58 protein-coding genes (2 of these 58 only partly in view) are annotated in these 54939 nt (G+C 72.0%); 36 read left to right on the forward strand and 22 right to left on the reverse strand.

All coding sequences use genetic code 11. The features are described 5' to 3' along the window. Positions 1-975: the 5' portion of a four-carbon acid sugar kinase family protein gene (locus ACWCXB_RS26480; RefSeq protein ID WP_450726132.1), read on the reverse strand. 285 nt of this gene lie to the left of the window's left edge; the window shows 975 of its 1260 coding nt (coding positions 1-975); the start codon lies at positions 973-975; its stop codon lies off the left edge, out of view. A 208-nt stretch (positions 976-1183) separates the two neighbouring features. Here ACWCXB_RS26480 and ACWCXB_RS26485 point away from each other — a divergent pair, with 208 nt between their 5' ends. Continuing rightward, on the forward strand, positions 1184-2077 hold the full coding sequence (locus tag ACWCXB_RS26485) for a LysR family transcriptional regulator (RefSeq protein WP_450726133.1): 894 nt from the start codon (positions 1184-1186) through the stop codon (positions 2075-2077). 37 nt (positions 2078-2114) lie between these two features. Here the strand turns inward: ACWCXB_RS26485 and ACWCXB_RS26490 are convergent, their stop codons facing one another. Further along, positions 2115-2534, reverse strand: a complete 420-nt coding sequence (locus ACWCXB_RS26490; protein WP_450726135.1) for a TOBE domain-containing protein — start codon at positions 2532-2534, stop codon at positions 2115-2117. Between the two features lie 208 nt (positions 2535-2742). On the opposite strand from ACWCXB_RS26490, the gene ACWCXB_RS26495 reads away from it, so the two are divergent. The 3 genes from ACWCXB_RS26495 to ACWCXB_RS26505 all read left to right on the forward strand — a co-directional run bounded on the left by ACWCXB_RS26495 (position 2743) and on the right by ACWCXB_RS26505 (position 6395). Next, entirely contained in the window at positions 2743-3138 is a 396-nt protein-coding gene (locus ACWCXB_RS26495) for a TOBE domain-containing protein (protein ID WP_450726137.1), read from the forward strand. 194 nt (positions 3139-3332) lie between these two features. Next, complete coding sequence (modA, locus tag ACWCXB_RS26500; RefSeq protein ID WP_450726138.1) at positions 3333-4148, forward strand: molybdate ABC transporter substrate-binding protein; 816 nt, start codon at positions 3333-3335, stop codon at positions 4146-4148. Positions 4149-4274: 126 nt separating this feature from the next. Then, entirely contained in the window at positions 4275-6395 is a 2121-nt protein-coding gene (locus tag ACWCXB_RS26505) for an ABC transporter permease (protein WP_450726140.1), read from the forward strand. A gap of 59 nt (positions 6396-6454) precedes the next feature. Here the strand turns inward: ACWCXB_RS26505 and ACWCXB_RS26510 are convergent, their stop codons facing one another. The 3 genes from ACWCXB_RS26510 to ACWCXB_RS26520 all read right to left on the reverse strand — a co-directional run bounded on the left by ACWCXB_RS26510 (position 6455) and on the right by ACWCXB_RS26520 (position 9637). Further along, positions 6455-7048: a hypothetical protein gene (locus ACWCXB_RS26510; protein WP_450726142.1), complete on the reverse strand. Its 594-nt coding sequence runs from the start codon at positions 7046-7048 to the stop codon at positions 6455-6457. A gap of 113 nt (positions 7049-7161) precedes the next feature. Then, complete coding sequence (locus ACWCXB_RS26515) at positions 7162-8784, reverse strand: serine/threonine-protein kinase (protein WP_450726144.1); 1623 nt, start codon at positions 8782-8784, stop codon at positions 7162-7164. A 193-nt stretch (positions 8785-8977) separates the two neighbouring features. Then, positions 8978-9637, reverse strand: coding sequence for an NADPH-dependent FMN reductase (locus ACWCXB_RS26520; RefSeq protein WP_450726146.1), 660 nt, complete (start codon positions 9635-9637; stop codon positions 8978-8980). A 156-nt stretch (positions 9638-9793) separates the two neighbouring features. On the opposite strand from ACWCXB_RS26520, the gene ACWCXB_RS26525 reads away from it, so the two are divergent. The 21 genes from ACWCXB_RS26525 to ACWCXB_RS26625 all read left to right on the forward strand — a co-directional run bounded on the left by ACWCXB_RS26525 (position 9794) and on the right by ACWCXB_RS26625 (position 28628). Continuing rightward, entirely contained in the window at positions 9794-10243 is a 450-nt protein-coding gene (locus ACWCXB_RS26525; protein ID WP_450726148.1) for an SRPBCC family protein, read from the forward strand. An 89-nt stretch (positions 10244-10332) separates the two neighbouring features. After that, entirely contained in the window at positions 10333-11067 is a 735-nt protein-coding gene (locus ACWCXB_RS26530; RefSeq protein ID WP_450726150.1) for a flavodoxin family protein, read from the forward strand. Between the two features lie 321 nt (positions 11068-11388). Continuing rightward, positions 11389-11679, forward strand: coding sequence for a hypothetical protein (locus ACWCXB_RS26535; protein WP_450726151.1), 291 nt, complete (start codon positions 11389-11391; stop codon positions 11677-11679). Between the two features lie 164 nt (positions 11680-11843). After that, positions 11844-13553 carry an enoyl-CoA hydratase-related protein gene (locus tag ACWCXB_RS26540; protein ID WP_450726153.1) on the forward strand — a complete coding sequence of 570 codons (1710 nt, stop codon included), beginning with the start codon at positions 11844-11846 and terminating at the stop codon, positions 13551-13553. Between the two features lie 58 nt (positions 13554-13611). Continuing rightward, positions 13612-14700, forward strand: a complete 1089-nt coding sequence (locus ACWCXB_RS26545) for an NADH-quinone oxidoreductase subunit B family protein (protein WP_450726155.1) — start codon at positions 13612-13614, stop codon at positions 14698-14700. An 81-nt stretch (positions 14701-14781) separates the two neighbouring features. Beyond that, complete coding sequence (locus ACWCXB_RS26550; RefSeq protein WP_450726156.1) at positions 14782-16560, forward strand: nickel-dependent hydrogenase large subunit; 1779 nt, start codon at positions 14782-14784, stop codon at positions 16558-16560. After that, the gene (locus tag ACWCXB_RS26555; RefSeq protein ID WP_450726158.1) at positions 16557-17141 is read left to right on the forward strand and encodes a hypothetical protein; all 585 of its coding nucleotides are present in this window, start codon (positions 16557-16559) and stop codon (positions 17139-17141) included. The genes ACWCXB_RS26550 and ACWCXB_RS26555 overlap by 4 nt, the downstream gene beginning before the upstream one ends. Then, complete coding sequence (locus ACWCXB_RS26560; protein WP_450726159.1) at positions 17138-17791, forward strand: DUF5947 family protein; 654 nt, start codon at positions 17138-17140, stop codon at positions 17789-17791. Before ACWCXB_RS26555 ends, ACWCXB_RS26560 begins: the two co-directional genes overlap by 4 nt. Before the next feature lie 17 nt (positions 17792-17808). Then, entirely contained in the window at positions 17809-18450 is a 642-nt protein-coding gene (locus ACWCXB_RS26565) for a DUF6084 family protein (protein ID WP_450726230.1), read from the forward strand. Then, on the forward strand, positions 18447-19871 hold the full coding sequence (locus ACWCXB_RS26570; protein WP_450726161.1) for a hypothetical protein: 1425 nt from the start codon (positions 18447-18449) through the stop codon (positions 19869-19871). The genes ACWCXB_RS26565 and ACWCXB_RS26570 overlap by 4 nt, the downstream gene beginning before the upstream one ends. Further along, a complete protein-coding gene (locus tag ACWCXB_RS26575) occupies positions 19868-20401 on the forward strand; it encodes a hydrogenase maturation protease (protein WP_450726163.1) in 534 nt (177 codons plus the stop codon). The genes ACWCXB_RS26570 and ACWCXB_RS26575 overlap by 4 nt, the downstream gene beginning before the upstream one ends. Next, positions 20398-20505, forward strand: a complete 108-nt coding sequence (locus ACWCXB_RS26580; protein WP_450726165.1) for a DUF6893 family small protein — start codon at positions 20398-20400, stop codon at positions 20503-20505. The genes ACWCXB_RS26575 and ACWCXB_RS26580 overlap by 4 nt, the downstream gene beginning before the upstream one ends. Positions 20506-20655: 150 nt before the next feature. Next, complete coding sequence (locus ACWCXB_RS26585) at positions 20656-21060, forward strand: hydrogenase maturation nickel metallochaperone HypA/HybF (RefSeq protein WP_450726167.1); 405 nt, start codon at positions 20656-20658, stop codon at positions 21058-21060. A 3-nt stretch (positions 21061-21063) separates the two neighbouring features. Beyond that, positions 21064-21759 carry a hydrogenase nickel incorporation protein HypB gene (gene hypB / locus ACWCXB_RS26590; RefSeq protein ID WP_450726169.1) on the forward strand — a complete coding sequence of 232 codons (696 nt, stop codon included), beginning with the start codon at positions 21064-21066 and terminating at the stop codon, positions 21757-21759. A 29-nt stretch (positions 21760-21788) separates the two neighbouring features. Further along, a complete protein-coding gene (gene hypF / locus ACWCXB_RS26595; protein WP_450726231.1) occupies positions 21789-24221 on the forward strand; it encodes a carbamoyltransferase HypF in 2433 nt (810 codons plus the stop codon). A gap of 36 nt (positions 24222-24257) precedes the next feature. Next, the gene (locus tag ACWCXB_RS26600; protein ID WP_450726170.1) at positions 24258-24578 is read left to right on the forward strand and encodes a HypC/HybG/HupF family hydrogenase formation chaperone; all 321 of its coding nucleotides are present in this window, start codon (positions 24258-24260) and stop codon (positions 24576-24578) included. After that, positions 24575-25699: a hydrogenase formation protein HypD gene (hypD, locus tag ACWCXB_RS26605; protein WP_450726172.1), complete on the forward strand. Its 1125-nt coding sequence runs from the start codon at positions 24575-24577 to the stop codon at positions 25697-25699. Before ACWCXB_RS26600 ends, hypD begins: the two co-directional genes overlap by 4 nt. Before the next feature lie 85 nt (positions 25700-25784). Next, a complete protein-coding gene (gene hypE / locus ACWCXB_RS26610) occupies positions 25785-26798 on the forward strand; it encodes a hydrogenase expression/formation protein HypE (protein ID WP_450726233.1) in 1014 nt (337 codons plus the stop codon). Between the two features lie 308 nt (positions 26799-27106). After that, positions 27107-27676 (forward strand): TetR/AcrR family transcriptional regulator, encoded by a 570-nt coding sequence (locus tag ACWCXB_RS26615; RefSeq protein WP_450726174.1) that lies wholly within the window; start codon positions 27107-27109, stop codon positions 27674-27676. 122 nt (positions 27677-27798) lie between these two features. Beyond that, entirely contained in the window at positions 27799-28386 is a 588-nt protein-coding gene (locus tag ACWCXB_RS26620) for a hypothetical protein (RefSeq protein ID WP_450726176.1), read from the forward strand. Then, on the forward strand, positions 28383-28628 hold the full coding sequence (locus ACWCXB_RS26625) for a DUF6296 family protein (RefSeq protein ID WP_450726178.1): 246 nt from the start codon (positions 28383-28385) through the stop codon (positions 28626-28628). Before ACWCXB_RS26620 ends, ACWCXB_RS26625 begins: the two co-directional genes overlap by 4 nt. A 60-nt stretch (positions 28629-28688) precedes the next feature. On the opposite strand, the gene ACWCXB_RS26630 is transcribed toward ACWCXB_RS26625, so the two are convergent. Further along, positions 28689-31478, reverse strand: coding sequence for a SpoIIE family protein phosphatase (locus ACWCXB_RS26630; RefSeq protein ID WP_450726179.1), 2790 nt, complete (start codon positions 31476-31478; stop codon positions 28689-28691). Positions 31479-31769: 291 nt separating this feature from the next. On the opposite strand from ACWCXB_RS26630, the gene ACWCXB_RS26635 reads away from it, so the two are divergent. After that, positions 31770-31910: a hypothetical protein gene (locus tag ACWCXB_RS26635; RefSeq protein ID WP_450726181.1), complete on the forward strand. Its 141-nt coding sequence runs from the start codon at positions 31770-31772 to the stop codon at positions 31908-31910. On the opposite strand, the gene ACWCXB_RS26640 is transcribed toward ACWCXB_RS26635, so the two are convergent. After that, a complete protein-coding gene (locus ACWCXB_RS26640) occupies positions 31891-32136 on the reverse strand; it encodes a hypothetical protein (protein ID WP_450726183.1) in 246 nt (81 codons plus the stop codon). The genes ACWCXB_RS26635 and ACWCXB_RS26640 overlap by 20 nt on opposite strands. 91 nt (positions 32137-32227) lie before the next feature. On the opposite strand from ACWCXB_RS26640, the gene ACWCXB_RS26645 reads away from it, so the two are divergent. Further along, a complete protein-coding gene (locus tag ACWCXB_RS26645) occupies positions 32228-33103 on the forward strand; it encodes a YhjD/YihY/BrkB family envelope integrity protein (RefSeq protein WP_450726185.1) in 876 nt (291 codons plus the stop codon). A 111-nt stretch (positions 33104-33214) separates the two neighbouring features. Here ACWCXB_RS26645 and ACWCXB_RS26650 read toward each other — a convergent pair whose 3' ends face one another. After that, positions 33215-34123, reverse strand: a complete 909-nt coding sequence (locus ACWCXB_RS26650; RefSeq protein WP_450726187.1) for an NAD(P)-dependent oxidoreductase — start codon at positions 34121-34123, stop codon at positions 33215-33217. Between the two features lie 158 nt (positions 34124-34281). Between ACWCXB_RS26650 and ACWCXB_RS26655 the strand changes: the two genes are divergently transcribed. Both ACWCXB_RS26655 and ACWCXB_RS26660 read left to right on the forward strand, forming a co-directional pair. After that, positions 34282-35124: a PP2C family protein-serine/threonine phosphatase gene (locus tag ACWCXB_RS26655; protein WP_450726188.1), complete on the forward strand. Its 843-nt coding sequence runs from the start codon at positions 34282-34284 to the stop codon at positions 35122-35124. 55 nt (positions 35125-35179) lie between these two features. Next, positions 35180-36178, forward strand: coding sequence for an MASE1 domain-containing protein (locus tag ACWCXB_RS26660; RefSeq protein WP_450726190.1), 999 nt, complete (start codon positions 35180-35182; stop codon positions 36176-36178). A 123-nt stretch (positions 36179-36301) separates the two neighbouring features. Here ACWCXB_RS26660 and ACWCXB_RS26665 read toward each other — a convergent pair whose 3' ends face one another. Together ACWCXB_RS26665 and ACWCXB_RS26670 are read right to left on the reverse strand one after the other, a co-directional pair. Further along, a complete protein-coding gene (locus ACWCXB_RS26665; protein WP_450726192.1) occupies positions 36302-36664 on the reverse strand; it encodes a DUF952 domain-containing protein in 363 nt (120 codons plus the stop codon). Positions 36665-36873: 209 nt separating this feature from the next. Beyond that, a complete protein-coding gene (locus tag ACWCXB_RS26670; RefSeq protein WP_450726194.1) occupies positions 36874-37653 on the reverse strand; it encodes a DeoR/GlpR family DNA-binding transcription regulator in 780 nt (259 codons plus the stop codon). Positions 37654-37796: 143 nt separating this feature from the next. Here ACWCXB_RS26670 and ACWCXB_RS26675 point away from each other — a divergent pair, with 143 nt between their 5' ends. From ACWCXB_RS26675 to ACWCXB_RS26695, 5 genes are all read left to right on the forward strand, one after another. Continuing rightward, positions 37797-38681, forward strand: a complete 885-nt coding sequence (locus tag ACWCXB_RS26675) for an SIS domain-containing protein (protein WP_450726195.1) — start codon at positions 37797-37799, stop codon at positions 38679-38681. A 3-nt stretch (positions 38682-38684) separates the two neighbouring features. After that, entirely contained in the window at positions 38685-39557 is an 873-nt protein-coding gene (locus tag ACWCXB_RS26680) for a class II fructose-bisphosphate aldolase (RefSeq protein WP_450726196.1), read from the forward strand. An 81-nt stretch (positions 39558-39638) separates the two neighbouring features. Further along, positions 39639-41666, forward strand: coding sequence for a GTP-binding protein (locus ACWCXB_RS26685; RefSeq protein WP_450726234.1), 2028 nt, complete (start codon positions 39639-39641; stop codon positions 41664-41666). A 41-nt stretch (positions 41667-41707) separates the two neighbouring features. Further along, positions 41708-42946, forward strand: coding sequence for a cytochrome P450 family protein (locus tag ACWCXB_RS26690; protein ID WP_450726198.1), 1239 nt, complete (start codon positions 41708-41710; stop codon positions 42944-42946). 141 nt (positions 42947-43087) lie between these two features. After that, positions 43088-43534: an SRPBCC family protein gene (locus ACWCXB_RS26695; protein WP_450726200.1), complete on the forward strand. Its 447-nt coding sequence runs from the start codon at positions 43088-43090 to the stop codon at positions 43532-43534. 94 nt (positions 43535-43628) lie between these two features. On the opposite strand, the gene ACWCXB_RS26700 is transcribed toward ACWCXB_RS26695, so the two are convergent. The 8 genes from ACWCXB_RS26700 to ACWCXB_RS26735 all read right to left on the reverse strand — a co-directional run bounded on the left by ACWCXB_RS26700 (position 43629) and on the right by ACWCXB_RS26735 (position 48693). After that, entirely contained in the window at positions 43629-44156 is a 528-nt protein-coding gene (locus ACWCXB_RS26700; protein ID WP_450726201.1) for an SRPBCC family protein, read from the reverse strand. Continuing rightward, positions 44153-44491, reverse strand: a complete 339-nt coding sequence (locus tag ACWCXB_RS26705; protein ID WP_450726203.1) for an ArsR/SmtB family transcription factor — start codon at positions 44489-44491, stop codon at positions 44153-44155. Before ACWCXB_RS26705 ends, ACWCXB_RS26700 begins: the two co-directional genes overlap by 4 nt. A 94-nt stretch (positions 44492-44585) precedes the next feature. Continuing rightward, entirely contained in the window at positions 44586-44999 is a 414-nt protein-coding gene (locus ACWCXB_RS26710; protein ID WP_450726205.1) for a hypothetical protein, read from the reverse strand. Positions 45000-45198: 199 nt separating this feature from the next. Further along, positions 45199-46233, reverse strand: a complete 1035-nt coding sequence (locus tag ACWCXB_RS26715) for a PHP domain-containing protein (protein ID WP_450726207.1) — start codon at positions 46231-46233, stop codon at positions 45199-45201. A gap of 14 nt (positions 46234-46247) precedes the next feature. Beyond that, on the reverse strand, positions 46248-46616 hold the full coding sequence (locus tag ACWCXB_RS26720) for a VOC family protein (protein ID WP_450726209.1): 369 nt from the start codon (positions 46614-46616) through the stop codon (positions 46248-46250). 60 nt (positions 46617-46676) lie between these two features. Continuing rightward, the gene (locus tag ACWCXB_RS26725) at positions 46677-47360 is read right to left on the reverse strand and encodes a glycoside hydrolase family 75 protein (protein ID WP_450726210.1); all 684 of its coding nucleotides are present in this window, start codon (positions 47358-47360) and stop codon (positions 46677-46679) included. A gap of 33 nt (positions 47361-47393) precedes the next feature. Further along, positions 47394-47867 (reverse strand): NUDIX domain-containing protein, encoded by a 474-nt coding sequence (locus ACWCXB_RS26730; RefSeq protein ID WP_450726212.1) that lies wholly within the window; start codon positions 47865-47867, stop codon positions 47394-47396. A gap of 70 nt (positions 47868-47937) precedes the next feature. Then, positions 47938-48693: a hypothetical protein gene (locus tag ACWCXB_RS26735; protein ID WP_450726214.1), complete on the reverse strand. Its 756-nt coding sequence runs from the start codon at positions 48691-48693 to the stop codon at positions 47938-47940. 241 nt (positions 48694-48934) lie between these two features. Between ACWCXB_RS26735 and ACWCXB_RS26740 the strand changes: the two genes are divergently transcribed. Together ACWCXB_RS26740 and ACWCXB_RS26745 are read left to right on the forward strand one after the other, a co-directional pair. Next, entirely contained in the window at positions 48935-50350 is a 1416-nt protein-coding gene (locus ACWCXB_RS26740; protein WP_450726216.1) for an NADP-dependent succinic semialdehyde dehydrogenase, read from the forward strand. 119 nt (positions 50351-50469) lie between these two features. Continuing rightward, positions 50470-51366: an ABC transporter substrate-binding protein gene (locus tag ACWCXB_RS26745; RefSeq protein WP_450726217.1), complete on the forward strand. Its 897-nt coding sequence runs from the start codon at positions 50470-50472 to the stop codon at positions 51364-51366. Positions 51367-51492: 126 nt separating this feature from the next. Here ACWCXB_RS26745 and ACWCXB_RS26750 read toward each other — a convergent pair whose 3' ends face one another. The 4 genes from ACWCXB_RS26750 to ACWCXB_RS26765 all read right to left on the reverse strand — a co-directional run. Beyond that, entirely contained in the window at positions 51493-52644 is a 1152-nt protein-coding gene (locus tag ACWCXB_RS26750) for a TetR/AcrR family transcriptional regulator (RefSeq protein ID WP_450726219.1), read from the reverse strand. A gap of 169 nt (positions 52645-52813) precedes the next feature. Further along, the gene (locus tag ACWCXB_RS26755; RefSeq protein ID WP_450726221.1) at positions 52814-54265 is read right to left on the reverse strand and encodes an FAD-dependent oxidoreductase; all 1452 of its coding nucleotides are present in this window, start codon (positions 54263-54265) and stop codon (positions 52814-52816) included. A gap of 31 nt (positions 54266-54296) precedes the next feature. Then, the gene (locus tag ACWCXB_RS26760) at positions 54297-54653 is read right to left on the reverse strand and encodes a hypothetical protein (RefSeq protein WP_450726223.1); all 357 of its coding nucleotides are present in this window, start codon (positions 54651-54653) and stop codon (positions 54297-54299) included. Between the two features lie 237 nt (positions 54654-54890). Next, a protein-coding gene (locus ACWCXB_RS26765; protein ID WP_450726225.1) for a PadR family transcriptional regulator crosses the window boundary here: on the reverse strand, positions 54891-54939 show its 3' portion. The gene runs 494 nt beyond the window's last position; the window shows 49 of its 543 coding nt (coding positions 495-543); the start codon falls outside the window, past its right edge; the stop codon is at positions 54891-54893.

The raw sequence follows: 54939 nt of genomic DNA on the forward strand, positions 1-54939 counted from the left end.
GCCGTGCAGCAGCGCCCTGCCGCGACCGACCAGGGCCTGCTCCGCGCGCACCACGGCCGCGGGGTCCGCCACGGGTACGAGGGCGTCCTTGCCGCCCCGTGCCGCGAACCGGGCGGCCTGTTCCCGACCTGCCGGATGCAGACTGCCGACAACGACCAGGACGCGGGGTGCGGGTGAGAGTGCGTCAGCGTCACGTCCGGCGTCAGCGCCACGTCCGGGTACATGGCCGCCGGGGCCTTGGCCGTTGCCCGGTCCCGGCCCCAGACGCCGGGCCAGCGCCGCGGCGAGACCCGGCGAACCGACCCACAGCACCTGCCCCGGATCGGGCACCGCCGCGACCAGCGCGTCCAGGTCCCTGTCGGAAGCGGCATCGGCCAGCACGATCCGCTCTGCTCCGACGAGCGACCTGCGGACGGTGGCCGCCGGCCCGCCGACCCGTACGGCGCCCGGGAACAGCTCCGTCAGGTCGGCGCACCGCACCGGGTGCATGGGGTCGTGCGCGAACGCGGTGTCGTGCACAGGACGCCCCGCCAGAAGCTGCACGCCGCCGACCGTCGTGCGCTGCTCCGCCGGGAACGCGGGCGCGACGATTGCCGTACGACGGCCGCTTGCCGCCAGGGCGGCGGCCGTCTCCGCGGCGAGATGCCCCCGGAGCGTCGAGTCCACGGTCTTCAACAGGACGTCGGCATCGGCCAGCATCGCCGACGCGGCGGCGGTCCGCTCGGCCGCGTACGCCGCCGGTCGCACCCGGGTGTCGAGATCGACCGCTGTCACGCCGGCCTGCGACGCTCCGACCGCCGTCACGCCGACCGCCGTCACGGGCTCCGTCGCGTCAGTCGAAGCGGCGAGCCCGATCCGGGCCGGGAAACCGGCCGCCCTGAAGGGCGCGGCCCCGTCGCCCGCGCTCGTCAGGTCGTCGGCGAGAATCGCGATCCGGCGCGGCGGCGGGACGGCGTTCCGTGCGGGGCGCCGCATCACGCCTGCATGTCGTTCACGATCTCCGCCACCTTCGGGTTCCAGGTGTCGGAGTACGAAGCAAATGCGTGAGAGAGGCTGACCTTCTGCATCGTGCGAGCCCTTTCCGTCGGTCCGCCGTACGGCCTTACCGGGCCTTACTGTTGCTGGTCGTCGGGGAGGCTGTAAAGCGATGATTCCTCACGTCATCTGTGATGAAATCTCACACATGACGTGGAACACGTGGAGCGATCTGCCGCCGCTCGGAACCCTCGTGGCGTTCGAGGCGACCGTCCGGCACGCGAGCGTGAGCAAGGCCGCCGCGGAGCTGCATCTGACCCATGGCGCCGTGAGCCGGCAGATCCAGCAGCTGGAACACGCCCTGGGGGTGGGCCTGTTCGAGCGGCGCAACCGCTCGGTCGTACCGACCCCGGCCGCGCGCACGCTGGCCCGCGAGGTGACCGATGCCCTCGGCCTGCTCAGCTCGGCCGCCCGGCGCACCCGGGCGGCGGTCGCGCCCGGACCTCTCGTGCTGTCCTGCGAACCCACCCTGCTCATGCGCTGGCTGATCCCGCGGCTTCCGCTGCTCGCCGACGCCGCTCCCGGGCTCGACCTCCATCTCGTCGCGTCCGGCGGCCCGGTGCCGTTCGACAGGGAGGGGATCGACGTCGCGATCCGGCGCAATGACTTCGAGCTGCCCGAAGGCGTCCCGGCGCACCACCTCTTCGGCGAACTGATCGGACCTGTGTGCTCACCGGAGCTCGCCCGTGGCCTCCTCTCGCCCGCAGGCCTGGCGGACCTGCCGCGGCTCCACACCCGCACCCGGCCGACGGCCTGGTCCGACTGGGCGGGCTGCGCGGGAGCGGTGCTCCCCGACGCCGCCGAGCAGACCTTCGAGCACTTCTATCTGAGTCTGCAGGCCGCGGCCAGCGGCCTCGGCGTCGCCATCGGCCCCCTCGCGCTCGTCCACGACGACGTGCGCGCCGGCCGGCTCGTCGCACCGTTCGGCTTCGAGGCCGACGGCAGTGCGTACGTCCTGCTGACCACCCGGCCGTCCGAGGACGAGCGGGTGGCCGCGTTGCTGCGCTGGCTGGGCGAACAGGCCGGACACCTGCTCATCTAGAGAGCCGGGTACACCGACGCCTGTCAGCATGTGCCGCTCAGGTGGTCGCGAGCGAGATCTCGGTGGACTTGATCAGAGCGACAACGGATGAGCCGACGAAGAGGCCGAGCTCGGCGACGGCGTCGTTGGTGATCGCGGCCGTCAGTTCGCCGCCCTCGACCGTGAGCTTGACGCCGGCCATGGCGCCACCGGTGGAGATGGCCATGATCTTGCCGGGGATCTGGTTGCGGATGCTCACGCCCTCGACCGGGCCGGTGGCCAGGGCGACCTCGGTCGCTTTGACCAGAGTGCGGACCGGGGATCCCTCGGCGATGCCCAGCTCCTTCACGGAGTCGGCCGTGACGGCCGCGGTGACTTCCTGGCCGCCGTCCAGACGGACCTTGACCGTGGCCATCGCCTCGCCGGAGGTCACCGAGGTGACGGTGCCGGGGAGCTGGTTGCGGATGCTGAGACTCATGGGGCTGCGCCTTGATCGTCGAGTGGGATGCCGGTTCTCACAGACCCGGCGGTGACTCCTGCACTGTAAGCACACTCCCCGTAGCCGACCGGGCACGCATCGCAGGCACTGCCGCGCTTTATGGCTTCCTCCGAGCGAGTTCGCATCTGCCATGGAGAATCAGCCCGAGAGTTGTAAATACGAGCCTGATCGCCCTAGCGTGTCGCGCATGCAGTCCTACACCATTGGACAGGCGGCGCGTCTGCTGGGCGTCAGTCCCGACACCGCACGCCGCTGGGCGGATGCCGGCCGGGTCGCGACCCATCGCGACGAGGCGGGCCGCCGGCTCATCGACGGTCGTGATCTGGCCGCCTTCTCCATCGAGATCGCCCAGGGCGGCATCGGCGAGGAGGACGCCTCGTACACCTCGGCCCGCAACGCCTTCCCCGGCATCGTCACCGCGGTCAAGCTCGGCGATGTCGCCGCCCAGGTCGAGATCCAGGCAGGTCCGCACCGGCTGGTCTCACTCCTTACCCGGGAGGCCGTGGAGGAACTGGGTCTCGAGGTCGGCATGCAGGCCACCGCCCGCGTGAAGTCGACCAGCGTGCACATCGACCGCACCTGAGCCGAGCCGAGTCGAGCAGCGTCGAGTCGAGCCGAGTTCAGCTCGATGAGGCTCAGCCACGGCGTCAGGGCCCCATCAAGTGCGGCCCCCATCAAGCACGGCACCACCAAGCGGCGTCGCCCGTCACCGGCGCGGCTCTTCATCATCCGCTCGGGCGGCACCTGCCGGCCGGACTCGTAAGGAGCTCGACCCTCATGCCTTTCAGCACCACAAGGCGCCGCGCCGCTGCCGCCGCGCTCACTGCCGCCCTCCTCGTCCCACTGGCCGCCTGCGGCAACGCCGACAGCAAGGAGGACAGTGGTGCGAAGGCCTCGCGGTCCGCGACCGGCGGCACCGGAGCCCCGGCGGCCGATCTGACCGTGCTGGCCGCCGCGTCCCTGACCGATGTCTTCAAGACCGCGGGCGCCGTGTACGAGAAGTCCCACCCCGGCACCCGGATCACGTTCTCCTTCGCCGGATCCCAGGAACTGGCTGCCCAGGTCAGGCAGGGCGCCCCCGCCGACGCCCTGGTCACCGCCGACACCAAGACGATGGACGGGCTCAGGGCCGACACCGGCACCCCGGCCGTCATCGCCAAGAACCGGCTGGTCATCGCCACGGTCGAGGGCAACCCCAAGAAGGTCGACGAGCTCCAGGACCTGGCGGGCAGCGACCTGAAGGTCGTGCTTGCCGCGCCGGAGGTGCCGGTCGGGCGCTACAGCAAGAAGATCCTCGACGCCCAGAAGATCACCGTGAAGCCGGTCTCCCAGGAGCCCAACGTGCGCGCGGTGCTCAGCAAGGTCGAGCTCGGCGAGGCCGACGCCGGTCTCGTCTACAAGACGGACGCGGCCGCCGCCACCGACAAGGTCGACGCGATCGAGATCCCGGACGCGCAGAACGCCATCGCCGAGTACCCGGCCGCCACCCTGAAGCAGTCCAGGAACGCGGAAGCGGCCGCCGCCTTCGTCGCATGGCTGTCCACCCCGGAGGCGCAGAAGATCCTCGGGGACGCCGGCTTCCAGCAGCCGTAGAACGCGCCAACTGCCGCAGGGGCTGTCCGGATCGGGGGACCGGGCAGCCCCACGGACGCCCGGTTCCGCGACCACCGGGTCCAGGGCCTCCGACCGACTCCAGCACCTCCGATTCCAGGACCTCCGATGAGACGAAACCGCACCCGCGTCGGCCCCCGCACCCCCATGGCGCTGGCGGTCCCCGCGCTGCTCGCCGTCGCGTTCCTGCTGCTTCCGCTCATCGGGATCCTCGCCCGCACCGAGTGGAGCGACCTCGGCGCGCATCTCACCAGCCCCGGTGTCGTCGAGGCGCTCCAGCTGTCGCTCCTCGTCTCGTTCTGGGCGCTCGGGCTGTCCCTGCTCCTCGGCGTGCCGCTCGCCTGGCTGCTGGCCCGGGTCGACTTTCCCGGCAAGGCCCTCGTCCGCTCCCTCGTCCTGCTGCCGATGGTGCTGCCGCCGACCGTCGGCGGGGTCGCGCTGCTGCTCGCCTTCGGGCGGCGGGGCCTGCTCGGGCCGTGGCTGGAGGACTGGTTCGGCATCACGCTGCCGTTCCACACCTCGGGTGCCGTCGTCGCGGCCACCTTCGTCGCGATGCCGTTCCTGGTCATCAGCCTCGAAGGTGCGCTGGGCGGGCTACGGCCGCGCTACGAGGAGACCGCAGCGTCCCTGGGAGCTTCGCCGGTACGGGTGTTCCGCACCGTCACGCTGCCCATGGTGGCCCCCGGGCTGATCGCCGGAGCGGCGCTCACCTGGGCGCGGGCACTCGGCGAGTTCGGCGCGACCATCACCTTCGCCGGCAACCTCCCCGGCACCACGCAGACCCTGCCCCTCCAGGTGTATCTGCTCCTTCAGGAGCAGCCGGAGGCGGCGACGTCCGTGTCGTTGCTGCTGCTCGCCATCACCATGGGCGTACTGATCGCCCTGCGCGGCCGCTGGGCCGGAGCGCCCGGGGACCGGCCGCGTCCCCCCGCGCCGATCGCCGACGACGCGTCACCCGCGGAACTCGCGGAACCAGCCCCCGCGGGCCTTCCCGACGGGCGTGGGGGGGGCCGGCCCGCCCCCCCCCCCCCCCCCCCCGCGGCCCGGGGGCGGGCAGCCGGCGGCGACGGCGGGCAACCGCGCGCCCCGGGGCCCCCCCCCCCCACCCCCGCGCACCCCCCCCCCCCCCCCCGGGGGGCCCCCCCCGGGGGGGGGGGGGGGCCCGCCCCCCCCACGCCCGTACCGCCCCAGGAGCCCTGGCCGCTGCACGCCGAGGTCACCGGCTTCAACCGGCTCACCCTGGACGCCGATCCGGGCACCACCATCGCCGTCGTCGGCCCCAACGGCGCCGGAAAGACCACCCTGCTTCGGGCCCTCCTCGGCCTCACCCCGCGCGCCCACGCCGTCCTCACGCTCGGCGGCACGGACGTCACCGAACTCCCGCCGCACCGCAGGGGCGTGGCCTGGGTCCCCCAGGACGGCGCGCTCTTCCCCCATCTGACGGCCCTCGCCAACACCGCGTACGGGCTCCGCGCCCACGGCACCCCGCGCGCCGAGGCCCGCCGCGCCGCCCAGGAGTGGCTCGACCGGCTCGGCGTCGGCCACCTCGCGCACCGCAGGCCGGCCCAGCTGTCCGGCGGTCAGGCCGGCCGGGTCGCACTCGCCCGGGCACTGGCGGCGCGCCCGCGACTGCTCCTCCTCGACGAGCCCCTCGCCGCGCTCGACCAGTCCACCCGTGCCCATGTCCGGCACACCCTGCGCAGCCATCTCGACGGCTTCGGCGGCGTCTGTCTGATCGTCACGCACGACCCTGTCGAAGCGGTTTCGCTCGCCGACCGGGTCCTCGTACTGGACGACGGCCGCGCACTCCAGGACGCACCGCCCGCCGAGGTCACCCGGCACCCCCGCTCCCCGTGGGTGGCCCGCATGCTCGGCCGCAACGCCTGGCCCGGCACCACCACCCCCGAGGGCCTCCAACTCCCCGACGGCGCCACCCTCGTCGTGGCGGACCCCCTGCCGACAGGCACCGCCGCCCTCGCGATCATCGCCCCCGAGGCGGTCTCCGTCCACTGCGACAAGCCCGAAGGCAGCCCGCGCAACGTCTGGCCCGGCACGGTCCGCGAGATCACCACGAGCGGCAGCCGACTGCGGGTCCTGATCACCTCGGAGCTCGCTCCTGACCTGGTGGCGGAGATCACCCCGCAGGCGGCCGCCGAGCTCGGCCTCGTCGACGGGACGCCGGTGTGGACCAGCGTCAAGGCGACGGAAACGACGATCGTGGCGGTCTAGCGGGTGTCCTTCGGCCGTGTTCCCGATCGCCGGTCGGGCGCCACGGACCCGGGCCACCGTCAGGGGCACGTGTAGGTGAAGTCGGCCGCCGCGGTGTGGTGGGTCGGCGAGGTGATCCGCAGCTCGGCCCGAGCGGCGTACTCGCCCTCGCCGTGAAACGTCCACAGCAGTCGCAGACGTGCCTGTCGCTGCCCGCGCGCGAGCCGTTCGGTCAGTTCCTGCGAGGCGGTGCCGTCGCTGCGCACCCAGCGGTACGTCAGGGTCCCGGGCCGCCCGTCCGTGTCCACCAGGGCCGTGATGTCCGCGGTGCCGCCGCAGCCGGGCCCAGCGGGATCGGTGCGGACGGACACGTGCCGTACCGCGACGCCCGGCCCGTACCGCTCCCAGGCGAGGAAGCAGAGCACGGCGAGCAGCACGAGGGCGGCGAGGGTGTAGCGGCGCAGTCCCGCGAGCCGGGGGACGGGGCGCTCGGGCGGCAGGGGAGTGCGGCCGGGGAGCGTGCCGTGCCAGACGGTGGTCGTACTGTCCCGCTCGTAGCGGGTGAGGGCGGCGGCCGTCACGCCCGGGCCGAACCGGAGGACCATTCCCTCCACCCGGTCGGGGACCGCCTCCTGCCGTGGGGCGGGCCGCTCGACCCAGTGGCTGGCCAGCACGGTCGCGCTGTAGTCGTCACCCGGAGCCGGAGCCGGAGCCGGAGCCGGAGCCGGAGCCGGAGCCGCTCCAGTTACCTGCCCCGGACCGGGCGCCGAGGGGATCCGCGGGTCGTTCATGTGATGGTGCACCGCCTGATCAGGATCTGCTGCTCGGAACCGCCGTTCGCCGCGGCCGGTGACGTCCCGGCCCGGACGCTCCAGTAACAGCCGCTGCCCTGGAAGGTGTGCTCGACGGTGAGCGTGTACCGCGTGGCGCCGCTGCGCTCGAACGTACTGGACCCGTCCGGTGTGCCGGCGACGCCCTTCGCGTCGCTGGTGGCCCAGTTCAGGCTGAGGGTCACCGGGGCGGTCCCGTCGGTCACGATCTCCACGGTCGCGCTCGCGGTCGCCGGGCCCGTCTGCCGCAGCGAGGTGACGGAGACGGAGGTGACGGTCACCGCCGGCGGCTCCGAGGTGACCGGTGGGTCGGACGTGACCGATGGCTCGGTGGTCACCGGGGGGACCGAGGCCGTGACCGGCGGCGCCGACGGTCCGCCGGGAGAGTCGGACGAGGGCGACGGCGTCGGTCCCGGAGCGCTCTCCGACGGAGAGGGGGAGTCGGTCACCGTGGGGCTTGCCGACGGTGAGGAGGGTGGCGCGCCGGTCGGTTCGCCCGGCTCCGGCAGGGCGCTGGTCGTGGCGACTGCCTGCGCCGTCGTCCGTCCCGGCCCCTCGTCGGCGGCCCGTGCCGTCAGGACCACGACCAGACCCAGCACCAGCGCGAGCGCCCCGGCGAACAGCCCCTGCCGGCCGGGCCACAGGCCACCGAGCCGGTGGCCACGCCCCAGCGAGGTCGTGGCCAGTGCGGCGGTCGAAGCGGGCGGTGCACCGGCCGACGGGAACAGCAGCGGCAACAGCGCGGCGAGCGCGGCGAGTTTCCGCTGCCCGCGCTCCTCCCAGTCCGGCCCGTAGGCCGCCAGTGCGACCGCCTCGAGCTCCGCCACGAACGCCTCGGCGTTCGCCGGCCGCTCCTGCGGGCTCTTCGCGAGACCGCGCCGGACCAGCGGACGCACCGGCTCCGGTACGTCGTCCTCCGGTACGGGGGCGGTGGTGTGCTGCAGCGCCAGCTCGGCGAAGTTCTCACCGGTGTACGGCTTCCGGCCCGTGACGCACTCGAAGAACGTCGCCGTCGCCGCGTAGACATCGGCCGCGGGCGAAGCAGGCTCGCCGCTCCACTGCTCCGGCGCCATGTACGCGGGAGTGCCCGCCACGCCGGGTGTCGTGCCGCGGCCCACAGCGATACCGAAGTCGGCCAGCTTGGACGAACCGTCCGCCGCCACCAGCACGTTCTCCGGCTTGTAGTCCCGGTGCACCACTCCCGCGCGGTGCGCAGCGGCGAGCCCCAGCAGCGAGCCCTTGAGGACCACGAGCGCCGGCTCCGGCCCCGTACGTCCCTCGCGCGACAGCAGCGCGCGAAGGGCGATGCCGTCGACCAGTTCCATCACGATGGCCGCCCCGTCGGGCGCCTCGACGTACTCGTAGAGCCGCACCACATGCGGTGTGTCGAGCCCGCCGAGCAGCCGCGCCTCCGACCGGAACTCCCGTACGAAGGTCTCGTCCCGGCGCATCCGCTCGCTGAGGTACTTGACGGCGACCGGGATGCCCGTCGCGTCGTGGACGGCGAGGACGACACGGCCGCTGCCGCCCGCACCGAGTTCCCTGGTCTCCGTGTACCCGGGGACCGACCAAGCGTTCATTCCCGCCCCCCTCGGCGGCCGGGCCCGCACGGCTGGCGCGGGCCTCGGATGCTGTCCCCACGACAGACACATTTCCGCCACATCCGGTTCCCGGCGCCGCGGATCCGGCCCACGCGCTACAGGTACCACCGGCCACCGACGGCTGCCCCTGGCCCTGGCCCACGTGACATGGCGGGTCAGGCAGGCACCAAGCTCAGTCCTCCGCCCGCTGGGTGACGGGCGCCTCGGTGCGGTCCCCGAGGAACTCGTACCACCGGCGCTGCAGACAGACGTAGCGCACATCGGCTTCCACCAGGCGGAGGAAGGCCTCGACCGTCTCGGCGAGACGCTGCTGCAGCCCGGAGTCGGCGAGCAACCCGTCGGAGGTGAAGCCCTGGTGGGCCTTGGCGAGGCTGAACATGTCCGGGTAGACCCGGGTGCCGAGGTGCTCCAGAGGCACTCTCAGTGCCCACAGGCCGCGGTTGCCGCCCACCATCGACGGCGATGCGGAGACGAGCATCGCGTGCTTGCTCTTGAACGGCTGCGGCTGGACGCGGGAGACCCAGTCGATCGCGTTCTTCAGCACTCCGGGCACGGAAGCGTTGTACTCCGGGCTCGAGATCACAAAGGCGTCGCACCGCTCCAGCCGGTCGCGCAGGGCGAGGGCGCCGCTCGGCAGCCCCTCGGCGGCCTCCGCGTCGCCGTCGTACAGCGGCATCTGGAAGTCGCGCATGGCGGCGAGGTCGGCCGTGGCACCGGTGTCGGAGACCAGGCGGGCGACGAGGGAGGCGAGGCGGGCGTTGGTGGATCCGGCCCGCAGCGAGGCGCCGATGAGAAGCACCCGAAGGGGACCGGAAGGGGTGTCCGTGGACATGGGTACCGTCCTTCGTCCTTTGTCCTTCGTCTTTCTGACGTGTGTGAGCGCCCGGCGGGGCGTCACGCGGACCAGTGTCGTCCGGGTACGGCCGCGGCGCGATCGGGGCGAGCCGCGCGGGCTGCACCCGGCGCCGCAGGAAGGGATCCTGAAGGCGTGACGATCGACGAGGCGGCGGAGCGCCTCATTCCCCTGCCCACCGACCGCGTGGCCGCCTATGCCATGGACTGGCGGCACGACCACGAGTGGACCCAGGGCATCCGTACGGCGGAGCTGACGCGCGCAGCCGACGACGGCACCGGCTTCGGGGTCGGCGCCGAGGTGACGCGTACCGCGTACTTCCTCGGCAGGCGCATCGACTACGTGCTTCGCGTGGCCGCGTACGACCCTCCGGAACTGCTGGACATGGTGTCCGTGGCCGGCCCGATGCCGATGCACGTCACCTACACGTTCACCCCGGATTCCCGGGGCACCCTCGCACGGATCCGCGTCCGGGGCGGCCCCGGTGGCCCCTACCGCCTGGCGGCACCGCTCATGGCTCGCAAGGTCCGCTCCTCGATCGCCAAGGACCTCCGCGACCTGGAGCGGACACTTCTGGAGCACTGAGCGTCACGGCGGGCGCGGTCGTCCCACACTCTCCGTCACACCGGCACTACGCTCCCCGGCGACGACCGGTCGCGTCCCCGGAGGCTCCGATGGCATCCCCTGACTCTCCCAGCCCCGATTCCCCGCGCTACGACGGCCTGCGCGCGATGTTCGTCAACTGCACGCTCAAACGGTCGCCCGAGATCAGCAACACCGAGGGGCTGATCGACAGGAGCCGCTCCGTCATGGAGGACAACGGCGTCGCCACCGAGCTCGTACGGGCCGTCGACCACGACATCGCGACCGGCGTGTGGCCGGACATGACCGAGCACGGGTGGGAGACCGACGAGTGGCCGGCGCTGTACGAGCGGGTCATGGCGGCCGACATCCTGGTGCTGGCCGGACCGATCTGGCTCGGCGACAACAGCTCGGTGATGAAGCAGGTCATCGAGCGCCTGTACGCGTGCTCCTCGCTGCTCAACGACCGTGGACAGTACGCGTACTACGGGCGCGTCGGCGGGTGCCTGATCACCGGCAACGAGGACGGCGTGAAGCACTGCGCGATGAACGTCCTCTACAGCCTCCAGCACCTCGGCTACACCGTCCCGCCGCAGGCCGACGCGGGCTGGATCGGGGAGGCGGGGCCCGGACCCTCGTACCTCGACCCCGGGTCCGGCGGGCCGGAGAACGACTTCACCAACCGCAACACCACCTTCATGACCTGGAACCTGCTGCACGTCGCCGCCATGCTCAAGCGCGCGGGCGGCATCCCCGCCCACGGCAACCAGCGCTCTGAGTGGGACGCGGGCTGCCGCTTCGACTTCCCGAACCCCGAGCACCGCTGACGTGCGCAGCGCGCCCCGCGCGCGGGCGGCCCAGCCGCGGGCGGCGCACCCATGAGGGCATGGACGACGTTCGCCTCCGAGGAACCGGTTGCCGTGGACCCCGCAGATCGTCAAGGGTCCCTGCGGTCGTATCCACCCGTTCGGCTCATCCGCGCCGTCGCGCCTGAGGCGCCACGCCGGGCGGCGCCCGGATCCCGGCCGGGACCGTGGTGTGGTGCAGCCGGCGGACCACCCACCGTGATCCGCGCCGCCTTGGCCACCCTGCGGCGCACCGAGGTGCGGATCTAGGCTGAGGTACGGGCGGCACTGCGGAGGTGTGCCATGTCGCGCAACCACCACTTCCACCTCGACCGGGGAAGCCACTCGATCACGGTGAACGTGGGCCCCGGCAGGACCGGCGGCATCGAGCTTCTCGTCGACGGCAAAGTGATCGCGTACCGGCGTGAGCACGGTACGGGAACGACGGTACTGACCGGCGAACTGCCGGACGACCCCGTCCGCAGCTTCCTGGTGCGGGTGCACCAGCCGCACCTGGTGCGCGTCAAACCCGGTTGCACGGTGGAGCTGGACGGCGTGGAGCTTCCGATGCCCGAGCGGTACGCCGCGTTCTGAGCACGCCCGGCCGACACGGCCGCGGCCGATCGGTCGGCCGTGTCAACCGCTTTCGAGTGACACTGCGGCCCGGCAGCGGCACACTCGGGCCCGGCGGCGTCCACGATCGCAGGCGGCCGGACCCGTCTCCGGCCGTGAGCCGCCGGACCCGGTGGAAGGCCGCCATGCACATCCTGCTCGTCGCCAGCGCGTACAACAGCCTCACCCAGCGAGTCCACGCCGAACTGCGGGACCGTGGACACAGCGTCCCCGTGGAGCTGACCCCCCACGGCGATGCGGTACGGGACGCCGTCCGCCGGCACGAGCCGGACCTGGTGGTGGCGCCTCTGCTGATGGCCGCCGTCCCGCGCGACGTGTGGACCGTGCACACCTGTCTCATCGTCCATCCGGGGCCCGTCGGCGACCGCGGGCCGTCGTCGCTGGACTGGGCCATCCACGAGGGCGCCGCCACCTGGGGCGTCACCGTCCTGCAGGCCGACGAGGAGATGGACGCCGGCGATGTGTGGGCGACGGCGAACTTTCCCGTACCGCCCGTCGCCAAGAGCGACCTGTACCGCAACGAGGTCTCCGACGCCGCCCTGACCGCCGTGCTGCTGGCCGTCGACCGCTTCGCGTCCGGTACGTACACCCCGCAGCCGCAGAGCAGCCTGCCGCACGCGGTGAGGACCCGCCCGTACTTCCGCCAGGAGCTGCGGCGCATCTCCTGGGAGGACGACTCGACCGAGACGGTCCTGCGCACGCTGCGCGCCGCCGACTCGCAGCCCGGCGTGCTGGACGAGCTGCTGGGCGGCGAGTGGTTCCTCCACGGCGGCCACCCGGAGGACGGACTGCGCGGCCGCCCCGGGGCGCTGCTCGCCACCCGCGCCGGCGCTGTCTGCCGCGCGACGACGGACGGTGCGGTCTGGATCCCCGAAATGCGGCCCCGCCGCCGACCCGGGGGGCCCGCCACGTTCACGCTGCCCGCGACCGTGGCCCTGGCGGACCGGCTGCCGTCCCTGCCGGACCTTCCCGCGCCCCTGCACCGCGACGAGCGCCGCCGGACCTGGAGCGACATCCGCTACCGGGAGGAGGGCCAGGTCGGGATCCTGTCGTTCTCCTTCCCCGGCGGCGCGATGAGCACCTCGCACTGCCGGCGGCTGCTGGACGCCTACCGGGTGGCCTGCTCCCGGCCCACCTCGGTGCTGGTGCTGGGCGCCGGCCGGGACTTCTTCTCCAACGGCATCCACCTGAAGGTGATCGAGGCTGCCGCCGATCCGGCGGCGGAGTCCTGGGCCAACATCAACGCGATGAACGACCTGGTGGAGGCCGTCCTGACCACCACCGACCGGCTGGTCGTCGCCGCCGTCGGCGGCAATGCCGCGGCCGGCGGCGTCATGCTCGCGCTGGCCGCGGACGAGGTCTGGTGCAGGGCGGGCGCGGTGCTCAACCCGCACTACCGGCTCATGGGGCTGTACGGCTCCGAGTACTGGACGTACACGCTGCCCCGCCGAGTGGGCGAACCGATGGCCCAACGCCTCACCCGGGAGGCGCGGCCGATGACCGCCACCGCCGCGCTGCGGACCGGCCTGGTGGACCGGATCGTCGACTGCGGACCGGAGGAGTTCACCGCCGAGGTGACCGCACTGGCCGCCCGGCTGGCTCGTTTTCCCGCGACCCAGTCCCGTATCGCCGCGAAGAAGGCGGAGAGCGAGCGCCGGGAGGCCGTCAAACCGCTGGCCCGCTACCGGGAGGAGGAGCTCGCCCGCATGCTGCGCACCTTCGCCGACCCGACCGCGCCCTATCACGCGCTGCGCCGGGCGTTCGTCCGAAAGGAGCCGCCGCCCGGCACCGCATCGGAGCATCGTGCGGTGGCAGGGGGACAGGGCGCCTGTTAGCAAGAGAGAAGTCCTGAACGCGGGACTTTGTCGTCATACCTCCCCAGGAGGCGTCCTCATGGATGCAGCAACGCCGACCACGGTCGACGCCGCGGACTCGTCCGGCGCCGCGGCCACGGACGAGAAACCGATCCATATCCTCTGGATCAACGCGGGACTGAGCTGCGACGGCGACTCGGTCGCCCTGACCGCCGCCATGCAGCCCAGCATCGAGGAGATCGCGCTCGGCGCACTGCCCGGTCTGCCGAAGATCCAGGTCCACTGGCCGCTGATCGACTTCGAGAGCGGCCCGGTGGGCGGCGCCGACACCTTCATCGAATGGTTCTTCAAGGCGGAGCGCGGCGAGCTCGACCCGTTCGTTCTGGTCATCGAGGGCTCGGTGCCCAACGAGTCCATCAAGCAGGAGGGTTACTGGTGCGGCTTCGGCGACGACCCGGAGACCGGCCAGCCCATCACGACCAGTGAGTGGATCGACCGGCTCGCCCCCAAGGCCCTGGCCGTCATGGGGGCCGGCACCTGCGCCACGTACGGCGGTATCCATGCGATGCAGGGCAACCCGACCGGTGCCATGGGCGTGCCCGACTACCTGGGCTGGGACTGGAAGTCCAAGGCGAACATTCCCATCGTGTGCGTCCCCGGCTGTCCGATCCAGCCCGACAACTTCGCGGAGACCCTGACCTACTTGCTCTACCAGGCCGCCGGGTCCGCGCCGATGATCCCTCTCGACGACAAGCTCCGCCCTGCCTGGCTGTTCGGTGCCACCGTCCACGAGGGCTGCGACCGGGCCGGCTACTACGAGCAGGGCCAGTTCGCCGAGACGTACGACTCGCCCAAGTGCCTGGTCAAGATCGGCTGCTGGGGCCCCGTCGTGAAATGCAACGTGCCCAAGCGCGGCTGGATGAACGGCATCGGCGGCTGCCCGAACGTGGGCGGTATCTGCATCGCCTGCACCATGCCCGGCTTCCCCGACAAGTTCATGCCGTTCATGGACGAGCCGCCCGGCGCGAAGCTGTCCACGACGGGCAGCGGAGCGTACGGGGCCTTCGTCCGCAGACTCCGCTCGATCACCGCCAGGACGGTGGACAAGGAGCCCAAGTGGCGCCACACGGGCGAGAAGATCACCACCGGCTACCGCCCGCCGTGGTGACACGCCCTCAGGACACCGACCCCAGGCCACCGACCCCACCCCCTCCTGCTTGAAGACGTGAAGAAGGGCACCACACTCACAATGGCGACACAGGCGAAAACGACCGGCGACGGCCTGGTGGAGATGTCCTGGGATCCGATCACCCGGATCGTGGGCAGTCTCGGCATCCACACGAAGATCGACTTCAAGCAGAAGCGGGTCGCCGAGTGCTACAGCACCTCGTCGGTCTTCCGCGGCTACAGCGTCTTCATGCGGGGCAAGGACCCGCGCGACGCGCACTTCATCACCAGCCGCATCTGCGGCATCTGCGGCGACAACCACGCCACCTGTTCCGTGTACACGCAGAACATGGCGTACGGAGTGAAGCCGCCGCACCTCGGCGAGTACATCATCAACCTCGGCGAGTCCGCCGAGTACATGTTCGACCACAACATCTTCCAGGAGAACCTGGTCGGGGTCGACTACTGCGAGAAGATGGTCCGCGAGACCAACCCGGGCGTCCTGGAACTCGCCGAGCGCACCGAGGCGCCGCACGCCGCCGAGCACGGCTACCGCACGATCGCCGACATCATGCGCTCCCTCAACCCGCTCGAGGGCGAGTTCTACCGCGAGGCCCTCCAGGTCAGCCGCTACACCCGGGAGATGTTCTGCCTGATGGAGGGCCGCCATGTGCACCCCTCCACGCTCTACCCGGGCGGTGTGGGCACGGTGGCGTCCGTCCAGCTGTTCACCGATTACATGACCCGCCTCATGCGCTACGTGGAGTTCATGAAGCGTGTCGTGCCGCTGCACGACGACCTCTTCGACTTCTTCTACGAGGCGCTGCCCGGGTACGAGGAGGTCGGCCGCCGGCGCGTGCTGCTCGGCTGCTGGGGCGCGCTCAACGACCCCGAGTACTGCGACTTCACCTACGCCAACATGAGCGAGTGGGGCCGGCGGATGTACGTCACCCCCGGAATCATCGTCGACGGCAAGCTCGTCACCAACGACCTCACCAAGATCAACCTCGGTATCCGGATCCTGCTCGGCAGCTCGTACTACGAGGACTGGGAAGGCCAGGAGCAGTTCGTCACCCACGACCCGCTCGGCAATCCCGTTGACCCCCGCCACCCCTGGAACCAGCACACCATTCCCGCCCCGCAGAAGCGGGACTTCGCCGACAAGTACAGCTGGGTGATGTCCCCGCGCTGGTTCGACGGCAAGGAGCACCTGGCGCTGGACACCGGCGGCGGCCCCATCGCCCGCCTGTGGTCCACCGCGCTGTCGGGGCTCGTCGACATCGGGTACGTCAAGGCGACCGGCCACAGCGTCGTCATCAACCTGCCGCGCACGCTGACCAAGCCGGAGACCACCTTCGAGTGGAAGATCCCGCAGTGGAGCAACGCGCTGGAGCGCAACCGCGCCCGCACCTACTTCCAGGCCTACGCCGCGGCCGTCGCCCTGCACTGCGCCGAGAAGGGCCTGGACGAGGTGCGCGCCGGACGCACCCAGACCTGGGAGAAGTTCGACGTGCCGGACGAGTCCATCGGCGTCGGCTTCACCGAGGCCGTACGCGGCGTCCTCTCCCACCACATGGTCATCAGGGACGGCAAGATCGCCAACTACCACCCCTATCCGCCGACACCGTGGAACGCCAGCACCCGCGACACCTACGGAACCCCCGGCCCCTACGAGGACGCCGTGCAGAACACGCCGATCTTCGAGGAGAACCCGCCGGAGAACTTCAAGGGCATCGACATCATGCGCACCGTCCGCAGCTTCGACCCCTGTCTGCCCTGCGGCGTCCACATGTACGTCGGTGACGGCAGAACGGTGAAGTCGATGCACGTGCCCACCGGACTGAGCGGCCTGGCCGGATGAGCGCGGTGACCGCGGAGGAGGCGGGCCGGCGCGTCGAGGAGATCCTCGACCGGCTCGCCGCGAACGGCGACGAGCAGGCGTGCGCGACGGCCGAGGAACTGGTGCGCGTCCTGATGGACTTCTACGGCGCCGGGCTGGCCAGAACCGTCGAGCTGCTCGGCCGCCCCGCCGTCGCGCGGCCCGGCGGCGACCCGCTCGCCGGGCTGCTCGGCGACGAACTGGTCGCGAGCCTGCTGGTCCTGCACGATCTGCACCCCGAGGACGTCCCCACCCGCATCGCGCGCGCCCTGCGCAGCGTCAAGCACTCCGTCGAGTCGGCCGGGTACGACGAGTCGACCGGTGTGCTGCGGCTGCGGGTCACAGGCGCCACGGGCTGCGGCTGCCCCAGCACCCAGGAGGTCGCGCGGCAGGCCGCGGCGGAGGCCCTGGCCCGCTTCGCCCCCGAAGTGACGGCCGTGGAGCTGGACACGACGGCCGCCGCCTCGCGTGAACCGGCCCTCCTCCAGATCGCCTCCCGGCCGCCTCACACGCCGACCCGGGCCGACGACTCCGCCGGCCGCTCCTCGGTCACGGCGCGGTGAGCGCGCTCCGTACCGGGCCGGGAGCCCCCGGCCCCCGGGGCCTGCGCCGCTTCACGACACCCCGGCCGCCCCGCGAGGAGCGGTGCGAGCTGTGCGGGGTCCCCCTCGACGGCGAGCATCATCGGCACCTCGTGGACACCGAGAATCGGGCACTGGCCTGCGCATGCACTCCCTGTGCCCACCTGCTGGACCGCCCGGGCGCGTCGAAAGGCCGCTTCCGGGCGGTCCCCGGCCGCTACCTCACCGACCCCGGCCACCGGATCGACGGCAACGCCTGGGAACAGCTGCGGATCCCCGTCGGCGTCGCCTTCTTCTTCCGCAACACCGCACTCGACCGGCTGGTCGCGCTCTACCCGAGCCCGGCCGGCGCGACCGAGAGCGAACTGGAGCCGTCGTCCTGGCAGACCGTCCTCGCCGGCACCCGGCTCGCCGCTCTGCTCGAACCCGACGTCGAGGCGCTGCTGTTGCGCCGCACCGGCGGAGACACCGAGTGCTACCTGGTGCCGGTCGACATCTGTTACGAACTGGTCGGCCGGATGCGGCTGCACTGGCAGGGCTTCGACGGCGGCGCGGAGGCCCGCGCCGAACTCGACGCCTTCTTCGCCCACGTACGAGAGCAGGCCCGGGAGCCACAGGGGAGCCCGTCATGACGGCGGCCACGACTGCGATGTCGGAGTTCGCCTTCAGCTGCACCGGCGTGCGCGCCGATCCGTATGCCGCGGGCCCCACCCTCGTCTTCCGGCTGCGGATCACCGCGTCCCCGCAGACGCGGGTCCACGCCCTCGCCCTGCGCTGCCAGCTGCGCATCGAACCGGCCCGGCGCGGATACGAGCCCGCCGAGGCCGACGGGCTCACCGACCTGTTCGGCGACCGCTCACGCTGGGGCAGCACCCTGCACCCCCTGCAGTTCGCCCAGGTCTCCCTCATGGTGCCCGGCTTCACCGGCGAGACCGAGACGGACCTCGTCGTGCCCTGCACGTACGACATGGACATCGCCGCAACCCGGTACTTCCACGCGCTGTCCGACGGCGACGTGCCGCTGCTGATGCTGTTCTCCGGCACCGCCTTCACCGGAGCCGGCGGGTTCCACGTCGAACCGGTGCCCTGGGACCGGGAGGCCACCTGCCCGGTGCCGGTGAAGGTCTGGCGGGAGATGGTCGAGCAGCACTTCCCAGGGTGCGGCTGGATCCGGCTGCCCGGCGACACCCTGGACGCCCTGCTCGCCTACCGGTCGCGGCGGGCACTGCCGTCCTGGCAGGCGACGATCGAGGCCCTCCTGGACGCGGCGGGCGAGAGGACGGCCCCATGACCACAGCCGTGTTCACCCCGGAGACCGAAGCCCGGCTCGCCCACGCCCGGCACGTCGCCGACGCCGTCCTCTTCGAGGGCTATGTGCTGTACCCGTACCGGGCGTCGGCGGCCAAGAACCGGCTGCGCTGGCAGTTCGGCGTGCTCGTACCGCCCGCCTGGAGCGCCGCCGGGGAGGAGCACGAGTTCCAGCACACCGAATGCCTGATGGAGCCCAGGCCCGGCGCGACCCTTGCCGTCGAGGTGCGCTTCCTGCACACCCAGCGGCGCACCGTCCAGCAGGCGGACGCGGACGGCGGCTACGGGACCGTGCGCGAACTCCACCTCGACGACCGCGTCGTGGTCCCCTGGGACGAGGGCGTGGAGGAGCGTGTCGAACTGACCGTCCCCGTGGCCGAGCTGACCGGGGACGGGACGGCGTTCCCCTTCATCCGGCCCGCGCACGAGGAGACCGAGCCCGTGCTGGACGCGGCCGGGCGGACCGTGGGGCGGCTCGTCCGCCGGCGCGAGGAGGTCGGCGGAGTCGTACGGCTCCGCGCCGCCGAACTCGACGGCCCCTACCGGACCCTGAGGCTGACCGCCGTCGTCGAGAACACGAGCCCCTGGATGCCGGTGCCGGGCGGCGACCGCGACGCGGCACTGCCGCACTCGCTCGTCGCCAGCCATCTGCTGCTGTGCCTGGACGCCGGGACGTTCCTCTCGATGACCGACCCGCCCGAATGGGCGAAGGGCGCCGTCGCGGCATGCCGGAACCTGCACACCTGGCCGGTCCTCGCGGGCGAACCCGGCAGGGGCGACCTCGTACTGTCGTCCCCGATCATCCTGGAGGACCATCCGGCCATCGCGCCGGAGAGCCCCGGAGCCCTGTACGACGCCACCGAGATCGACGAGATCCTCGCGCTGCGCACCGCGGCCCTCACCGACGAGGAGAAGCGCGAGGCCAGGGGTACGGACGCGCGGGCCGCGGCCGTGATCGACCTCGCCGACTCGATGCCCCCCGAGGTCCTGGAGCGCCTGCACGGCGCGGTGCGCAGCATGCGCGAGGTCACCGGACCAGGGCAGCAGCCCGCCGACTTCGGAACCGACGGCCCCGGCCCCGGCGTCGTCCGGCCCGACACCCCCTGGTGGGACCCGGGGAGCGACGCGAGCGTCGATCCGGCACACGATCACGTCCTGATCGGCGGCAGGCCGGTCGCCGCCGGCAGCCGGGTGCTGCTGCGGCCGGGCCTGCGCCACAGCGACGCCCAGGACGTCTTCCTGCACGGCCGCAGCGCACTCGTCGAGGCCGTCCTGCACGACGTGGACGGGGGGGTGCACATCGCGGTCACCGTCGAAGGCGACCCCGGTGCCGACATCCGCCGCGAGCAGGGCCGCTTCCTGTACTTCCAGCCCGACGAGGTCGAACCCCTGGAGGACGCGTGAACGGCCCCGCACAGGACACCGCCCGCACGCTCGTCGCCGGCGTGGGCAACATCTTCCTCGGCGACGACGGCTTCGGCGTCGAGACCGTACGCAGGCTGACGGACGAGCAGCTGCCCGGCCACGTCGAGGTGGCGGACATCGGCATCCGCGGTGTCCACCTCGCCTACCAGCTGCTCGACGGATACGACACGCTCGTCCTGGTCGACGCCTGCGCCCGCGGCGGCGAGCCCGGAACGCTGTATGTGATCGAGGCCGGGAACTCCCGCAGCGTTCCCACGGCGAGCGTCCCGCTCGACGGTCACCGGATGTCCCCCGACGCCGTCCTGGCCCTGCTGGACACCCTGTGCGCGGGCACGGGCGCCACCCCGCCGCAACGCACATTCGTCGTCGGCTGCGAACCCGCCTGCCTCGAAGAAGGCATCGGACTCAGCCCGCAGGTGGCCGCCGCCGTGCCCGAGGCGGTGCGCATGGTCACGGAACTGGTGTCCCACCAAGCCCCACGGCAGACCCTTACAAGGAGCACATCATGAAGAAGAGCAGCATCATCGGCGGCGCTGCCGCCGCCACCGCGGTCGCGGCTCTCGTCCGCCTCCTCCCCGACATCAAACGCTATCTGCGCATCCGCGCGATGTGACGAGGCGCCAAGGGGCCGTGCACACGCGCCCGCCCGGTCGCTGCACCGAATGACGTACGCAGCCGTGTGGTGTCGGCGCGCCGGTGCGCCGGGCCCCCTGACCCGGCCGTGTAATGGCCGAGGGGTGTCCGGCGCGCAGGACGGAGACCGATGCACGAGATGTCCATCGCGATGGCCGTCGTCGACCAGGTCGAGGACGCGGCGCGCCGCTCCGGCGGCACCCCCGCGGTCAGGACCGTACGACTCCAGGTCGGCGAACTGGCGGGAGTGGTCCCGGACGCCCTCACCTTCTGTTTCGAACTGGCCTGCGCCGGCACCGTGCTGGAAGGCGCGGAACTGATCGCGGAGTCCGTCCCCGGCCGGGCCCGCTGCGAACCGTGCGCGGACGTCTGGGCGGTCGGCATGCCTCCGCAGCTGTGCTGCCCGCTGTGCGGCACGGCGACCGCCGAGCTGGTCTCGGGCCGTGAGCTGCGGATCGCCGCCGTGGAGTGGGACGACGACCCGGCGTACGCAAACCTCCGCCCCCATCGCGAACCGATCCCCGAGGAGAGCTGAACCATGTGCCGTGTCGTGGATCTGCAGCAGGCGGTGCTCGCCAAGAACGACGCCGCAGCGCACACCCTGCGCGCCGAACTGGCAGCCCGCGGAACCACCGTGGTCAACCTCCTCTCCAGCCCCGGCAGCGGCAAGACCGCACTCCTCGAGGCGGAGCTGCTGCTGGCACGGGAACGGGGGGTGCGGGTCGCGGCGCTGACGGCCGATCTCGCGACCGAGAACGATGCCGAACGCCTGGCCCGGTCCGGCGTGCCGGTCAAGCAGGTGCTCACCGACGGGCTGTGCCACCTGGAGGCCGGAATGCTGGCCGGGCATCTCGACGGCTGGCTGCCCCGGGACACCCGGCTGCTGTTCGTGGAGAACGTCGGCAACCTCGTCTGCCCGGCCTCGTACGACCTCGGGGAGTCGCTCCGGGTCGTACTGGCCTCGGTGACCGAGGGCGAGGACAAGCCGCTGAAGTACCCCACGGCCTTCGGCCTCGCGCACCTGGTCGTCGTCACCAAGACCGACATCGCCGATGCCGTCGGCTTCGACGAGGCCGCGTTCCGCAGCCATGTGCAGCAGGTCAACCCGGGTGTGGACGTGGTCCTCACGTCCGTGCGTACGGGGCAGGGAGCCGGAGCCCTGCTCGACCGCGCAAGCGCGGCTGCCGAAGGCGACCCGGTCCATGCGCCGGTCATGGCGCGGGCCCGCTCGTGACGTCCGCTCAGCCCGGTCTGGCGGCGGCCATGTCCGTACGGCGCCGCCGGGTCACCGTGCGGGGTGTGGTGCAGGGCGTCGGCTTCCGGCCGTTCGTGTACACCCTCGCCACCGGACTGGAACTGACGGGCCATGTGACCAACACGGGCGACGGCCTCGTCGCCGAGGTCGAAGGCGCGCCGCTCGCCGTGGCGCGGTTCTGCGCGCGTATCGGCAGGGACGCCCCGCCCCTGGCGATGGTGGAGTCGGTCCACGACGAAGAAGTCCCCGCCACCGGCGGCAGCGGCTTCACCATCCTCTCGTCACTCACCGACGGACCCGTCCGCACACTCGTCTCCCCGGACACCGCCTCCTGCGCCGACTGCCTGGCCGAGCTCGCCGACCCGGCCGACCGGCGCCACCGGCATCCCTTCATCACCTGCACCCACTGCGGGCCGCGCTTCACCATCGTCACGGGACTGCCCTACGACCGCGACCACACGACGATGGCCGACTTCCCGATGTGCCGCGACTGCGCCCGGGAATACGCCGATCCGGCCGACCGCCGCTTCCACGCACAGCCGGTCGCCTGCCCCTCCTGCGGGCCCCGGCTGCGGCTGATCATCGCCCCGGCCGCCCCGGGGCTGCGGCCCCGGCACGTGCTCGCACCCGATCCGAACGACCGGAGCCTCGGCGGTCCTGCGAGCACGGCGGACCCGGTCGCCGAGGCGCGCGCGCTCCTGTCCGGCGGCGCGATCCTCGCGGTCAAGGGGCTCGGCGGCTACCACCTCGCCTGCGATGCGACCAACTCCGGGGCGGTGGCGCTGCTGCGCAGCCGCAAGGCCCGGGGCCGCAAGCCGTTCGCCCTGATGGCACGGGACATCGCCACGGTCGAACACCTCGTCCACATCGGCGCCGAGGAGCGCGAGCTGCTCACCGGCAGCACCCGCCCCATCGTCCTGATGCGCCGCCGCAGCGCATCCCCGAAGGAGCCCGGCGCCCCCCGGATCGCGGAAGGGGTCGCCCCCGGCAGCCCCGACCTCGGCGTCATGCTCCCGTACACACCGCTGCACCATCTGCTGCTCGGGCTCGACGGCGACGACGGAAGCGCGCCCCGCCTCCTCGTCATGACCAGCGGCAATGTCGCAGGGGAGCCCATCGTCACCGACGACACGGAGGCGCTGGACCGGCTCGCCCATCTCGCCGACGCCTGGCTGCTGCACGACCGGCCGATCCATGTGCCGTGCGACGACTCCGTGGTGCGCATCTGCGACGGAGAAGCGCTGACGCTGCGCCGCTCACGCGGTTATGCCCCGCTGCCGGTCTCCCTGCCCGTGTCCGTGCCGCCCGCCCTCGCCGTCGGCGGCGACCTGAAGAACACCTTCTGCCTCGGGACCGGCCGCAAGGCCTGGCTGTCCGCCCACATCGGCGACATGGACGACCTCGCCACGCAGCACGCCTTCGCGGTGGCCGAGGAGCAGCTGGAGGCGATCACCGGGGTACGGCCGGGCCTCCTCGCTGCCGACCGGCACCCCGGATACCGCTCGGGCACCTGGGCGCGGCGCCACGCCGGGGACCGGCCGCTCGTTCGCGTCCAGCACCATCACGCGCATGTGGCGTCGACCATGGCCGAACACGGCCTGGACGGCAGCCGACCGGTGATCGGCGTCGCCTTCGACGGCACCGGATACGGCGAGGACGGAGCCGTGTGGGGCGGGGAGTTCCTGCTGGCCGACTACGATGGCTTCACCCGCTACGCGCACCTCGCGTACGTACCGCTCCCGGGCGGCGACGCGGCCGTCCAGCGCCCGTACCGCATGGCCATTGCGCATCTGCGGGCGGCAGGCATCGACCGGACGGCCGGCCTGCCCTGCGTCGAGACCTGCTTGCCCGGCGAACTCGCCTTGCTGGAACGGCAGCTGGAGCGCGGCCTCAACTGTGTGCCCACGTCCAGCATGGGCCGACTGTTCGACGCCGTCTCCTCGCTCGCGGGCGTATGCCACCGCGCCGGGTACGAGGCGCAGGCCGCCGTCGAACTCGAAGCCGCCGCAGTGAGCACCGCCGCCGACGACGACGGCGGCCGTTACGCCTTCGCCCTGCGTGCGCCCGGACCGGAAGGCCCGGCCGCACCGGCCGGCCCGGCCCCCGCCCTGGCCGCCGACCCCGCACCCGTCCTCGCCGCAGTCGCCGACGACGTACGCACCGGCACTCCTGTCTCCCTGGTCGCGGCGCGCTTCCACGGGGCGGTCGCCCGCCTCGTCCGTACCGTCTGCGGCACGGCACGCGAGCAGCACGGGCTCGACACCGTGGCGCTGACCGGGGGAGTGTTCGCCAACGCGCTGCTCTCCTCGGCCTGCGCACGAGGACTGCGGAAGGACGGCTTCACCGTCCTGCGCCACCACCGGATCCCCCCGAACGACGGAGGGCTGGCCCTCGGCCAGCTCGTCGTGGCCGCCCGCACGACGGCCGAGGCCGCCGGATGACGGAGCGCGCCGCGGCGCGACAGCGAGGAGACACTCATGTGCTTGGCGGTACCCGGCAAAGTGCTGGGCATCGAGGACCGGGACGGCACCCGCATGGCCACCGTGGACTTCGGCGGCGTGGTCAAGGACGTGTGCCTGGAGTATCTGCCAGACCTCAAGGTCGGTGAATACGCCATCGTCCACGTGGGATTCGCCCTGCAACGGCTCGACGAGGAGTCGGCCCGGCAGACGCTGGAGCTGTTCGCGAACCTCGGCATGCTCCAGGAGGAGTTCGGCGATCCGTGGGAGCCCGTCGCCGAAGCGGACGGAACCGAGCTGCCCGCCGCCGGCGGCGTCGCCGGGGAGGAACAGCGATGAAGTACATCGACGAGTTCCAGGACCCGGACCTGGCCCGGCGGCTGCTCGACGAGATCCGTGCCACCGTGACCCGGCCCTGGGCGCTGATGGAGGTCTGCGGAGGCCAGACGCACACCATCATCCGGCACGGGATCGACCAACTCCTCCCGGACGGGATCGAGTTGATCCACGGCCCCGGCTGTCCGGTGTGCGTGACACCGCTGGAGGTCATCGACAAGGCACTGGAGATCGCCTCACGCCCGGGGGTGATCTTCTGCTCCTTCGGCGACATGCTGCGTGTGCCGGGGACCGGCCGCGATCTGTTCCAGGTGCGTGGTGAGGGCGGTGACGTACGGGTGGTCTACTCACCGCTCGACGCCCTTCGCATCGCTCAGGAGAACCCGGACCGCGAGGTCGTGTTCTTCGGCATCGGCTTCGAGACCACCGCGCCGCCCAACGCCATGACGGTGTATCAGGCCCGCAGGCTCGGCATCCCCAACTTCAGCCTGCTGGTCTCCCATGTGCGCGTACCCCCGGCGATCGAGGCGATCATGCAGTCGCCGAACTGCCGCGTCCAGGCCTTCCTCGCCGCCGGGCACGTCTGCAGTGTGATGGGTGTCGGCGAGTACCCGGAGCTCGCCGAGAAGTACGAGGTCCCCATCGTCGTGACCGGATTCGAGCCGCTGGACATCCTGGAAGGCGTACGCCGCACCGTCCTGCAGCTCGAGCGCGGTGAGCACACCGTGGAGAACGCCTACCCGCGTGCCGTCAGAGCCGAGGGCAACCAGGCCGCACAGGCCATGCTGGACGACGTCTTCGAGGTCACCGACCGCGCCTGGCGCGGCATCGGGGTGATCCCCGACAGCGGCTGGCGGCTGTCCCCGCGCTACCGGGACTACGACGCCGAGCACCGCTTCTCGGTGACCGGCATCGACACCCGCGAGCCGGCCGAATGCCGCAGCGGCGAGGTCCTGCAGGGGCTGCTGAAGCCCCATCAGTGCGAAGCCTTCGGCACCACCTGCACCCCGCGCACCCCGCTCGGCGCGACCATGGTCTCCAGCGAGGGCGCCTGCGCCGCCTACTACCTGTACCGGCGGCTCGATCCGGCCGCCGCCTCCCGGAAGGGAAGCCCCGTTGTCTGAGACCAGCCAGTCCGCAGCCACCCAAGCGCCGGACGTCCTGGCGTGGACCTGCCCCGCTCCACTGCGGGACCAGCCGCGCGTGGTGATGGGCCACGGCGGTGGCGGCACCATGTCCGCCGAACTGGTCGAGCACATCTTCGCGCCCGCCTTCGGCGGACCGGCGCTGGCCGGGCTCGGCGACTCCGCCGCGCTCGAACTGGGCGGTGCGCGCCTCGCGTTCTCCACCGACTCGTTCGTGGTGCGGCCGCTGTTCTTCCCCGGCGGCAGCATCGGCGACCTCGCGGTCAACGGCACCGTCAACGACCTCGCCATGAGCGGTGCCCGGCCCGCGTATCTGTCCTGCGGTTTCATCCTCGAGGAGGGGGTCGAGCTCGGGGTCGTCACCCGCGTGGCCGAAGCACTCGGAGCGGCTGCCCGCACCGCCGGAGTGGAGGTCGCGACCGGCGACACCAAGGTCGTGGAAGCCGGCCACGGCGACGGCATCTTCATCAACACCTCGGGCATCGGCCTCATCCCGCACGGTGTTGATCTGCGCCCGCAACGCGTCGTACCCGGCGACGTCGTCATCGTCAGCGGCCCGATCGGCGCCCACGGCGTCGCGATCATGAGCGTGCGCGAGGGCCTGGAGTTCGGCGTGGAGATCGAGAGTGACTGTGCCGCGCTCGGCGGCCTGGTCGCGGCGATGCTCGCGGTCACCGACGACCGTGACGTCAGTGGCGCCTGCCCCCTCCACGTACTGCGCGATCCGACACGCGGCGGACTCGCCGCGGCCCTGAACGAGCTCGCGACGGCATCCGGCACCGGCGTCGTCGTGCAGGAGCGCGCGATCCCGGTCCCGCCTGCCGTGGCCAACGCCTGCGCCGTCCTGGGCCTGGACCCGATGTACGTCGCGAACGAGGGCAAGCTCGTCGCGTTCGTCGAGCGCGAGCACGCCGACGCGGTCCTGGCGGCCATGCGCGCGCATCCGCTGGGCAGGGAGGCAACGGTGATCGGCGAGGCGGTCGCCGGCCACCCCGGAATGGTGGTGGCGCGCACCGGACTCGGCGGCACGCGCGTGGTCGACATGCCGCTCGGTGAACAACTGCCGCGCATCTGCTGAGCCTTCGAACCCAAGGAAAGAGGAGGACGTAGCGAGCACGCCTGCCCGATCCTCGCGAGCAACCGGAGCAGCGGCGGGCTCGCCTGCTGCCGGCAGTCGTCGCAGCACAGGGGGCCCTTCCTTGAGGGCCCCTCTGCCACATTCAACGGCGTGCGCAACCGCAGTCCGGCAGTCGACGGGTCGTCTCGTGGAGCCGTGCGCCGGTGCCGTGTCCTCGTGCTCAGTCAGCGACCCCACCCTCGGCCGGCTAATTTGCCTAAAGCTATTAGGTAAATAGATAATTGAGTCTGCCGAATACGAGGAAGGCTATGGCGCGCGTAGGACTGACCACGGAACGCCTGACCCTGGCCGGGGCGGAACTGGCTGACGAGGTCGGCTTCGACCAGGTGACCGTCTCGGCGCTCGCCAGGCGGTTCGACGTCAAGGTCGCGAGCCTGTACTCGCACCTGAAGAGCTCCCAGGACCTCAAGACCAGGATCGCCCTGCTCGCCTTGGAGGAACTCGCCGACCGGGTTGCCGCCGCCCTGGCGGGGCGGGCCGGCAAGGACGCCCTGACCGCCTTCGCCAACGTCTACCGCGACTACGCCCGGGAGCATCCCGGCCGCTACGCCGCAGCCCAGCTCAGGCTCGACCCCGAGACGGCAGCCGCCAGTGCTGGAGGCAGGCACGCACAAATGACGCGGGCCATCCTGCGCGGCTACGACCTGGCGGAGCCGGACCAGACGCACGCGGTCCGACTGCTGGGCAGCGTCTTCCACGGCTACGTCAGCCTGGAGATGGGGGGAGGGTTCAGTCACAGCGCCCCCGACACGCAGGAAACCTGGTCACGGATCCTCGACGCCCTCGACGCCCTCCTGCGGAACTGGCCCGCGCCCTGACCGAGGACCCCACACCAGCCGGACGCCGCCGACCGCGCGGCGCAATCGGCGAGTCCGACCATCCGACGGACACGCTGCCCACCAAACGGGTTTACACAGGTGCCCGGCGCCGCCCGGACGGGGTGTACGACCTGCTCGTCGACGGCCGCCTGGCCGACCAGGCATACGTGACCGGCGGCAACACCCTGACCATCGACATGACCACCGGGACCGCCCAGAATCAGCCCGGCCCGCCCGGCACCCTCCGCTTCACCGGCCTGCCCGACCGTGTGAAGGACGTCGAGATCTGTTCGATCAGCCACGGCTCCGACCCGCAAGCCCCAACGTCGGACTCCATGTCCGGCGTATCCACGATGGCGCACGATCCCGGCGCGCCACCACACCTCGCCTCACCGGCTCTCCTCCGCCTGGTGCGGCTGCGGACTCGCCGGCGCCCTGCTCGTCGAGTTCGGCGGCGCTGCGCAGCGCCTTCGCGCGCATCACGGTGCTGGAGCGGGGTGCTGGTCTTCATCGACGAGGTCGGACGGTTCGACCACCTGATCCCGATCGGCACGCCGGACAAGGCGGCCCGCGAGCCGGGGTCGCTCCCGGTCGTCCCGTGGTCACATGCCGCTCGCGCCCGGGCTGAACTCCCTGATAATGGTCATTCGGGTCTATATCCGGACGCGGTGCGCGGCGGTTCGCCGGCGCGGCAGAGGAGGGCGTTATGAACCGGGACGACACCGGCGAGGCGTACGAGCTGATCTTCTCGCACGGCGAGGTGGACGCTGAGGGCGAGGACGCCGTCGTCGTACGCCGTACCGACCGCAAGGGCCCGGGCGGCCATCCGGTCTACGCCGACGACACCGGCATCGTGCAGGCCGAGATCAGCGACCGCGGGGAAGTGCGGATGCTCGCCAGCGGCGGGCACCAGCAGCCCGCGTCGGGCGTCGAGGCCCGCCCGGTCGCCTAGGTAGGACCTGATCCACAGGACAGGCCCCCGGCCCGAGGACATGCCCCAGCCGGCAGGCCGTCACCACGCCAGTTCGTCGTCGAACATCATCATCGCCGACTCGTCGGGCAACTCGCCCGCCGGCGCCAGTTCGGCCCAGATGATCTTGCCGTCGGTGACATAGCGGGTCCCCCAGCGCTGTGAGAACTGGGCCACCAGGAACAGTCCGCGCCCGCCCTCGTCGGTGGTCGCGGCCCGGCGCAGGTGCGGGGACGTGTTGCTGCCGTCGGACACCTCGCAGACGAGCGTGCGTCCGTGCAGCAGACGGGCCCTCACGGGCTCGGTGCCGTAGCGGAGCGCGTTCGTGAGCAGTTCGCTCAGCACGAGCTCGGTGACGAACGAAGACTCCTCGAGCCCCCAGTCCGCGAGCCTGCGGGTGGCCTCGTTGCGCACCCGGGAGACCTCCGCGACATCGAACGGCACGTCCCACACGGCGACGTTCTCCGCCGCCAGCAGCCGGGTACGGGCGACGAGCAGCGCGATGTCGTCGCTCGACTGGCTGGGCGGCATCGCCTTCGTCACGGCGACACAGGTCTCCTCAGGAGTGAGATCCGGCGGGGCGATCGCGGCCCGGAGCAGCTCCAGTCCCTCGTCGATGTCCCGGCGGCGGTCCTCGACCAGCCCGTCCGTGAACAGGACGAGCCGGCTGCCTTCGGCCAGATCGACCTCGATCTCCTCGAACGGGTGTCCGCCGATGCCGAGCGGCGGCGACACCGGCAGCTCGGGATACCTCACGCCGCTCACCGGTTCGACCAGCGCCGGCGCGGGATGCCCGGCGTGCGCGAGCGTGCAGCGCCCGCTGACCGAGTCGTACACGGCGTACAGGCAGGTGGCGCCGGTGATCGGGGCTCGGTCGTGGTCCTCGGCCGTCTGGTCGGCGTCGATACGGATCACCAGGTCGTCGAGGTGCGCCAGGAGATCGGCCGGGGGCAGGTCGAGGGACGAGAAGTTGAGTACGGCGGTACGCAGCCGCCCCATCGTCGCGGCGGCGTACATGCCGTGCCCGACCACGTCGCCCACCACCAGGGCGACACGGAACCCGGGCAGCGGAATGACGTCGAACCAGTCGCCGCCCACCCCGGCCTGCGCGGGAAGGTAGCGCCAGGCCACCTCCAGCGCGTCCTGCTGCGGCAGATCACGGGGGAGCAGACTGCGCTGCAGGGTCACGGCCATCGCGTGCTCCCGGGTGAACCTGCGGGCGTTGTCGATCGCCACCGCCGCCCGGGCCGCCAGCTCCTCCGCGAACGACGCGTCGTCCTCGTCGAAGGGCGGCTGTTCCCCGGTCCGCCAGAAGTTGGCCATGCCGAGGACGACGCCCCGGGCCTGCAGCGGCACCGTGATCAGCGAGCGGATCCCGTAGTCGAGCGCCAGCTGCGCCCCCTCCGGGTCCTGGCTGCGCCAGCCGTGGAGGGTGGTCAAATCCTTCGCGAGCACGGCCTGGCCGCTGTCCAGGGCCGTGGCCATCGGGGTGGTGGGGATGACGAAGCGGATCAGGTCCCCGACGGGCTGGAGCGGAGGATCGTCGCGGACGCCGTGCAGGGCCGTACGGCGCATCTCGGTGGTGGTCGCGCCGGTCGGTTCCTCGCCGCGCAGCACATGATCGAGCAGTTCCACGGTGGTGAAGTCGGCGAACCGGGGGACGGCCACCTCGGTGAGCTCCTCCGCCGTCCGCTTCACGTCCAGCGTGGTGCCGATCCGCACCCCCGCCTCGTACAGCAGGGTCAGGCGCTCCCGGGCGATCTCGGCCCGGCCGGACAGAGCCCGCAGCTCGGTGGTGTCACGAAGGCTCGCGACCACGCCCGGGACGCCTCCGTACGGCGCCGTGGGCCGCGTGTTGACGGCGAGCAGTCGGTCGCCGGAGAGGAACACCTGGTCGGAGACCTCTTCGCCGGACACCAGCAGCTGGGTCATGCCCGCGCCGAGGCTCAGCTCGGACACGAGCTTCCGGTCCGCGTCGGGAGGCAGTTCGAGGAGCCGGCGCGCCTCGTCGTTGGCGAGCACCAGCCGCCCGTCGCCGCTGACGATCAGCACGCCCTCGCGCACCGCGTGCAGCACCGCGTCGTGGTGCTCGTACATCCGGGTCATCTCCGCCGGGCCGAGGCCGTGCGTCTGCCGCCGCAGCCGCCGGCTGACCAGCGCCGCGCCGCCGGTGGCGAGCGCCAGCGCACCGGCCGCGGACCCCAGCACGACCGGAAGCTGCCGGTCCAGCAGTTCACCGACGTTCGCGACCTGGATACCCGCGCTCACCAGGCCGACCACCCGCCTGCTGGCATCGTGGACGGGGACGACGGCCCGGACGGCGTCGTTCGGCTGGCCCTCGAAGGTCTCGGTGAACGCCTCGCCCGCGACGGCCCGCGAGATGTCCCCCTCGACGCGCTCGCCGATCAGCTCGGGCACCGGGTCCGTGTAGCGGATCCCGTCGAGGCTCAGTACAGCGATGAAGTCGACGCCCGCCCCGCGCTGAGCCTTGTCGGCGGCGGGCTGCAGGATCGCGGCGGGGTCCGGGGACTTGAGCGCGAGTGCCGTACCGGGCGCGTGCGCGAAGGTCTCCGCCGTGGCCAGTGAGCGGTTCTCCGCGTCCTGCCGGCTGTCGTAACGCGCCTGCAGGACCAGGGCCGCCGACGCGGCGATCACGACGAGGATCACCACGATCGCCTGGAGGAGGAAGACCTGGGTGGCGAGGCTGTGCACGCCGAGGAGTGAATGCGGACGCCGCTCTCGGTCCGCCGGGCGCTCGCGCTGATCGCGTGACCGTCGGCGGCTGAGCGGCTTGACCGCCGTCAGCCGGGACCGGCGGGAACGTCCGATCATGTCCCAGTTCTAACACTGCGCCGCCCTCCGGGGCGACTGCACGATGACAACGGTGCGGCGCGGGGGAGACGCGGTCCGCGCCGGATGTCTTGACGCCCGGGAAACGGCTTCGGAAACTGACGGCCAAGTCGATTTGGTCCGTCCCGTTTCCCCCGCCCGCGCGCGTCCGCCGCGTCCACCCGACATCCGTGGAACACCCGGCCCGAAGCGGGTCAGTGTGAGGCTGACCGCCTGACCGCCTGACCGCCTCACCACCGCACCGCCGCGGCGCTGCTCGCCCTCGTCATCGCCGTGGCGGCGTTCGTCCAGGGCGCGAGCGGTCCTCCGGGGTTCGCCCTGATCGTGGCGCCCGTGTCCGGCTTCCTCGCGCCCGGGCTGCTCCCCGTGTTCCTGCTCGCCGTCATGATCCCGCTCAATCTCCACATCGCGTGAGCGAGCCGCGCTCGATCTGCGCGGAGCGGGCTGGATCAACCGTCGCCGCGTGCTTCCTCGTCGGCCGGCCGGCCTCGCTGACGCTTCTCCTCGCGACGGGCCGGGCACAGCCGGCGCAGCTGGGGTGGGCGGCGATGGTCGGCGGGCGGACGCCGGGGCCGCGGTCGTCGAGGGGCGCGTGGCCGTCGCTGGGCACGGCGTCGGTGGTGGGGCCGATGGCGGTCACCGCCACATTTTCCTCCATGGCCCGGGCTGGGGGCACCCGTTCGGCGGCATACGGGAGGGGTCACGGCGCGCGGGCGGGTAGGCGAGCGCACATGCCCTTCAGATTCGGTGCGCCGGACGACCCCGCGGCGTACCACGGCCACTGGTTCACGCGGCTCCACCGGCGGATGATGACGTCCTTGGTCGGGCTCGCCTGGAACCGCGGGCGCGAGATGGAGCTGATGCACCGCGCCATGGGCTTCGCGGCGCTCAGCTTCCTCACCCTCGTGCCGCTGCTGGTCGTCGTCGCGGCGGCCGACCTCGCGAGCGGCCAGGGCTTCGCCAAGTGGCTGGTGCAGGGCCTCGGCGTGTCCGAGGTGTCGCAGGAGGAGGTCGAGCAGCTGTTCGGTAAGCCGGGGCAGGCCCTGCAGCGGACCACGGCGCTCGGTCTCGCCGCGCTGGCCGGGTTCGGGGTGACCTTCGGCTCCGCCGTACAGACCGGATACGAGCGGGCGTGGGACCTTCCGACCGCGCGCTGGCACACGATGTGGCGGCACGTCGTCTGGCTGGCAGTGCTGATCGGCGCTCTGCTGGCGTTCGTCGCCACGCCGACCCCCGCGGACGCGTCGGCCGTGGTGACGATGCTCGTCGCCTGCGGGGACCTGATCGGCACCTTCGTCTTCTTCTGGTGGTCGCAGTGGCTGCTGCTGTGCGGCCGCGTCCGCTGGCGTGCCCTGGCGCCGGGGGCGGCGACGACCGCGCTGGGGCTGCTCGGGCTGCGGATCTTCTCGCAGTTCGTGTTCTCGCCGCTGATCGCGTCGAACGCGGTGACGTACGGCCCGTTCGGGACCGTGCTGGTCCTGCAGTCCTGGCTGGTCGGCGTGGGCTTCGTCGTCTACGGCGGCGCGCTGGTCGGGCGGCTGTTCCACGAGGAGCGCCTGCGGCGCAGGCTCACGGCGGAGGGGTACATAGGACCGCCGGATGAGTGAACGGTCCGCCCGCGGGGCGGAGTTCTCCGGTTGAGCGATCGACGTGGGGGACGGCGAGGGAATTGCCGTACGTGCAGGGCCGGTTGGCCGGTGGCGTCGGCGTGTCCCGGCTCAGTTGCCGCGATCCTCGAACGACGCCAGGTAGGAGGCGGCCATGTCGTCGTCGCCGTGCCCGGCGCGCTCCGCCCGTTCGAAGCGGGCGATGCCTGCCTGGGCGACGTCGACGAGGACCCCGGCGCGTTCGGCGGCTTCGGTGATGAGCCGGGTGTCCTTGAGGGCGTTGGCGACGCTGAAGGAGGGGGTGTAGTCACCGCTGAGGATGACCGAGGCCTTGGCGCGGAGATAGCCGCTGTCCAGGGCTCCGCCGGAGACCGAGTCGAGGAAGGCCTGGGGATCGACACCGAGGCCCCGGGCGAGCGCCAGGGATTCGGCGATGGAGTGGTTGAGGGCGGTGACCCAGCTGTTGATGACCAGCTTGAGGCGGCTCGCGGCCGCCGTGGCGGCGTCCTCGCCCATCCAGGTCGTGTGGCGGCCGATGGCGTCGAAGACGGGCGCAAGGACGACATGGGCGGCCGGCGGGCCCGCGGCCAGGACGACGAGTTCGCCCGCTTCGGCGGGCTGCCGGGAGCCGACCACCGGTGCGTCGACGAACGCGAGGGCGTGTTCACGGGCGAAACCGGCCAGCTCCGCCGTGGCGGCCTCGCCGACGGTGGCGGTCTGGGCCCACACCGTGCCCGCGGAAAGACCGTCGGCCGCTTCCTGCATCGCGGCCAGCACCCGCGGCCCGTCGTTCAGCATGGTCACCACGACATCCGCGCCGGTGACCGCGTCAGCCGGCGTACCGGCGCAGTACGCACCGTCGGCCACCAGGGCCTCCGCCTTCGCACGCGTACGGTTCCATGCCCTGACGGGCAGTCCCGCGCGGAGCATGCTGCGGGCCATGCCCGCGCCCATGACTCCCGTACCGAGCACAGCCACCGTAGGGCGGGCCTGTGCGCTGTCGCTCGTGGGCGTGGTCACGTGAGGTGCCTCCTGGCGTGGCTGTGTTGCCCGTGGCTGGTGGGGAGATCGTAGGCGAGGGGGCGTGCGCAGCTTCGTCAAGCGACGCTCAGGACCCGGAAGTATGATGAACGTCGGGTTCCGTCTGGTACGGGAACGGACGTACATCGGAGCGGTCAATGACGCGGCGTCGTCCACCGAGGTCGGCGAGCGCCGACGATCTCCTGGTCACGCTCGGGCGTCTCACCGCACAGGCGCGGGAGAGCGCCGAGCTGCAGAGGGCCCGGGTGGACCTGGCAGAGGCACTGCAACGGGACATGCTCCCCGCGGCTCTGCCGTCCCTGCCCGGACTGCGGACAGCGGCGCGTTACACGCCCGCCCGCGACGGACTCGACATCGGCGGGGACTGGTTCGACGGTTTCGTCATGCCCGACGGCTCACTCGGGTTCTCCATCGGGGACGTACAGGGACACGACGTCGAGGCGGCCGCCTTCATGGGGCAGATCAGGATCGGGCTGCGCGCCGTGGCCACGGCGGCGACCGACCCCGGCGAGGTGCTGAGCCGGGCCAACGACCTGCTGGTCTCCGTGGCGCGCGACCTCTTCGCGACCTGCACGTTCGTCCGCTTCGACCCGTCGGCCTGGGTCCTCGAGAGCGCCCGGGCCGGACATGTTCCCGCCGTCTGGGCCACGGCCGACGGCAGCTGTGGCGCTGCACAGGACGACGGAGGGATGCCGCTGGGCATCCAGCCGGGCGAGGGCTACCCGGTGACCAGGCGCCGGCTGACTCAGGCGGGGGCCTTCGTCCTGCTCACGGACGGGGTGATCGAAGGCCCGACCGTCCCCATCGACACGGGGCTCGACCGGGTGACCCGCCTCGTGGGCGCCGGCACGGGCGCCGGGGCCGGCGCCGACGAGCTGGCCGCCGCCGTGATGACGGCGGCCGAGTTCACCGACCACACGGACGACGCCGCCGTACTCGTACTGCGCCACGACGCGTCCGCACCCGACCGCACCGACTGAGGTCGGGCCGGCCGGCGCGTGTCCCGGGAGGCGCCCGGGCGGGGGACGTTGTGTCATGACAGGTGTGGGCCGCACCAGGGAATTCCGACGCATCGGGGCAGTCGTGCTCCTCATGCTCGCCGTCGCCGCCGCCTACTACGTGGCAGGGCTGGTCGGACTGACGCTGCAAGTGGTCGTCGAGGGCGCGGTGGTCACGCCGCTCTGGCCGCCCACTGGCATCGCCGTCGCCGCCCTGATCTGGTTCGGGCTGCGGATCTGGCCGGGGATCGCCCTCGGCACCTTCCTCGTCATCCTGGCCCTCGGCTCGTTCCGGCCCTTCGCCCTGGCCGTCCTCGCCGGGAACTGCCTCGCCCCGGTCTGCGCCTACCTGATGCTGCGCCGGGCGGGCTTCCGCGCCGAACTCGACCGGCTCAGGGACGGGCTGGCGCTCGTGTTCCTGGGTGCCTTCGCCGGGATGCTGATCAGCGCGACCTTCGGGGCCGGAGTGCTGGTGCTGGCGGGTCTGCTCGCACCGGGCAGCTTCTGGCCGATCTGGTCGGCGTGGTGGGCGGGCGACGCCATGGGCGTCCTCGTGGTCACACCGCTGCTGCTGGTGGCCCGGACGGTCCGGTGGCCCGTGGACCTGCATCCCGCGCGCTGCGCCGAGGCTGTGCTGCTCCTGGTCAGCGTCACCGTCGTCGCGCTCGTGACCACCCAGAGCTCCGTCGCCGTGCTCTTTCTCGTCTTCCCGCTGCTCATCTGGGCGGCGCTGCGCTTCCAGCTGCCGGGTGCCGCCCCGTGCGTCCTGATCGTGTCCGTGCTGGCCATCTCGGCGGCGACGGACCGGGCGGGGCCGTTCGCCGGGCACAGCCTCTTCGCGGTCATGGTCACGCTCCAGGCGCTCAACGCGTCCGCGGCGCTCACGGGCCTGCTGCTTTCGGCGATCGTGACCGAGCAGAGCAATGTCCGCCGCAAGATCGAACAGGCTTGCGCAGAGCTGGCCGAGGTGGTCGACCAGCTCTCCCCGGGCACGACCGTCCGCAGATGGCCGCCGCCGGACGAGTCCGGCCGCTAGGGGGTGTCCGCGGAGCCGCCTGACGTCGCAAACCCAGCCTCTAGGGGCTGCCTTGCCCGGAGCGCCCACGGTCGACCGCGGTGCCGGTCCCGGCGGCCCCGGCGGTCCGTCGCGGCACGCTCTTCAGGCCCAGGGGGCGAACCCGACCCCGCGTCCGTCCGCGTCCCGCTGGATCTCCAACAGCCCTTCGACCGCATCCCGGTCGATCGGTCCGTACACATGCGGGAAGAGCGTGTCCGGGGCGACACCGGGCGGCGGGGCCGAGCCGGCCGGCTCCGAACGCACGGGGGAGCGGAGCTTGGTCTCGTCGATGAGCAGGGCCATCAGCGGGCCGGGGGTGTCGCGGTAGTACGCGCTGACGACGGCGAGCGTCGTCGGCTCATCGGGGGAGCAGTGGATGAAGCCCTCGGCGACGAAGGACTTCGGTGCGTACGGCCGTTCGGGCATGGCGAGCCAGTCGTCGAGCGGGACCACATGGATGATCATCGTTCAGTTATAGCCCGCTTCCGCCCGCCCCTGTCCGCCCCGGGCCGTCATGGCGCGGCACAGCGCACCGGAGCCTCGCCCGTCGCCCGTCGCCCGTCGCCCGTCGCCCGTCGCGCCCGTCGCCCGTCGCCCGTCGCTCCCGCCTCGGGCCGGCGTCGGGCTCGCGTCGCGCCTGCGTCAGGCGTTCGTCAGGCATTGGTGGGCCTCCGTCAGGCCCGGATCACGACGACTCCTGCCTCCTCGAAGCGCGCCGCCGTCTCGTCGGGCACGGCCGCATCCGTCACCAGCGTGTCCACCTGGTCCGTGCCGCAGATACGCGCGAAGGCGCGGGCCGCCAGCTTCGTGGAGTCGGCGGCGACCACGACCCGCTGCGCACGCTCGCACAGCAGCCGGTTGATCGCGGCCTCGTCCTCGTCGTGCGCCGCCGCACCGTGCACCACGTCGAAGGCGTCCACGCCCAGCACCGCGACATCCATGGTGATCTGGCTGAGCACCCCGTCGGCGAGCGGGCCGATCAGTTCGTACGACTGCGGGCGCGCCACCCCGCCCGTCACGACGATCTTGAACTGCGGCCGGATCGCCAGCTCATTGGCGATGTTGAGGGCGTTGGTGACGATCGTGAGCGCGGGGGAGCCCGTGGCCAGGTCGGGGCGCGCGGCCAGCGCCCTGGCGACCTCCGTGGTCGTGGTGCCGCCCGTGAAGCCGACCGCCTCGCCGGGAGCGATGAGCCCGGCGACCGCCGCGCTGATGCGCTGCTTCTCCGCCGCGCGCCGGGACGTCTTGTAGCGCAGGGGGAGTTCGTACGAGACCCCGTGCACGACCGCGCCCCCGCGCGTGCGTACCAGCATCTGCTGCTCGGCGAGCTGGTCGAAGTCGCGCCGGATCGTCGCGGCCGAGACGTTCAGCTCGGCCGCAGCCTCCTCGACGTCCAGCCGGCCCCGCTCGACCAGCAGTTCCAGCAGCGTCTTCCAGCGGGCGTCGCGGGACATCCACAGCTCCGTTCCTCGAATGATCCACGTGACCTTAGCGCACACCACTCTCCCCAATGCTTGAAGATGATTGAAAGCTCGCGCTATCTTGCAGAAATTCGCACGCGCCAGCGGGCGTCGCACTCGAAAGGTGGAGCAGGGGCATGAGCCATGTCGCGAACGAGCTGGCGAGCCAGCCGGAGTGTTGGGAGCGGGCCGCGGAACTGGCCGCGAGCCGGGCGGGGATACTCCCCGCGGCGGGCGAACGGGTGGCGTTCGTCGGCTGCGGGACCTCGCTGTTCATGAGCCAGGCGGCGGCCGCTCTGCGCGAAGGCGCGGGGCAGGGCGAGTCGGACGCGTTCGCCGCCTCCGAATTTCCCGAGGGCCGCCGGTACGACCGAGTGGTCGCCCTGACCCGCTCCGGCACCACCACCGAGGTGCTCGAACTCCTCGGCAGGCTGCGCGGACGGACCCGTACCACCGCCCTCACCGCCGACCCGGCGACGCCCGTGACGACGGCCGCCGACGATGTCGTCGTCCTCGACTTCGCCGACGAGAAGTCCGTGGTCCAGACGCGGTTCGCCACGTCGGCCCTCACCCTGCTGCGCGCACACGCCGGACTGCACACCGAAGCCGCGGTGGACGATGCGAGGGACGCGCTGGCCGAGCCCCTTCCCGACTGGCTGACCGGCTGCAAGCAGTTCACGTTCCTCGGCCGCGGCTGGACCGTCGGCCTCGCCAGCGAGGCCGCGCTCAAGGTGCGGGAGGCGTCGGCGTCCTGGGCCGAGGCGTACCCGGCGATGGAGTACCGCCACGGCCCGATCAGCGTCACCACCCGCGGCACGGCAACCTGGATGATCGGTGACGCCCCGTCGGGGCTGGCCGACGAGGTCCACGGCACGGGCGGCATGTGGGTGGCGGGCGGCCTCGACCCGCTGGCCGAGCTCGTACGGGCGCAGCGCCTCGCGGTCGCCCTGGCCGAGGCACGTGGCCTCGACCCGGACCGCCCGCGCCACCTGACCCGTTCCGTCATCCTCGCCGGAGCCTGACCGATGCCGCTCGCCGAGACCGGAGCGCTGGTCGCCGAGGCCGCCGCGGAGCGCCGCGCCGTGGCCGCGTTCAACATCATCACGCTGGAGCACGCCGAGGCCGTCGTCGCCGGGGCGGAGTCCGCGGGCTCCCCGGTCATCCTGCAGATCAGCGAGAACGCGGTGAAGTACCGCTACGGACGCGTCCTTCCGCTCGCCAGGGCAGCCGTCGAGGCGGCCCGCGAGGCCGCCGTACCCGTCGCACTGCACCTCGACCACGTCAAGAGTGGGGACCTGTTGCGGCAGGCCACCGACGCCGGGTTCAGCTCGGTGATGTACGACGCGTCGCACCTGTCGTACGAGGAGAATCTCGCCGCCACCCGTGCCGCGGCCGACTGGGCGCACGCCAACGGTCTCTGGATCGAGGCCGAGCTGGGCGAGGTCGGCGGCAAGAACGGCGCGGCGCCGCTGGACGCCCACGCGCCGGGGGCCCGTACCGACCCGGACGAGGCGCGGGTCTTCGTCGAGGCGGCCGGTGTGGACGCGCTGGCCGTCGCGATCGGCAGCTCCCATGCGATGACGTCCCGCACGGCGTCGCTCGACCACGAGTTGCTGGCCCGGCTGGCCGGGTCGCTCGACGTACCACTGGTGCTGCACGGATCGTCGGGCGTCCCGGACGCGGAACTGTCGGCCGCCGTTTCCGGCGGAATGGCGAAGGTCAACATCGGGACCGCGCTGAACGTCGCGATGACGGCGGCCATCCGCGCATACCTGGCCACCAACGTCGACGCGGTGGACTCCCGGAAGTATCTGTCGGTCGGCAGACGGGCGATGGCCGAGACGGTGACCGAACTGATCGGGGTGCTGCGGGGAGAGGCGGACCCGGCGACCCGGTGACCCAGGGGGAACCGATGGCCCGTGACGGGCAACCGGGTGACCCACGGCGGAAATTCGGTTGCCCGTCCCGCGGCGCCTCTGCTGCACTGCCGACGACAGCCGGGAGACGGCCACAGACCAAGGAGCGGGAACCTGGGAATTCTGGCGCATGTCGACGCCGGTAAGACGAGCCTGACCGAGCGGCTGCTGCACTCCGCCGGTGTCATCGACGAGATCGGCAGCGTCGATGACGGAAGTACGCAGACCGATTCCCTCGAGCTGGAACGGCAACGCGGCATCACGATCAAGTCCGCCGTCGTCTCCTTCGCCATCGACGACATCACGGTCAATCTCATCGACACACCCGGACACCCCGACTTCATCGCCGAGGTGGAGCGGGTGCTCAGCGTGCTGGACGGCGCCGTGCTGGTCGTGTCGGCAGTGGAGGGCGTGCAGGCGCAGACGCGGGTGCTGATGCGGACGCTGCGGCGGCTGCGCATTCCGACCCTCGTCTTCGTGAACAAGATCGACCGCGCCGGGGCGCGATACACGGATGTGCTGCGGAGCATGGCCGCGCGACTGGACCCGTCGATCGTCGCGATGGGAGCGGCCGACGGACTCGGCACCCCGAGCACCCGGTTCACGCCGTTCACCGGCGCCGACAGCGCGTTCACCGCCCGGCTGGCCGATGTGCTGGCCGACCACGACGACGCCTTCCTGGCCGCTTACGTGCACGACGAGTCGGCCGTCTCGTACCGCAGGCTCCGCGACAGGCTCGCGGACCAGACCCAACAGGCCCTGGTGCACCCGGTGTTCTTCGGCTCGGCCATGACGGGCGCGGGCGTGGAGGAACTGATCGACGGCATCAGGGAACTGCTGCCCGCGGCAGAGGGCGATGCGGAGGGTCCCGTGTCCGGCACGGCCTTCAAGGTCGAGCGGGGGCCGGCGGGTGAGAAGATCGCGTACGTGCGGATGTTCTCGGGTACGGTACGGACCCGGGACCGGCTGCGGCTCCGCGCCGGCGACGAGGGGAAGGTCACCGCGATCAGCGTCTTCGACCGCGGCTCGGCCGACCGTCGCGAGACGGTCGCGGCGGGACAGATCGGCAAGCTGTGGGGCCTCGGTGACATTCGCATCGGCGACCCCGTCGGCGTACCGCGTGCGGCGGACGCGGACCGTCGTCATTTCGCACCGCCGACACTGGAAACGGTGGTCGCGCCCTACCGCCCCTGCGACAAAGGCGCGTTGCACACCGCGCTCACCCAACTCGCCGAGCAGGACCCGCTGATCAACCTCCGGCAGGACGACATCCGCCAGGAAGCGTCCGTCTCGCTCTACGGCGAGGTGCAGAAGGAAGTCATCCAGGCGACGCTGGCCAACGATTTCGGCATCGACGTCACCTTCCGCGAAACGACGACCGTCTGCATCGAACGGCCCCTCGGTACCGGTGCGGCCGTCGAATTCAAGGAACAGAAACCGGCCAACCCCTTCCTCGCCACGGTCGGACTGCGTGTCGAGCCCGCGCAGGCCGGCGCCGGTGTGGAATTCCGGCTGGAGGTCGAGCTCGGATCGATGCCGTACTCCTTCATCAAAGCGGTGGAGGAATCCGTGCGGGAGACCCTGCAGCAGGGGATTTACGGATGGCAGGTCCCCGACTGCACGGTCACCATGACGCACTCGGGCTATTACGCGCGCCAGAGTCACGCTCATGCCGTCTTCGACAAGAGCATGTCCAGCACCGCCGGCGACTTCCGCGGCCTCACACCGCTGGTCCTGATGAGCGCGCTGCGCGAGGCCGGCACCAGCGTGCACGAACCGCTGCACCGCTTCCGGCTCGAGGTCCCCGCCGACACCCTCGGACCGGTCCTCTCAGCACTGGCCCGGCACCGTGCCGTCCCGCAGACCACGACGCTCCAAGGGGCGACGTACACGCTCGAGGGAGACGTTCCGGCGGGCCGGGTGCACGGGCTGGAGCAGCGGCTGCCGGGACTGACGCGCGGTGAGGCCGTGCTGGAGTGCGCCTTCGAGCGGTACGCACCGGTCAGCGATGCCCTTCCGGCCCGGCCGCGCACGGACCACAATCCGCTCGACCGCAAGGAATACCTGCTGCACGTCCTGCGGCGGGTGTAGCGCACGTCATCAGCACGCCGTTCCCCCGAGACAGGAGACCGATGTTGAACGCCTCACCCACCACCCCGCACCGGATGGACCCCGCCGGCGGCTGCCCGCACGCGGACAACGCACGGCTGCTCGCGCAGGGCGCCGTGACCCCGGTCGTCCTCCCCGGTGACGTGGCGGGCATGGCCGTACTCGGACACGACGCGCTCAGGGAGTTCCTCGCCCATCCCGACGTCGCCAAGAGCGCGGAGCACTTCACGGCGCTGCGCGAGGGACACATACCCGATGGCTGGCCCCTGATGACCTTCGCGACCGTGCAGGGCATGACGACGGCCGACGGCGCCGACCACCGGCGGCTGCGGGCGTTGGTGAGCAAGGCGTTCACCGCGCGCCGGGTGGAGGAGCTGCGGCCACGCGTCGAGACCGTGACCGCCGAACTGCTCGACGGCCTCGAAGCGGCCGCGGCCGCGGGCGGCGGAACCGCCGATCTGCGCCGGCACTTCGCCATGCCCCTGCCGATGGGCGTCATCTGCGAACTGCTCGGCGTGGACACCGAGTACGTGGACCGGCTGCACGGACTGTCGCACAAGGTCGTCGCCACCGACATCGGGCCACAGGAGGCGATGGCCGCCAACAAGGAGCTCGTCGAGGTGCTCGCCGCCGTCGCCGCCGCCCGCACGGCCGACCCGGGCGATGACCTGACCAGCGCGCTCATCGCGGCGCGCGAGGAGGACGGCGACCGGCTCAGCCGGTACGAGCTGCTCGGCACCCTGCTTCTGATGATCATCGCAGGGCACGAGACCACCCTGAACCTGATCACGAACGCCGTCCGTGCGCTGTGCGCCCACCGCGACCAGCTCGCCCTCGTGCAGGACCGGAAGGCGAGCTGGGCGGACGTCGTCGAGGAGACCCTGCGCTGGGACAGTCCGGTCAGCTACTTCCCGTTCCGCTATCCGACGAAGGACCTCACCCTCGACGGGACCGTCATTCCCCAGGGCACGCCGGTGCTCGCCGGATACTCGGCCGCCGGACGCGACAAGGCCGCACACGGCGCCGACGCGGACCGCTTCGACCTCACCCGCGGCTCCGCATCCCGCCATATCTCGCTCGGCCACGGACCGCACTACTGCCTGGGCGCACCGCTGGCCCGAATGGAGGCGACGATCGCCCTGGAGCGGCTGTTCACCCGCTTCCCCGAGCTGGACGTGGCCGTCCCCGAGGCGGAACTCCCGCGCCACTCCAGTTTCGTGGGCAACAGCGTGGAGAAGCTGCCGGTGCGGCTGCGTCCGTAAGGGCGCCATGACCCGGTCGCAGTACGCGGACGGGCGCCCGGCCCCGGGGCCTGTCTTCCGGATCTTGCCGGGCGCGCCGGCCCGGGGTCTGCGACCCTGAGGTCGTGCCGGGCCGCCGGCGCGGGTGAGCAAGGAGAGACGATGGCTGGACAGTTCGAGGCGACCGTCGTGATCGACCGCCCGGTCGAGGAGGTCTTCGCCTTCCTCGCCGACGGCGAGAACGATCCGAAGTTCAGCCCGAGGGTGCAGGAGATGGCGAAGACGACGCCCGGACCCACGGCCGCCGGGACCGTCTACCGGAGCAAGGTCAAGGACGCCGGGATGACGACGGACCGGGAGTTCCGGATCAGCGAGTTCGAGCCGCCGCGCAGGATCCGCTGGACCGAGAACTCGAAGAACATCGTGACGGTCCCCGAGGGCGGCTACGACCTGGAGGCCGTGGACGCCGGCCGGACCCGGTTGAGGGTGTTCAACACCCTGGAGGGCCACGGTCTGGGCAAGCTGCTCGTGGGGTTCGCCCTCAGCGCCGCGCGCAAGGACGCGGACGCCTTCGCCCACCGCATCAAGGCGGCCGTCGAGGCGTCCTGAGCCGGTCATCGGCGGACACAGCGTCAAGGCGGCCGTCGAGGCCTCCGGAGCCGGTCATCGGCGGGCGCCGGCCCCGACCCGCGGCCGCCGGTCCTCAGGCGTCCTGCTGCGGGGCACCCGGGATCTCGGCCCCCGAGGGCATGCCCTCCGCGACGTACGCGTCGTAGTACGGCTGCCACGGCTCGGCCGATTCGCTGTGGGGGCCCTCGGCCGGGGCCCCGGCCAGGTGCTTGTCCAGTTCGGCGAGGCAGACGCTCCAGCCCGCGGCGTTGCGGGCCGCGGTGTTCTCCGCCGCCAGGACATTGGTGAGCGTCAGCCGGCAGCCCGAGTCGCCCTCGGGCGCCAGTTCCAGGTGGATCTCGTCGCCTTCCCAGGTGAAGGCGAAGCGGTGCGGCGGTTCGAAGGCGAGCACCGTCCCCGTCGAGGCGTACATGTGGGGGTCGTCGGAGAACTCGATCTTCCCTCCGGCGTGCGGCTCCAGCCGGACCGTCGACGGGAACCAGTGGGCGAGCCCCTCCGGCTCGGAGACGGCGGCCCAGACCTGCTCGACCGGCCGGGGGTACGAGCGCTGGAACTGGACGGCCGGCCGGCCGTCGAAGGTGATGAAGGTTCCGCGGTTCATGGTGGCTCCTCTGTGCGTGCGCCGTCGCGGTCGCCCTCGTCGAGGTAGCGGCCGAGTGCGTCGAGTCGTTCGTTCCACAGACGCCGGTACGGCGCGAGCCAGGCGTCCAGCTCCGCGATCGGACCCGGCTCGATCGCGTAGATGCGCTGCTGCGCCTGCCTGGTCACCCGAACGAGCCCGGCCTCCCGCAGCACCCTCAGATGCTTCGACACATTCGGCTGGGACTGACCGAGCACCTCGACCAGCTCGCCGACCGCCCGGTCGCGGTCGCGCAGCAGATCGAGCACGGCCCGCCGGTGGGGGTCCACGAGGGCAGACCAGATGGCGTCTGTCATACGTCGAATATGCGCCAACGGTTATATGCCTGTCAAGGCATGTAAAGGCGCCACAAGCTTTCCTCCCATGCCCCGCCGCAGCAGCACGCCCAGGTCAGGCGCCCTTGGCCGACGGCGAGTCGAGGAGCAGCCGCAGCTGCTTCTCCCCGTCACCCGACACCGAGTGCTCCACCTCGACCGCGAAGCCCGAGGTGAGCGCCTTGGTCAGCCGGTCCACCGCCGGATACGACCCGGACAGCTCCGCCGCCACGGGCGCGCCGAGCTTGGTGGCGGCCACCGGTCCGGCCGTGTCGGCGGGCGACACGTCATAGGTGGCCATCCAGATCGTGGGGTGGCTGCCCCGGCCCAGCCGGTGCGGGTGCTCCTCGGCGTCCCGGTCGCAGGGGTACGCCGCGAGCAGCGCGCCGAAGACGGCGTCCGCATCCTCCGGTGCGCCGCTGAGCTGCACCGATACTTCCTCGCCGTGCTTGTCCGTCGCGGTCACGGTGATCCCCGTCCTCTCTCGCACTGGGGTCTCCCTCTCCAAGGTCCCACCTCCCGCCCCGCACAGCACGGGCAGAGCATCCTCCGGGTGGCGGCCACGCCCTGGGGTGCCCGCCCCGAGCCCCAAAGGCGGCCCCGCCCAGGGTGGGCGTTCAGCGCCACCAGGCGGCCCCGCCCAGGGTGGGCGTTCAGCGCCACCAGGCGGCCGAGCCCAGGGTGGCCGTTCAGCGCTCCGCCGGCGGCTCGCCGGTCCGCGTCCAGTTCAGCAGCTCGTCCGCGGACCACGTGTTGATCACCCGCGCGTCGGGCACCCCGCACTCCTCCGCCCGCGCGCAGCCGTTGATCTGCCAGTCCAGCTGCCCGGGAGCGTGGGCGTCCGTGTCGATCGCGAACAGAGCCCCCGCATCGACAGCCCGCCGTAGCAGCCGCCGCGGCGGATCCAGCCGCTCCGGACGGCTGTTGATCTCCACCGCCGTCCCGTACTCGGCACACGCCGCGAACACCTGCTCGGCGTCGAACTCCGACTCCGGCCTGCCCCGCCCCGTCAGCAACCGCCCGGTGCAGTGTCCCAGCACATCCACCAGCGGATTCGCGACCGCAGCGATCATGCGCCTGGTCATCGGCCGCGCCTCCATGCGGAGTTTGGAGTGCACCGACGCCACCACCAGATCCAGCCGGTCCAGGAGCTCCGGCTCCTGGTCCAGCGAGCCGTCCGGCAGGATGTCGCACTCGATCCCGGTCAGCAGCCGGAACGGCGCCCAGGTGCGGTTCAGTTCCCCCACGACGTCCAGCTGTTCCCGCAGCCGCTCCGCCGTCAGCCCGCGCGCGACCGTCAGCCGCGGCGAGTGATCGGTGAGCACGGCCCATTCGTGGCCGAGGGCAGCCGCGGCCCTGCCCATCGCCTCGATCGGGCTGCCGCCGTCCGACCAGTCGGAGTGCAGATGGCAGTCGCCGCGCAGCGCGGCGCGCAGCCGCGTCCCGGCATCGCCCGGGACGGGCTGCGCGCCCGACTCCTCCTCGAGCCGCCGCAGATACGCGGGCACCTCCCCGGCCAGGGCCTCCCGCACGACCTGTGCGGTCTTGGGCCCGAGACCCCGCACCGCCTCCAGCGAGCCGGACGCGGCGCGCTCGCGGACCTCGTCCTCACCGAGTGCGGTGACCGCCGCCGACGCCGTACGGAAGGCCCGTACCCGGTACGTCGGAGCGCCGGAACGCTCCAGCAGGAACGCGATCCGGTCGAGAGCCTCCACGGGGTCCATGGCCGGGTTGCCGGCTACATCTGGAGCACGGACAGAATGTTGCCCGCCGGATCCTTGAACCAGGCGATCGCCGGGCCCTCGCCCCGGTTGATGCCCTTCTCGTCCTGCTGGAAGCCCTCGTAGCGCTCGAACGTCACACCGCGCGCGACGAGTTCGCCGACGGCCTTGTCGACGTCGTCCACCGGGAAGTTGAGGATGGTGAACGTCGCGGGCGTGTGCTGTTCCTTCGGGTACACGAGCACGTTCGTGTCCCCGGCGAGGTGCAGGGTGAGCAGTCCGTTCTCCTCGGAGACGCGCAGGCCGAGCGTGCCGCCGTAGAACTGCTTCGCCTTCTCGATGTCGTCGACCGAGAAGCCGCTGAAGGCCTTGCTCTCACCCAGCATGGTCCATCCCTTCGTCGTCGCAGCGAATCCGTACTCTCATCGTCATCGGGGTGCCGGTCATCAGCGACCGACGAACTCGCGCGCCAACTGGTTACCCAGCGTGACAGCCGACCCGTGGGACTCGATCGGTGAGACGCGCGAATCGCGGAACACGATGTACGTGACACCGGAGTTGACGCCGCCGGTCTGCGGATCGGGATCTATGCCCAGCGCGTCGGCCGTGGCCCACGAGGCCTCGCCGATGATGTTGCTCGGTCCGACGTCCCCGACCACCGCGTACACCACCCTGCCGCGGTAGATGACGGCCGCGACGCTGCCGCCGCGTATGCCGGAGTCGCTGTAGTCCCAGCGCGAGCTGGCGCCAGGGACGACGATGAAGGGCACATGCTCGGAGCTGAGAGGATCTCCCTCGGAGTCCGAGTACGCGGTCTCGGACTGGAAGTACGGGTCCACGTCGCTGTTGCACTCCCTCGTGGGCCACCCGTCGCAATCGATGTCCATGTCCGCTTCCCAGAACACGGCATCGCTCGTGCCGCACACCGGGACGTCGGCGGGTTCGTCCTCGTCTATTCGGTACCGGCCGTCCGATATTCGGTCGCAGTTCCTGACCTCGGCCAGTAGGTCCGCCGCGCTCACCGAACCCTCGTAGTACGTACGGGTGGAGGCGGAGGCGGTTGCGGGGAGAACGGTGGCGGCCAGCACTGCCGCGCAGGCGGTGGCGACCGCCTTGGAACTTTGGGGCACGGGGGATTTCCTTCGGTTCGGGCGCGGCCGCTGTCAGCGGCCGTCGCGTATGTGGTGGCCGAGGCGGTCCAGAAAGATCCGCTGGCCCGGGACGAGCAGCTGCGCCGCCCGCTCCAGGGAGAACCAGCCGACCCGGTCGACCTCCGGGAACTCGCTCAGCACGCCGGACCGCGGCGGCCACTCCATGGTGAAAGTGCCTGGTACCACCCGGTCCGGGTCGAGATCGCCCTCGACCGCCCAGATGGTGACGACCTTGCCGCCGGGCTGGCGGCTCTCGCCGAGCGATACGGGGTCCCCGTCGGGCACGGGCAGTCCGAGCTCCTCCTCGAACTCCCGGCGCGCGGCGGCCTCCGGCTCCTCATCGGGGCCGTACTCGCCCTTGGGGATCGACCACGCGCCCGCGTCACGGGCCGCCCAGAAAGGACCGCCCATGTGCCCGATCAGGACCTCGACGCCAGGGCCGTCGACCCGGAAGAGAAGGAGACCAGCGCTCTGCTTGCCCGACATGGCGTCGAGTCTGCTGCCGGCTTCACGCCGCCGCCATCGCTCCCGAAGGGCCGAGGCAGGCGGGACCGGCTCAGTTCTCCGGCTCCGGCAGCCGGGAAATGTCGACGGACTTGTCCGCCGGGGGAGTGGCGGACGGAACCGGCTCGTTGTACGCGGAAAGGGTGATGCTCGCCCTGGCCGACCCCGCCGTCGTCTCCAGCTTCACGGGATAGGGCTTGCCCTCGGTGGCGACGTACATCGTCGTCGTCCGCCCCGCCCGCTTCCCGGTCACGGCGATGACGTCGACGCCGTCGACCTTCGTCCTCCCGCCCTTGGTGAGCGGGACCTTCGTGTCCGGGGAGTCGGCGATCGAGTCCAGGAGACGGCCGAGGTCACACACGTCGGCCATGCTTCTGAGCATGCTGTCGTTCGTGCTTCCGCGCAGATAGCGGCCCTTGAAGAGCTCCGCGGCCTGCTGACCTGACCCGGGAACCTGGCTCTTCCAGAAGAGCTCGTCCGGTTTCATCCACACCGTGTCGCCGCGCTTGATGATCTCGACGGACCCCTTCGCGCCCGTGCTGACCGTTCCGGCGCAGTTCCCGTCGCGGTCCATCGTGAGATCGAGCTTGCTCACCGAGCCCGCAGGGTGAAGATCGCCCTCGGTGCTGACGTGCACCGACGTGGCGCTCAGCATGGCCTTCTTCGCCCGGTCGGAGATCTGCTGGGCGCTGAGGGAGTCGATGTCGTCGTCCGCGAGGGCCGGGCCGGCGCCCGCCAGAGCCACCGCGGCCACGGCCGCCACCAATGCCCCTACAGGCGTTCGCGCGGTCGGGCGATGTCCGGTCACGCCGTTCGCCTCCCTGGCGTGTGACTGGCGTGTGATCCGTACCTGACGAGCGTACGTCGGCGGGCTGCGCCACGCCCATTCGGGGGAAGCGACCGCACATGCCCGGCGACGGACGCCACGTCCGCCACATCCGGATTGCTTCCGGCGAGGGATGCCGGGCCGGATGCGCGGGCCCGCCGCGTTGCGTCGCCGCCCGGGGCGCGGCAGGGTCGTAGATGCGAGTCCGAAGGAGGACACAGCCATGCCCATCGCCACGGTGAATCCCGCGACCGGCGAGACGCTCAAGACCTTCGAAGCACTCGGGCCCGAGGCGATCGAGAGCCGCCTGGCCGCCGCCCACGAGGCGTTCCGGCAGTACCGCACCACCGGATTCGGTGAACGCGCGCTGCTGCTCAAGAAGGCCGCCGGACTCCTGGAGGAGGACCAGGAGGACATCGCGCGCACCATGACCACCGAGATGGGGAAACCGATCACGGCTGCGCGGGCCGAGGCGGCCAAGTGCGTCAAGGCCATGCGCTGGTACGCCGACCATGCCGAGGAACTCCTCGCCGACGAGCCCGTCGCTGATGCCGATGTGAAGGACTCGGGCGCCGCCGTGGCCCACGTCCACTACCGGCCGCTCGGTGTCGTTCTGGCCGTGATGCCGTGGAACTTTCCCCTCTGGCAGGTCGTACGGTTCGCCGCGCCCGCGCTCATGGCGGGCAACACCGGGCTGCTCAAGCACGCGTCGAACGTCCCGCAGACCGCCCTCTACCTGGGTGATCTCTTCCACCGGGCGGGCTACCCCGACGGCTGCTTCCAGACCCTGCTGATCGGCTCCGCGGCGGTCGAGGGCGTCCTGCGCGACCCACGGGTCGCCGCCGCGACCCTCACCGGCAGCGAACCCGCCGGGCGGTCGGTCGCGTCCGTGGCCGGTGACGAGGTGAAGAAGACCGTCCTGGAGCTCGGCGGCAGCGACCCGTACGTGGTGATGCCGTCCGCCGACGTCGACAAGGCCGCCAGAACCGCGGTCACCGCGCGCGTCCAGAACAACGGCCAGTCCTGCATCGCGGCCAAGCGCTTCATCGTCCACGAGGACGTGTACGACACGTTCGTCGAGCGGTTCACCGCGCGTATGGAAGGGCTCACGGTGGGGGACCCCCTGGACGAGTCCACCGACGTCGGCCCCCTCGCCAGTGAGCAGGGGCGCACCGATCTCGAGGAGCTCGTCGACGACGCCCTGCGCCTCGGTGCGCACGCGCTGTGCGGGGCCGGCCGGCCCGGGGACCAGCCGCACGGCTGGTTCTACCTTCCGACCGTCCTCACCTGGATCACCCCCGAGATGCGGATCCACCAGGAGGAGACCTTCGGGCCGGTGGCCACCGTGTACCGGGTCACGGACCTGGACGAGGCGGTGCAGGTCGCCAACGACTCGCCCTTCGGGCTGAGTTCGAACGTGTGGACCCGCGAGGAGAACGAAGTCGCCCGATTCGTACGCGATCTGGAGGCGGGCGGCGTGTTCGTCAACGGGATGACGGCATCGCATCCCGCCATGCCGTTCGGCGGCGTGAAGCGCTCCGGGTACGGGCGCGAGCTGTCCGGCCACGGCATCAAGGAGTTCTGCAACACCACGACCGTCTGGCGGGGCACCGCGCCCGAGCCCGCCGGGGCCCGCTGACCCGGAGCCGTCCCCGGACCCGCCCCGCGCGGCGACCGGTCCGTCGTTCCAGCCGCCCGATCCGTGGGCAGGAAACCCCTCGCATGCACCAGTGGGCGAGGGGCAGGAGCGCACGGATCATGGAGCGGCAGACGGACTGGCAGTTTCTCGACGACCGCGGCCACTTGGCGACGGCGGACCGGCGGCCCCGCAGGGCCGTCACGTACATACAGGCCGGGGCGACCCTCTGGGACCACGGCATACGACCCGCCGGACTGTTCGGGTCGAACCACGACGGCGACGGGCCCGACCCGGTGAAGGCGGGCGGATTACCGCTCGACGACATCGCATATCTCGGCTCCGGCACCGCGCTCGACGCCGACGCGTTGCTCCGCGGCGACCCCGATCTCGTCGTCGCCGTCACCTACGGCGGCGCGCAGGTGTACGGGCTCGACCCCGACGCGGCCAAGCATGTCGAGGAGCGCGTGCCCCTGGTGGTCCTCGACGTCGGCCAGAGCCAGTCGCTCGCCTCCGTCCGTGCCCGCTTCGCCGAACTCGCCCGCGCGCTGGGGGCCGACGGGGAACTCGCCATGGCCGGCCCGCTCGCCCGGGCCGAGGCCCGCCTGCGCGACCTGGCGGCCGCCGGAGCACCCGACGCGCGTCCGGTGCTGCTCGCGGTCTCGCCCGCCTCCGCGGACAGCGGGTATCTCGCGAAGCCGTACTCCTGGCCGGACCTGCGGGAGCTCGCGGGCTTCGGCCTCGATCTGGTGGACCCGCAGGGCGGCCCGAGCACCAACTGGTTCACGGCCGAATGGTCCGACGTCGCCGGACTCGCTCCCCAGGTCCTCCTCGTGGACGTACGCGCCAATGCCTACCCGCTCGACTCCCTGCGCACCGAAGCGGCATGGCGGTCCGCCGCGTCCGGTGCCCGTGTCGTCCCCTGGAACCCGGAGGCCCCGTGCAGCGCGGGCTCGCACACGCGCTTCTACAACCAGGTCGCGGACGCGGTCGAGGCGGCACGGCAGGCGCGTCCCTGACGGCGCCACCGTCGAGAGTCCGACATGATCGCGGCCCATGGACCAGCCGGCACTCTCGATCGGACCCTCACGCGCCACGGCCCAGCGGTCTTGTACGACGTGGGGGCATGACCCGTCGGACAGGGCCTAACCGTTGCGCTGTGCCGACGGGGACGCCGACGGCGGCGTTTCGTGCGCGTCGGGTCGTACGGCGTCACCGGCTGTCGCCGCCGCATGGCACGCGCCCCGGCCCTCCGCCCGCGCGATGATCCGGCCCCCTGCGACGCGCACCGCGGTCTCGGTCGTGTCGCTGACGGACGGGACGCCGGCCGCCGCGGCCACGGTGCCGGACGGGTCGTGGACGACCTGGAGGCGAGGCCAGGCCGGGCGGGGGAAGGACTGGCGGAGGCAGGCGGACAGTCCGGCGACGGTAAGACGGGCGAGGGGGGAGAGTTCGTCCGCGGCGGCGGTGACCAGGACCGCGGTGACAGGGGTGCCGGACGGGGCCGCGCGGAGGGCCTCTTCGGCGGCCTCGAGGCGGTGCAGTCCGAGCACGGCGATCACGCCGTCGTCGGTGAGGCGCGCCGGCTCGCCCGTGACGGCGTCCGTTGCGGCGGGCGGGGACCACCGCTCTTCGGCGAGGCGGGCCCGCGCGAACCATTCCGTGGGCGCCCACCAGGCGTCACCGAGATCGAGGGCGGCCAACTGCTCGCAGACTCCTACGACGTTGAAGGGTTCGACGAAGCCGGGCGCCGCGGCCGAGAGCTGACCCGCACCGTGCAGGGTGGTGAGTACGGCCTCGGCCACCCGCACCCGCCGGCCCGCCGGCGCACCGGAAGGCGGCAGTTGCTCCAGGGCGAGCCCGAGCAGGATCGCGTCCAGCTTCATCAACTGTGCGTACGGCTCGCGAAGCCGCTCGTCGGCCAGCACTTCGGGCAACAGCTCCGTGCCGAGCCGCGCCATGCCGTGCGGCTCGTCGGCGGCGGCGCCGCCGCCGGCGAGTGGTAGCCGGGCCGTCCAAGCGCGGGCGAACGTACCGAGCGCCTCTCGGGCGGTACGCACCGACGGCGGCGGAGTCGTACCGGGCGCGCCCTCGGCGAGGTCGGCCAGCACCGAGAAGTACAGGGCCCGCTTGCCCGGGAAGTTGGAGTAGACGGCGCCTCGCGTGAGCTCGGCCCGTTCGGCGATGGCGTCGACCTTGGCCTCACGGAAGCCGCGCTCGGCGAACTCGTCCGCCGCGGCGGCCAGCACCTTCGCGCGGTTGCGCTTCTGCAGCTCCGCCCTGCTGAGCCGGGCCATGGTCCTCCTCGACGCGACTCGATCCCGCCTCAAGGTACCGTGGCCATTCGGATGACCGCATCATGTGTCGGCTCGGGACGTGTCCACCGACTCGGGAGGCGGAGCGACCGCGACGACGGTCGTGACCGTGACCGTGACCGTTCCTGGGACCGCGGCCGCTCCGGCGCCGTCAGTCCCCGCGTGGCGTCGGCCCGGCCGCCGACCCGCGCGTCATCGGGGGCTCATCGGGCGTCTCCGCGACCGGGCGGAGGAGTACGGCCCGCGCCACCTTCGGCGCGAAGAGCGACGTGAGTGGCGAGGTCAGCGTCAGTACGGAGCGGAACGCGGGGCCCACGACCGGGTCGGTGGGGTAGCGCTCCTGGACGCGGCTCAGGTACCAGCCGGCGGGCCGGTCCAGGGGCCGGGTGGCGAGTGCGTTCCCGATGGCCCCCGGCATCTTCTTGTCCGAGCCCGACGAGATGTCCCAGGCCTGGCGCGACGCCTCGAACAGTGCCTGCTGGACCCGGCGCGTCGTGGGTGTACGGCGTGGATCGGCCAGCGTGTCGCGCAGCGCCACGGCGCTCATCGCGGCGACGGCCATGCCCTGCCCGTAGATCGGGTTGAACGTGCACAGCGCGTCGCCGGTCGCGAGGAACCCCGCGGGGCGACGGCCCGGACGGTCGTACCGGCGGCGGAGGTTCGAGGCCGACCGGTGGCCGAAGGGCGGAGACAGCGGTTCCGCCTCGAGCAGCCACTCATGGATGAAGGGGTGCGGCAGGCGGGCCGCGAACGCGGTGAACCCCTCCTCGTCCGTGGGCGGTTCCTGGCCGCGCACCCCTGACAGGACCGCCAGATAGTTGCCGTCCTCCAGGGGCAGCACTCCGCCGCCGTACACCTGTGAGGGGTTCGGGATGACGTAGTAGCCGAGCGCGTGGGTGCCGAGGTTGTCGCCTTTGTTGCGGTAGACCCGGGAGGCGTAGGCGAGGCCGGTGTCGATGGTCTCCTCCTCCGGGGCCTCGGCGCCGATCGCGCTGAGCCACTGCGCGGCACGCGAGCCGCGCCCGGACGCGTCCACGACCAAGTCGGCGTCGAGGGTGGGCGGTTGCTCGCGGGACGACGACTTCGCCGTCCCGCCCCGCTCGCGCAGCAGCACCCCCCGTACGCGGGAGGCGTCACCGGCCAGTCCGACGGCCTCCGTCGAAGTGACGGTCGTGATCACGGGGTTGGCCAGCACCCGCTGCCGCACCAGATGCTCGATCTGGGCGCGTGAGCCGGTGTAGATGTACGTCGTCGGGTCCGTGCGGGGAAACCAGCGGCCCGTCTGCCACTGCACCATGTCGGACGGCATCCCCACCGGGGGTGCGCCTGCCGCCCTCAACTCGGCCATGAATCCCGGCAGCAGGGAGTCCAGAGCGCGCTGGCCGCCCTCCAGCAGCACATGGGCGTGGCGGCCCTGAGGGACGCCGGAGCGCGGTTCCGGGCCCCGGGGGAAGCGGTCGCGCTCGACGACCGTCACCTTGTCGGCGTGCTCGGCGAGGACATGGGCCGCAAGGAGTCCCGCGAGGCTTCCCCCGATGACGACGGCATGGCGCCCGTCCGCGCCGCCCCGCTGCCAACTGCCTGTCCTTTGCGCATGGTTCACGATGTCCGCCCCTCGTGGTCAGCGAGTCGATCTAGGACTGACCAGTATCCCCGGCCCGCGCGGGCAGATCACGGGCGCCGAGCCGTAGATGCTCGGTGTGGTAGACGGCTTCGTCCAGGAGCTGGGCGACGTGATTGTCGTAGAGGCTGTACTCGATCCGGCGGGGGAGCGGGTGCTGGTCGTCGGCGACGGCGTCGACGACGCACCCGCGCCGGCCGCGGCGCACTGCTCGGTCGCGATGGGCCGCGCCGGCTCGGACCTCGCTCTGCAGACCGCCGACGCCGTTGTCGTACGCGACGAACTGCCACCCTCCCCGCCGTGGTGGCCCTGTCGCGACGTGCCCGTCGCGCCTGCGGCGGGCCCCGCGGCGGAGCCGCATATCGGACACCGCCCCATCCCGCCCCGGGGCTGCGCCCCAGACCCCGTTCGGGGATTTCACTCCCGACCCCCCGCGCCTCAACCGCCGGCGGGGCTCAACGTGAGCCTGTCCGGCGTTTGAGGACGGATACCCGGGTCCACCGCGGTACCGGATCGCTCCGAGCTCGTCCGGCGTTCGAGGGCGGACATGCGGGCCGCCCGGACGGTACCGGTCACGTCCCACGGGTGTCCGAGGCGAAGCCCCGGTTCAGTCCGCCTCGGGCCGGACGAGTTCCGCCAACGCGTGTGTCAGCCAC

It is taken from the genome of Streptomyces sp. NPDC001514 (genome assembly GCF_053597075.1).

Bases quoted from the DNA above. Each gene is read 5' to 3' on its own strand.
- ACWCXB_RS26485 (WP_450726133.1), top strand. From the start codon at position 1,184: ATGACGTGGAACACGTGGAGCGATCTGCCGCCGCTCGGAACCCTCGTG.
- ACWCXB_RS26490 (WP_450726135.1), bottom strand. From the start codon at position 2,534: ATGAGTCTCAGCATCCGCAACCAGCTCCCCGGCACCGTCACCTCGGTG.
- ACWCXB_RS26495 (WP_450726137.1), top strand. From the start codon at position 2,743: ATGCAGTCCTACACCATTGGACAGGCGGCGCGTCTGCTGGGCGTCAGT.
- modA (WP_450726138.1), top strand. From the start codon at position 3,333: ATGCCTTTCAGCACCACAAGGCGCCGCGCCGCTGCCGCCGCGCTCACT.
- ACWCXB_RS26505 (WP_450726140.1), top strand. From the start codon at position 4,275: ATGAGACGAAACCGCACCCGCGTCGGCCCCCGCACCCCCATGGCGCTG.
- ACWCXB_RS26515 (WP_450726144.1), bottom strand. From the start codon at position 8,784: ATGAACGCTTGGTCGGTCCCCGGGTACACGGAGACCAGGGAACTCGGT.
- ACWCXB_RS26520 (WP_450726146.1), bottom strand. From the start codon at position 9,637: ATGTCCACGGACACCCCTTCCGGTCCCCTTCGGGTGCTTCTCATCGGC.
- ACWCXB_RS26530 (WP_450726150.1), top strand. From the start codon at position 10,333: ATGGCATCCCCTGACTCTCCCAGCCCCGATTCCCCGCGCTACGACGGC.
- ACWCXB_RS26535 (WP_450726151.1), top strand. From the start codon at position 11,389: ATGTCGCGCAACCACCACTTCCACCTCGACCGGGGAAGCCACTCGATC.
- ACWCXB_RS26540 (WP_450726153.1), top strand. From the start codon at position 11,844: ATGCACATCCTGCTCGTCGCCAGCGCGTACAACAGCCTCACCCAGCGA.
- ACWCXB_RS26545 (WP_450726155.1), top strand. From the start codon at position 13,612: ATGGATGCAGCAACGCCGACCACGGTCGACGCCGCGGACTCGTCCGGC.
- ACWCXB_RS26550 (WP_450726156.1), top strand. From the start codon at position 14,782: ATGGCGACACAGGCGAAAACGACCGGCGACGGCCTGGTGGAGATGTCC.
- ACWCXB_RS26555 (WP_450726158.1), top strand. From the start codon at position 16,557: ATGAGCGCGGTGACCGCGGAGGAGGCGGGCCGGCGCGTCGAGGAGATC.
- ACWCXB_RS26565 (WP_450726230.1), top strand. From the start codon at position 17,809: ATGTCGGAGTTCGCCTTCAGCTGCACCGGCGTGCGCGCCGATCCGTAT.
- ACWCXB_RS26570 (WP_450726161.1), top strand. From the start codon at position 18,447: ATGACCACAGCCGTGTTCACCCCGGAGACCGAAGCCCGGCTCGCCCAC.
- ACWCXB_RS26580 (WP_450726165.1), top strand. From the start codon at position 20,398: ATGAAGAAGAGCAGCATCATCGGCGGCGCTGCCGCCGCCACCGCGGTC.
- ACWCXB_RS26585 (WP_450726167.1), top strand. From the start codon at position 20,656: ATGCACGAGATGTCCATCGCGATGGCCGTCGTCGACCAGGTCGAGGAC.
- hypB (WP_450726169.1), top strand. From the start codon at position 21,064: ATGTGCCGTGTCGTGGATCTGCAGCAGGCGGTGCTCGCCAAGAACGAC.
- hypF (WP_450726231.1), top strand. From the start codon at position 21,789: ATGTCCGTACGGCGCCGCCGGGTCACCGTGCGGGGTGTGGTGCAGGGC.
- ACWCXB_RS26600 (WP_450726170.1), top strand. From the start codon at position 24,258: ATGTGCTTGGCGGTACCCGGCAAAGTGCTGGGCATCGAGGACCGGGAC.
- hypD (WP_450726172.1), top strand. From the start codon at position 24,575: ATGAAGTACATCGACGAGTTCCAGGACCCGGACCTGGCCCGGCGGCTG.
- hypE (WP_450726233.1), top strand. From the start codon at position 25,785: ATGGGCCACGGCGGTGGCGGCACCATGTCCGCCGAACTGGTCGAGCAC.
- ACWCXB_RS26615 (WP_450726174.1), top strand. From the start codon at position 27,107: ATGGCGCGCGTAGGACTGACCACGGAACGCCTGACCCTGGCCGGGGCG.
- ACWCXB_RS26625 (WP_450726178.1), top strand. From the start codon at position 28,383: ATGAACCGGGACGACACCGGCGAGGCGTACGAGCTGATCTTCTCGCAC.
- ACWCXB_RS26630 (WP_450726179.1), bottom strand. From the start codon at position 31,478: ATGATCGGACGTTCCCGCCGGTCCCGGCTGACGGCGGTCAAGCCGCTC.
- ACWCXB_RS26645 (WP_450726185.1), top strand. From the start codon at position 32,228: ATGCCCTTCAGATTCGGTGCGCCGGACGACCCCGCGGCGTACCACGGC.
- ACWCXB_RS26655 (WP_450726188.1), top strand. From the start codon at position 34,282: ATGACGCGGCGTCGTCCACCGAGGTCGGCGAGCGCCGACGATCTCCTG.
- ACWCXB_RS26660 (WP_450726190.1), top strand. From the start codon at position 35,180: ATGACAGGTGTGGGCCGCACCAGGGAATTCCGACGCATCGGGGCAGTC.
- ACWCXB_RS26665 (WP_450726192.1), bottom strand. From the start codon at position 36,664: ATGATCATCCATGTGGTCCCGCTCGACGACTGGCTCGCCATGCCCGAA.
- ACWCXB_RS26670 (WP_450726194.1), bottom strand. From the start codon at position 37,653: ATGTCCCGCGACGCCCGCTGGAAGACGCTGCTGGAACTGCTGGTCGAG.
- ACWCXB_RS26675 (WP_450726195.1), top strand. From the start codon at position 37,797: ATGAGCCATGTCGCGAACGAGCTGGCGAGCCAGCCGGAGTGTTGGGAG.
- ACWCXB_RS26680 (WP_450726196.1), top strand. From the start codon at position 38,685: ATGCCGCTCGCCGAGACCGGAGCGCTGGTCGCCGAGGCCGCCGCGGAG.
- ACWCXB_RS26690 (WP_450726198.1), top strand. From the start codon at position 41,708: ATGTTGAACGCCTCACCCACCACCCCGCACCGGATGGACCCCGCCGGC.
- ACWCXB_RS26695 (WP_450726200.1), top strand. From the start codon at position 43,088: ATGGCTGGACAGTTCGAGGCGACCGTCGTGATCGACCGCCCGGTCGAG.
- ACWCXB_RS26700 (WP_450726201.1), bottom strand. From the start codon at position 44,156: ATGAACCGCGGAACCTTCATCACCTTCGACGGCCGGCCGGCCGTCCAG.
- ACWCXB_RS26705 (WP_450726203.1), bottom strand. From the start codon at position 44,491: ATGACAGACGCCATCTGGTCTGCCCTCGTGGACCCCCACCGGCGGGCC.
- ACWCXB_RS26715 (WP_450726207.1), bottom strand. From the start codon at position 46,233: ATGGACCCCGTGGAGGCTCTCGACCGGATCGCGTTCCTGCTGGAGCGT.
- ACWCXB_RS26720 (WP_450726209.1), bottom strand. From the start codon at position 46,616: ATGCTGGGTGAGAGCAAGGCCTTCAGCGGCTTCTCGGTCGACGACATC.
- ACWCXB_RS26730 (WP_450726212.1), bottom strand. From the start codon at position 47,867: ATGTCGGGCAAGCAGAGCGCTGGTCTCCTTCTCTTCCGGGTCGACGGC.
- ACWCXB_RS26740 (WP_450726216.1), top strand. From the start codon at position 48,935: ATGCCCATCGCCACGGTGAATCCCGCGACCGGCGAGACGCTCAAGACC.
- ACWCXB_RS26745 (WP_450726217.1), top strand. From the start codon at position 50,470: ATGGAGCGGCAGACGGACTGGCAGTTTCTCGACGACCGCGGCCACTTG.
- ACWCXB_RS26750 (WP_450726219.1), bottom strand. From the start codon at position 52,644: ATGGCCCGGCTCAGCAGGGCGGAGCTGCAGAAGCGCAACCGCGCGAAG.